General features: G+C 67.2%; 48 protein-coding genes. 26 read left to right on the forward strand and 22 right to left on the reverse strand.

Annotation, left to right across the window (positions count from 1 at the left end; all coding sequences use genetic code 11):
• Nucleotides 1–156: 156 nt before the first annotated feature.
• Nucleotides 157–567, reverse strand: a complete 411-nt coding sequence (locus tag ArtHe_RS02280; RefSeq protein WP_248318552.1) for a DUF4307 domain-containing protein — start codon at nucleotides 565–567, stop codon at nucleotides 157–159.
• A gap of 116 nt (nucleotides 568–683) precedes the next feature.
• On the opposite strand from ArtHe_RS02280, the gene mca reads away from it, so the two are divergent.
• Genes mca through ArtHe_RS02295 form a run of 3 tightly spaced genes read left to right on the forward strand, consistent with a single transcriptional unit; the run spans nucleotide 684 to nucleotide 4,132 of the window.
• Entirely contained in the window at nucleotides 684–1,595 is a 912-nt protein-coding gene (mca, locus tag ArtHe_RS02285) for a mycothiol conjugate amidase Mca (protein WP_248318553.1), read from the forward strand.
• Between the two features lie 51 nt (nucleotides 1,596–1,646).
• Nucleotides 1,647–2,006 (forward strand): hypothetical protein, encoded by a 360-nt coding sequence (locus tag ArtHe_RS02290; RefSeq protein ID WP_248318554.1) that lies wholly within the window; start codon nucleotides 1,647–1,649, stop codon nucleotides 2,004–2,006.
• A 5-nt stretch (nucleotides 2,007–2,011) separates the two neighbouring features.
• A complete protein-coding gene (locus tag ArtHe_RS02295; RefSeq protein ID WP_248318555.1) occupies nucleotides 2,012–4,132 on the forward strand; it encodes a thioredoxin domain-containing protein in 2,121 nt (706 codons plus the stop codon).
• Here ArtHe_RS02295 and ArtHe_RS02300 read toward each other — a convergent pair.
• Complete coding sequence (locus ArtHe_RS02300) at nucleotides 4,129–4,779, reverse strand: hemolysin III family protein (protein WP_248319643.1); 651 nt, start codon at nucleotides 4,777–4,779, stop codon at nucleotides 4,129–4,131. The genes ArtHe_RS02295 and ArtHe_RS02300 overlap by 4 nt on opposite strands.
• Before the next feature lie 243 nt (nucleotides 4,780–5,022).
• Between ArtHe_RS02300 and ArtHe_RS02305 the strand changes: the two genes are divergently transcribed.
• Together ArtHe_RS02305 and ArtHe_RS02310 are read left to right on the forward strand one after the other, a co-directional pair.
• Entirely contained in the window at nucleotides 5,023–5,784 is a 762-nt protein-coding gene (locus ArtHe_RS02305) for an isoprenyl transferase (RefSeq protein ID WP_083521599.1), read from the forward strand.
• A 235-nt stretch (nucleotides 5,785–6,019) separates the two neighbouring features.
• Nucleotides 6,020–7,360 carry a PhoH family protein gene (locus tag ArtHe_RS02310; RefSeq protein WP_248318556.1) on the forward strand — a complete coding sequence of 447 codons (1,341 nt, stop codon included), beginning with the start codon at nucleotides 6,020–6,022 and terminating at the stop codon, nucleotides 7,358–7,360.
• A 104-nt stretch (nucleotides 7,361–7,464) separates the two neighbouring features.
• Here the strand turns inward: ArtHe_RS02310 and ArtHe_RS02315 are convergent, their stop codons facing one another.
• The gene (locus ArtHe_RS02315; RefSeq protein ID WP_248318557.1) at nucleotides 7,465–8,844 is read right to left on the reverse strand and encodes a hypothetical protein; all 1,380 of its coding nucleotides are present in this window, start codon (nucleotides 8,842–8,844) and stop codon (nucleotides 7,465–7,467) included.
• 222 nt (nucleotides 8,845–9,066) lie between these two features.
• Between ArtHe_RS02315 and ArtHe_RS02320 the strand changes: the two genes are divergently transcribed.
• On the forward strand, nucleotides 9,067–9,579 hold the full coding sequence (locus ArtHe_RS02320; protein WP_248318558.1) for an A24 family peptidase: 513 nt from the start codon (nucleotides 9,067–9,069) through the stop codon (nucleotides 9,577–9,579).
• A gap of 4 nt (nucleotides 9,580–9,583) precedes the next feature.
• A complete protein-coding gene (locus tag ArtHe_RS02325) occupies nucleotides 9,584–10,054 on the forward strand; it encodes an NUDIX domain-containing protein (RefSeq protein ID WP_248318559.1) in 471 nt (156 codons plus the stop codon).
• Nucleotides 10,055–10,142: 88 nt separating this feature from the next.
• Here ArtHe_RS02325 and ArtHe_RS02330 read toward each other — a convergent pair whose 3' ends face one another.
• The 5 genes from ArtHe_RS02330 to ArtHe_RS02350 all read right to left on the reverse strand — a co-directional run bounded on the left by ArtHe_RS02330 (nucleotide 10,143) and on the right by ArtHe_RS02350 (nucleotide 15,490).
• Nucleotides 10,143–11,873 carry an MDR family MFS transporter gene (locus tag ArtHe_RS02330; protein ID WP_066298988.1) on the reverse strand — a complete coding sequence of 577 codons (1,731 nt, stop codon included), beginning with the start codon at nucleotides 11,871–11,873 and terminating at the stop codon, nucleotides 10,143–10,145.
• Nucleotides 11,870–12,538, reverse strand: coding sequence for a TetR/AcrR family transcriptional regulator (locus tag ArtHe_RS02335; protein ID WP_066298991.1), 669 nt, complete (start codon nucleotides 12,536–12,538; stop codon nucleotides 11,870–11,872). Before ArtHe_RS02335 ends, ArtHe_RS02330 begins: the two co-directional genes overlap by 4 nt.
• Nucleotides 12,539–12,640: 102 nt before the next feature.
• The gene (locus tag ArtHe_RS02340) at nucleotides 12,641–14,062 is read right to left on the reverse strand and encodes a class II fumarate hydratase (RefSeq protein WP_248318560.1); all 1,422 of its coding nucleotides are present in this window, start codon (nucleotides 14,060–14,062) and stop codon (nucleotides 12,641–12,643) included.
• Nucleotides 14,063–14,136: 74 nt separating this feature from the next.
• A complete protein-coding gene (locus tag ArtHe_RS02345; RefSeq protein ID WP_248318561.1) occupies nucleotides 14,137–14,802 on the reverse strand; it encodes a carbonic anhydrase in 666 nt (221 codons plus the stop codon).
• 97 nt (nucleotides 14,803–14,899) lie between these two features.
• Nucleotides 14,900–15,490 (reverse strand): DUF4245 domain-containing protein, encoded by a 591-nt coding sequence (locus ArtHe_RS02350; RefSeq protein WP_248318562.1) that lies wholly within the window; start codon nucleotides 15,488–15,490, stop codon nucleotides 14,900–14,902.
• Nucleotides 15,491–15,687: 197 nt separating this feature from the next.
• Here ArtHe_RS02350 and glpX point away from each other — a divergent pair, with 197 nt between their 5' ends.
• Complete coding sequence (gene glpX, locus ArtHe_RS02355; RefSeq protein WP_248318563.1) at nucleotides 15,688–16,728, forward strand: class II fructose-bisphosphatase; 1,041 nt, start codon at nucleotides 15,688–15,690, stop codon at nucleotides 16,726–16,728.
• Between the two features lie 151 nt (nucleotides 16,729–16,879).
• On the opposite strand, the gene ArtHe_RS02360 is transcribed toward glpX, so the two are convergent.
• Nucleotides 16,880–17,725 (reverse strand): TspO/MBR family protein, encoded by an 846-nt coding sequence (locus tag ArtHe_RS02360; RefSeq protein ID WP_248318564.1) that lies wholly within the window; start codon nucleotides 17,723–17,725, stop codon nucleotides 16,880–16,882.
• 108 nt (nucleotides 17,726–17,833) lie between these two features.
• On the opposite strand from ArtHe_RS02360, the gene ArtHe_RS02365 reads away from it, so the two are divergent.
• Nucleotides 17,834–18,868 (forward strand): peptidoglycan bridge formation glycyltransferase FemA/FemB family protein, encoded by a 1,035-nt coding sequence (locus ArtHe_RS02365; RefSeq protein ID WP_248318565.1) that lies wholly within the window; start codon nucleotides 17,834–17,836, stop codon nucleotides 18,866–18,868.
• On the opposite strand, the gene manA is transcribed toward ArtHe_RS02365, so the two are convergent.
• The 4 genes from manA to ArtHe_RS02385 all read right to left on the reverse strand — a co-directional run bounded on the left by manA (nucleotide 18,865) and on the right by ArtHe_RS02385 (nucleotide 23,588).
• Complete coding sequence (gene manA / locus ArtHe_RS02370) at nucleotides 18,865–20,196, reverse strand: mannose-6-phosphate isomerase, class I (protein ID WP_248318566.1); 1,332 nt, start codon at nucleotides 20,194–20,196, stop codon at nucleotides 18,865–18,867. The two genes, ArtHe_RS02365 and manA, sit on opposite strands and share 4 nt — an antisense overlap.
• A gap of 63 nt (nucleotides 20,197–20,259) precedes the next feature.
• Nucleotides 20,260–21,870 (reverse strand): LCP family protein, encoded by a 1,611-nt coding sequence (locus ArtHe_RS02375; RefSeq protein WP_248318567.1) that lies wholly within the window; start codon nucleotides 21,868–21,870, stop codon nucleotides 20,260–20,262.
• A gap of 9 nt (nucleotides 21,871–21,879) precedes the next feature.
• On the reverse strand, nucleotides 21,880–22,407 hold the full coding sequence (gene purE / locus ArtHe_RS02380) for a 5-(carboxyamino)imidazole ribonucleotide mutase (RefSeq protein ID WP_066299007.1): 528 nt from the start codon (nucleotides 22,405–22,407) through the stop codon (nucleotides 21,880–21,882).
• Complete coding sequence (locus ArtHe_RS02385; protein WP_248318568.1) at nucleotides 22,404–23,588, reverse strand: 5-(carboxyamino)imidazole ribonucleotide synthase; 1,185 nt, start codon at nucleotides 23,586–23,588, stop codon at nucleotides 22,404–22,406. Before ArtHe_RS02385 ends, purE begins: the two co-directional genes overlap by 4 nt.
• A 178-nt stretch (nucleotides 23,589–23,766) precedes the next feature.
• Here ArtHe_RS02385 and ArtHe_RS02390 point away from each other — a divergent pair, with 178 nt between their 5' ends.
• A complete protein-coding gene (locus ArtHe_RS02390) occupies nucleotides 23,767–24,333 on the forward strand; it encodes a GtrA family protein (protein WP_248318569.1) in 567 nt (188 codons plus the stop codon).
• On the opposite strand, the gene ArtHe_RS02395 is transcribed toward ArtHe_RS02390, so the two are convergent.
• Nucleotides 24,311–25,018, reverse strand: coding sequence for a TIGR03089 family protein (locus ArtHe_RS02395; RefSeq protein ID WP_248318570.1), 708 nt, complete (start codon nucleotides 25,016–25,018; stop codon nucleotides 24,311–24,313). The genes ArtHe_RS02390 and ArtHe_RS02395 overlap by 23 nt on opposite strands.
• Before the next feature lie 266 nt (nucleotides 25,019–25,284).
• On the opposite strand from ArtHe_RS02395, the gene ArtHe_RS02400 reads away from it, so the two are divergent.
• Genes ArtHe_RS02400 through ArtHe_RS02410 form a run of 3 tightly spaced genes read left to right on the forward strand, consistent with a single transcriptional unit; the run spans nucleotide 25,285 to nucleotide 31,333 of the window.
• Nucleotides 25,285–25,827 carry a WhiB family transcriptional regulator gene (locus ArtHe_RS02400; RefSeq protein ID WP_248318571.1) on the forward strand — a complete coding sequence of 181 codons (543 nt, stop codon included), beginning with the start codon at nucleotides 25,285–25,287 and terminating at the stop codon, nucleotides 25,825–25,827.
• A gap of 29 nt (nucleotides 25,828–25,856) precedes the next feature.
• Nucleotides 25,857–29,732, forward strand: coding sequence for a glycosyltransferase family 2 protein (locus tag ArtHe_RS02405; protein WP_248318572.1), 3,876 nt, complete (start codon nucleotides 25,857–25,859; stop codon nucleotides 29,730–29,732).
• Entirely contained in the window at nucleotides 29,732–31,333 is a 1,602-nt protein-coding gene (locus ArtHe_RS02410) for a DUF5719 family protein (RefSeq protein ID WP_248318573.1), read from the forward strand. Before ArtHe_RS02405 ends, ArtHe_RS02410 begins: the two co-directional genes overlap by 1 nt.
• A 155-nt stretch (nucleotides 31,334–31,488) precedes the next feature.
• On the opposite strand, the gene ArtHe_RS02415 is transcribed toward ArtHe_RS02410, so the two are convergent.
• Nucleotides 31,489–31,995: a metallopeptidase family protein gene (locus ArtHe_RS02415; RefSeq protein ID WP_248318574.1), complete on the reverse strand. Its 507-nt coding sequence runs from the start codon at nucleotides 31,993–31,995 to the stop codon at nucleotides 31,489–31,491.
• Nucleotides 31,996–32,134: 139 nt separating this feature from the next.
• Here ArtHe_RS02415 and ArtHe_RS02420 point away from each other — a divergent pair, with 139 nt between their 5' ends.
• The 3 genes from ArtHe_RS02420 to ahcY all read left to right on the forward strand — a co-directional run bounded on the left by ArtHe_RS02420 (nucleotide 32,135) and on the right by ahcY (nucleotide 34,347).
• Nucleotides 32,135–32,536 (forward strand): DUF3499 domain-containing protein, encoded by a 402-nt coding sequence (locus ArtHe_RS02420; RefSeq protein ID WP_248318575.1) that lies wholly within the window; start codon nucleotides 32,135–32,137, stop codon nucleotides 32,534–32,536.
• A gap of 99 nt (nucleotides 32,537–32,635) precedes the next feature.
• Nucleotides 32,636–32,866, forward strand: coding sequence for a hypothetical protein (locus ArtHe_RS02425; RefSeq protein ID WP_248318576.1), 231 nt, complete (start codon nucleotides 32,636–32,638; stop codon nucleotides 32,864–32,866).
• Nucleotides 32,863–34,347, forward strand: a complete 1,485-nt coding sequence (gene ahcY / locus ArtHe_RS02430; protein ID WP_248318577.1) for an adenosylhomocysteinase — start codon at nucleotides 32,863–32,865, stop codon at nucleotides 34,345–34,347. Before ArtHe_RS02425 ends, ahcY begins: the two co-directional genes overlap by 4 nt.
• Before the next feature lie 79 nt (nucleotides 34,348–34,426).
• On the opposite strand, the gene ArtHe_RS02435 is transcribed toward ahcY, so the two are convergent.
• A complete protein-coding gene (locus tag ArtHe_RS02435) occupies nucleotides 34,427–35,233 on the reverse strand; it encodes an RDD family protein (RefSeq protein ID WP_066299034.1) in 807 nt (268 codons plus the stop codon).
• 176 nt (nucleotides 35,234–35,409) lie between these two features.
• Between ArtHe_RS02435 and ArtHe_RS02440 the strand changes: the two genes are divergently transcribed.
• Together ArtHe_RS02440 and ArtHe_RS02445 are read left to right on the forward strand one after the other, a co-directional pair.
• Nucleotides 35,410–36,405 carry a stage II sporulation protein M gene (locus tag ArtHe_RS02440; protein ID WP_248318578.1) on the forward strand — a complete coding sequence of 332 codons (996 nt, stop codon included), beginning with the start codon at nucleotides 35,410–35,412 and terminating at the stop codon, nucleotides 36,403–36,405.
• Nucleotides 36,406–36,536: 131 nt separating this feature from the next.
• Nucleotides 36,537–38,114: a DUF1461 domain-containing protein gene (locus tag ArtHe_RS02445; RefSeq protein ID WP_248318579.1), complete on the forward strand. Its 1,578-nt coding sequence runs from the start codon at nucleotides 36,537–36,539 to the stop codon at nucleotides 38,112–38,114.
• A gap of 76 nt (nucleotides 38,115–38,190) precedes the next feature.
• Here ArtHe_RS02445 and ArtHe_RS02450 read toward each other — a convergent pair whose 3' ends face one another.
• Nucleotides 38,191–40,005: an AMP-dependent synthetase/ligase gene (locus ArtHe_RS02450; protein ID WP_248318580.1), complete on the reverse strand. Its 1,815-nt coding sequence runs from the start codon at nucleotides 40,003–40,005 to the stop codon at nucleotides 38,191–38,193.
• Nucleotides 40,006–40,048: 43 nt separating this feature from the next.
• On the reverse strand, nucleotides 40,049–41,725 hold the full coding sequence (locus ArtHe_RS02455) for a phospholipid carrier-dependent glycosyltransferase (protein WP_248318581.1): 1,677 nt from the start codon (nucleotides 41,723–41,725) through the stop codon (nucleotides 40,049–40,051).
• Here ArtHe_RS02455 and rsmI point away from each other — a divergent pair.
• Nucleotides 41,724–42,707 carry a 16S rRNA (cytidine(1402)-2'-O)-methyltransferase gene (gene rsmI, locus ArtHe_RS02460; RefSeq protein ID WP_282568708.1) on the forward strand — a complete coding sequence of 328 codons (984 nt, stop codon included), beginning with the start codon at nucleotides 41,724–41,726 and terminating at the stop codon, nucleotides 42,705–42,707. The genes ArtHe_RS02455 and rsmI overlap by 2 nt on opposite strands.
• A gap of 154 nt (nucleotides 42,708–42,861) precedes the next feature.
• Nucleotides 42,862–44,340: an NAD-dependent succinate-semialdehyde dehydrogenase gene (locus ArtHe_RS02465; RefSeq protein WP_248318582.1), complete on the forward strand. Its 1,479-nt coding sequence runs from the start codon at nucleotides 42,862–42,864 to the stop codon at nucleotides 44,338–44,340.
• Between the two features lie 100 nt (nucleotides 44,341–44,440).
• Here ArtHe_RS02465 and ArtHe_RS02470 read toward each other — a convergent pair whose 3' ends face one another.
• From ArtHe_RS02470 to ArtHe_RS02480, 3 genes are read right to left on the reverse strand one after another with little or no spacing between them, the layout of a single operon-like run.
• Nucleotides 44,441–46,789, reverse strand: a complete 2,349-nt coding sequence (locus ArtHe_RS02470; RefSeq protein WP_248318583.1) for a DUF3488 and transglutaminase-like domain-containing protein — start codon at nucleotides 46,787–46,789, stop codon at nucleotides 44,441–44,443.
• Nucleotides 46,790–46,797: 8 nt separating this feature from the next.
• Nucleotides 46,798–48,252: a DUF58 domain-containing protein gene (locus ArtHe_RS02475; protein ID WP_248318584.1), complete on the reverse strand. Its 1,455-nt coding sequence runs from the start codon at nucleotides 48,250–48,252 to the stop codon at nucleotides 46,798–46,800.
• 23 nt (nucleotides 48,253–48,275) lie between these two features.
• Nucleotides 48,276–49,334 carry a MoxR family ATPase gene (locus ArtHe_RS02480; protein WP_248318585.1) on the reverse strand — a complete coding sequence of 353 codons (1,059 nt, stop codon included), beginning with the start codon at nucleotides 49,332–49,334 and terminating at the stop codon, nucleotides 48,276–48,278.
• Nucleotides 49,335–49,495: 161 nt separating this feature from the next.
• On the opposite strand from ArtHe_RS02480, the gene ArtHe_RS02485 reads away from it, so the two are divergent.
• The 3 genes from ArtHe_RS02485 to ArtHe_RS17860 all read left to right on the forward strand — a co-directional run bounded on the left by ArtHe_RS02485 (nucleotide 49,496) and on the right by ArtHe_RS17860 (nucleotide 51,817).
• On the forward strand, nucleotides 49,496–50,413 hold the full coding sequence (locus tag ArtHe_RS02485; protein ID WP_248318586.1) for a TatD family hydrolase: 918 nt from the start codon (nucleotides 49,496–49,498) through the stop codon (nucleotides 50,411–50,413).
• A gap of 280 nt (nucleotides 50,414–50,693) precedes the next feature.
• Nucleotides 50,694–51,392 (forward strand): ubiquitin-like domain-containing protein, encoded by a 699-nt coding sequence (locus ArtHe_RS02490; RefSeq protein WP_248318587.1) that lies wholly within the window; start codon nucleotides 50,694–50,696, stop codon nucleotides 51,390–51,392.
• On the forward strand, nucleotides 51,368–51,817 hold the full coding sequence (locus tag ArtHe_RS17860; RefSeq protein WP_282568709.1) for a resuscitation-promoting factor: 450 nt from the start codon (nucleotides 51,368–51,370) through the stop codon (nucleotides 51,815–51,817). The genes ArtHe_RS02490 and ArtHe_RS17860 overlap by 25 nt, the downstream gene beginning before the upstream one ends.
• Nucleotides 51,818–51,843: 26 nt before the next feature.
• On the opposite strand, the gene ArtHe_RS02505 is transcribed toward ArtHe_RS17860, so the two are convergent.
• Entirely contained in the window at nucleotides 51,844–53,079 is a 1,236-nt protein-coding gene (locus tag ArtHe_RS02505) for an XRE family transcriptional regulator (RefSeq protein ID WP_248318588.1), read from the reverse strand.
• Nucleotides 53,080–53,308: 229 nt separating this feature from the next.
• Here ArtHe_RS02505 and rsmA point away from each other — a divergent pair, with 229 nt between their 5' ends.
• The 3 genes from rsmA to ArtHe_RS02520 are packed head-to-tail and all read left to right on the forward strand — an operon-like array spanning nucleotide 53,309 to nucleotide 57,038.
• Entirely contained in the window at nucleotides 53,309–54,187 is an 879-nt protein-coding gene (gene rsmA / locus ArtHe_RS02510; protein ID WP_248318589.1) for a 16S rRNA (adenine(1518)-N(6)/adenine(1519)-N(6))-dimethyltransferase RsmA, read from the forward strand.
• Nucleotides 54,184–55,140 carry a 4-(cytidine 5'-diphospho)-2-C-methyl-D-erythritol kinase gene (locus ArtHe_RS02515; protein WP_248318590.1) on the forward strand — a complete coding sequence of 319 codons (957 nt, stop codon included), beginning with the start codon at nucleotides 54,184–54,186 and terminating at the stop codon, nucleotides 55,138–55,140. Before rsmA ends, ArtHe_RS02515 begins: the two co-directional genes overlap by 4 nt.
• A gap of 23 nt (nucleotides 55,141–55,163) precedes the next feature.
• Complete coding sequence (locus tag ArtHe_RS02520) at nucleotides 55,164–57,038, forward strand: ABC-F family ATP-binding cassette domain-containing protein (protein WP_248318591.1); 1,875 nt, start codon at nucleotides 55,164–55,166, stop codon at nucleotides 57,036–57,038.
• The last annotated feature ends 71 nt before the right edge of the window (nucleotides 57,039–57,109 follow it).

The following is a 57,109-nucleotide window of genomic DNA, read 5'->3' on the forward strand; positions in this document are numbered from 1 at the left end:
AAGCAAATACCCCGCCGGACGGTGACCGGTTGCTCTGGCTGGTATTCCGGCAGTCACCTGGGCGGGGCGTTACGTAGCCTCCATACTAGTCAGCCGGACGGACAAACCCAAGACATCCGCACGGGGTTTCGCTTTCCGGCTAATTGTGCCCGGAGGCTAGAGCTGTGCGTCCTCGACCAGCCAGCAGGCGTTCACTCCGCCGGTGACACCGAGCGAATCGGTGCGCAGGCTGATGCGCTGGGATACGGTCTCTGTCTCTGCCGGGCCGATTCGGACCGTTTTCCAGCCGACCACCGCATAGCTGTCATTGAGCACCTGGACGGCACACTCAACCGTGGCATCTGAGGGCTTGGTGACGTTGAAGTCGACGACTGCGGTGGAGGCGTCGGGAATCGAGAAGCCAACATCCTTGGGTGTGATGGAGCCGGATCCGGAAGGCACCGCCATAAAAGCGACGACGACGACGGCCGCCAGTCCGGCGACGGAGGCCAGGACCGCTTTGGTGCGCCGGCCGAGGCCGGGCTTGGGGGTGCCGTAGCGATTGGCTAACCTTGGGGTGGATGACAATCCGTCCGCGGGGCGCTCTGGAACTGGCAGACCGGCAGAACCTTCCTCAGTGCTCACCACTTCATTTTACCGAACATTCTTGTCGGCGTTTTCCGCCGACCGTCAGGAGTACCGCGTTGTCCACCGAACCGAGCTTTGCACCCGACGGCGAACTGCGCCTGCTGGCTGTCCACGCCCATCCCGACGACGAGGCCAGCAAGGGTGCCGCCACGATGGCCTCCTATGCCGCTTCCGGAGTGAAGGTCATGGTGGCCACGTGCACCGGAGGCGAGCGCGGTGATGTGCTGAATCCCGCAGCGGCGGACGAGCCGGCTGCCAAGCGCGACCTGGCCGGACTGCGGCGCAGCGAAATGGCTGCCTCACAGGCAGCGCTGGGCATCGAGCACCGCTGGCTCGGCTTTATGGACTCCGGCTTGCCCGAAGGTGATCCCCTGCCGGAACTGCCGGCGGGCTGCTTCGCGCTCCGTCCGCTGCAGACCGCAGCTGCCCCGCTGGTGAAGCTGGTGCGTGAGTTCCGTCCGCACGTCATCATCAGCTACGACGAAAACGGCGGTTATCCGCACCCCGACCACATCATGGCCCACCGGGTCGCCGTCGAGGCCTTCCACAAAGCCGGTGATCCGCTGGCGTACCCGGGCACCGGAGCGGCCTGGGAACCGCTGAAGCTCTACTATGACCGCGGCTTCAACCCGGAACGGTTCCGCGCCCTGCACGAGGCACTGACCCGGGCCGGGCTGGAATCCCCGTACGCGGAACGCCTGGCCGCCTGGCTGGAGGCAGAGCCGGAGGGACACCAGCCGCCGCCGCCCCTGCACCCGACCACCACCCAGGTCGAATGCGGGGAGTTCTTCCCGGTACGCGACGCCGCCCTGAAAGCGCACCGTACCCAGGTGGACCCGGAGGGTTTCTTCTTCGCCGTGAGCACCGACCTGCAGCGCGAGGTGTGGCCGTGGGAAGACTATTCACTGATCGAATCCCGCGTTCCGGCCTCCGTGCCTGAAACCGACCTCTTCGCTGGCATACGATAGAGGGTAGATACGGCGTCCGTGCGCCGGCTTCTGCCAAGAGAGAGATACTTCGTGAACCTGCTGTACAGCGTGTACCTGACGGTCAACCCTGCCCCGATCGAGGGCGACCTCAAGCCGGGTCTGGAAGAAGGGGACATCACCCCGGGCCTCCTGGGCTTCCTCGCAACCCTGTTCCTTGCCCTGTGCGTGGTGTTCCTGATCCGCGACATGGTCAAGCGGATCCGCCGCGTGCGCTACCGGGCCCAGGCCGCTGAAGCCCAGGAGGCAGCTGCCGCGGACGGAGACCAGGGAACTCCTGCCGGTGCAGGTGAGGACCCGGAGGTGGCCGCAGCAGTGTCTCCGGACACCGGTGAAGCAGTGTCCCTGGAGGCCGGCGAGGCTGCCGGGAAGCGCCCGGGAACGGACGGATAGTCCGCATGGCGGAGAGGCTGAGGAACCAAGCATCGGCCTATCTCCGCCAGCACACCGGGAACCCGGTTGACTGGTGGCCCTTCGGCGACGACGCGTTCGCTGAAGCCCGCCGCCGGGATGTTCCCGTTTTCATCTCGATTGGCTACGCCGCGTGCCACTGGTGCCATGTGATGGCCCACGAGTCCTTTGAGGATCCGGAGACTGCCCGGGTGCTCAACGAGAACTTTGTCAGCATCAAGGTGGACCGGGAGGAACGCCCCGACGTCGACGCGGCGTACATGGCGGCGACCCAGGCGCTTACCGGACAGGGCGGCTGGCCGATGAGCGTGTTCACCCTCCCGGACGGGCGGACCTACTACGCCGGCACCTACTTTCCGCCGCAGCCGCTGCAGGGCACACCCTCCTTCCGCCAGGTCCTCGACGCCGTCCTCACCGCCTGGACTGGGCGCCGGGAGGACGTTGAGGAAAGCGCGGCCCAGATCGCCGCGCACCTGGCTGCCGGGCAGCTCGCGAACCAGCACCTGCTGGGAAGCCTCGCCGGCGCCGCCGTTCCAGAACCCCCCAGTGGCGACGACGGCGGCTGGGCAGCTGATGCGCTGGGCTCCGCCGTCGGCGTCCTGGCCCAAAATGAAGACCCCGATTTCGGCGGATTCGGGGGAGCCCCGAAGTTCCCGCCGTCGCCCGTCCTGCGTTTCCTGCTGGCCCACGGCCACAGCAGCGCGCCGACGGCCGGGACGGCTGCCGGGCTTGCCGCCCGGACCCTGACCGCAATGGCGCTGAGCGGGCTGTATGACCAGGTCGAAGGCGGATTCGCGCGGTACGCGGTGGACCGCCGCTGGCAGGTCCCGCACTTCGAAAAAATGCTCTACGACAACGCGCAGCTGCTCCGGTTGTATGCGCATTACTCCCGGGCGGAGACAGACCCGGACCACCGCGGCCTGGCACTGCGGGTTGTCCGGGAGACCGCCGAATGGCTGACGCACCGGATGCGGCTGCCGGGCGGTGCCTTCGCTTCCTCACTGGACGCGGACTCACTGGTGGACGGCCGCCGCGTCGAGGGCGCCACCTACGTCTTCACCCGTGCCGAACTTGAACAGGCTCTCGGTGCCGGCAGTCCTGCCCTGGACCTGCTTGACCTGGACGACGACGACGGCGCCTCCCACCGGCTGCCCGGCAGCACACTTCGCCTGGCTGCAGTACCCACAGCGGAGCAAGCCGCACTGTGGGCCGGGGCCAGGGCAGCCCTGGCCCGGGTCCGGAAGCAGCGTCCGCAGCCGGACCGGGATGAGAAAGTCGTTGCTGGCTGGAATGGCCTGGCCATTGCCGGGCTGGCCGATGCAGCGGTGGCCCTGGCGGACGCCGGAGCACCGGAACCCTGGATCCTGCGCGCCGCTGAAGCTGCGGCGGAGTACCTCCTGCGGGTCCACTGGAACGGTTCGCTACTGTACCGGGTTTCCCACGACGGTGCGGCACAGGGGATAGAAGGCCTGCTGGAGGACTATGCCGGAGCCGCGGAGGGGCTATTTGCGCTGTACGCAGCCACCGGAGACCCGCGCTGGTTCGCGGCCGCCCAGTCTCTGGTGGCAGCGGCCAGAAGCCGTTTCCTTGCCGACGGGACGCTTTCAGATACCGCGGCTGAATCTGCGGAGGTCCGGCGGGCGCAGGGCGGGGTGGTGGCAGCCAACCCGCTGGACGACGCAGTCCCCAGCGGCGTGGCCCTGTTCGCCGGGGTCCTGCTGACCTCTTCGGCGTACAGCGGGGCAGTGCAGGACCGTGCCCTCGCTGAAGCGCTGACCGCACACCTGCGCCGTGCTGCCCCGGCCGCGCCCCAAGCGGTGGGATGGGCCATGTCGGTGCGGCAGGCGCTGGAGGACGGACCGCTGGAGCTGGCGGTCACCGGCTCCGACCCCTCGGCGGTGGCGGGGCTGCTGGCCGCCGGACGGGATGCGGGCGGACCGTCGCTCGTCATCGCCCATGGTCCGCCCAACGGGGTTCCGCTGCTGGCCGGGCGGGAGACCAAAGCTCCGGCGCTGGCCTTTGTCTGCCGCGCCATGCTGTGCCGCCGGCCGGTGGACAGCGCAGCGGAACTGCAGGAGCAGCTCCGGGCCGGGACGCCGGCCGGCTAGCCCTGAACCGACAGCACGGCGATCATGATGGCCGCGTAGTGGCAGGCAAATCCCACCAGGGTAAAAGCATGGAAGATCTCATGGAATCCGAACCACGTCACAGACGGGTTGGGACGCTTCAGGGCATAAATCACAGCACCGGCGATGTACGCAGCCCCGCCGGCGATGACCAGGACGGCAACGGCGGCGTTCACGGACCAGAAATCGGGAATGTAGAAAACAGCTGCCAGCCCCAGGGCGATATAAACCGGGGTATAAAGCCAGCGCGGCGCATTCAGCCAGAGCAGGCGGAACGCGACACCCGCGGCGGCCCCGGACCAGATGATCCACAGCAGCAGCACCGCTGTTTCCCGGGGCAGCAGCGACCAGGCCAGCGGGGTGTAGGACCCGGCGATGACCAGCATGATGTTGGTGTGATCCAGGCGCTTGAGGATCTTCTTCACCCGCGGCGTCCAGTTTCCCCGGTGATAGACGGCTGAGACACCGAACAACAGGATTCCGGTCAGGGCGTACACAGCGCAGGCGATGCGCGTTCCGGTTGTTGGAGCCAGGGTCACGAGGACGATTCCGGCCGCCAGCGCGAGGGGCGCAGCCCCCGCGTGGAGCCAGCCGCGGAAGCGGGGTTTGATGTCCAGCACGTCTGCCACGGATTCAACGGCGGATTCCAGCGGTCCCGGGGCAGTGCGGGAGTCCGGGTCCTGCTGGACCGGACCACGCTGCGAGGGTGAAGTCATGCTGTTAATCCTAACTTACGATCCGGTAGGTTACTAAGCGGTAGTGTCGTTCCCGCTCCGTTGTGCACGGCAGCGGCGGTGTCGCGCGGTAGCCTTGAAAAAGCAGATTCCGTGTTCGAACGGATCCCCAACACACAAGAGGCAGGTGAATCACCCGTGCGGTTTCCCGGTGTGGTCTACGCCTATTACGAACGGAAGCTGCGGCGCAGCCTGGCCAAGGACAGCATCCCCGAGCACATTGGGGTGATGGTTGACGGGAACCGCCGCTGGGCAAAGCTAGCCGGTGCCCCAACTGCCGACGGGCACCAGGCGGGCGCAGATAAGATTCTGGAGTTCCTGGGCTGGTGCGAGGAACTCGGCGTACGGGTGGTGACGCTCTATATGCTCTCCACCGACAACCTTAACCGCGACCCGGACGAACTGGAACCGCTGCTGGGCATCATTGCCAACACCCTGGACCGCCTCGGCGAGAAGGGGGATCTGCGGGTCCAGCCCGTGGGCGCCCTGGAGATCCTTCCGCCAGAGCTTTCGGACCAGCTCTCGCGGCTGGGCGAGAGCACGGCTGCAGCTACGGGGCTGCACGTCAATGTGGCCATCGGATATGGCGGCCGGCGCGAAATTGTCGACGCCGTCAAGGAGCTGCTGCGCGACGCCCAGAAACAGGGCAAACCCATCGAAGAGATCACCGAAGACCTCTGCGACGCGCAGATATCCGAGTATCTCTACACCCGCGGCCAGCCGGATCCCGAGCTGGTCATCCGGACCTCCGGGGAACAGCGTTTGTCCGGCTTCCTGATGTGGCAGAGCGCCTACAGCGAGTTTTATTTCTGCGAAGCGCTGTGGCCGGACTTCCGCCGGGTGGACTTCCTCCGTGCGCTGCGGGACTACGCGAGCCGCCAGCGCCGGTTCGGCTCGTAGACCGGGCGGTTCGGCGAACAGCGGGTGAACAGCTGAAACTGCCCCGTGTCCCTGTGTTCTGCGGGCCGGAGGCTGGCGTAGCTTGGACCTACCGATCAGTCCCATGCTGACGGAACCGGAGGCCGGATGTTCACACTTGGTGTGCTGAGGAGGCCGCAGCCGGCCTCCATTGCCGGCCTGCGGATAACCACGCTTCTAGCTAATCGGGGCCCTTGGCCCCGGACTGGAGATCCAAGTGGCCGTATCCAAGACTTCCTCTCCCGCCCACGCCGGCACACAGGCGCAGCCGCTCGGGTTTGTGCTTGATACCTCCGTCCTGCTCTCGGATCCGAAGGCGATCCTGCGGTTCGCCGAGCACGAGGTAATCCTGCCCCTGGTGGTCATCAGCGAGTTGGAAAGCAAACGCAGCGATCCGGAACTGGGGTATTTTGCCAGGGCCGCGCTGAGGCTCCTGGACGACCTGCGGGTGGAACACGGCGGCCTCGACCGGCCGGTTCCGATCGGTGAAGCAGGCGGAACGCTGCGGGTCGAAGTGAACCACATCTCCCTGGACGTGCTGCCGATGGGCATCCGGGGAACGGACAACGACAGCCGGATTCTCGCCGTCGCCCGCAGCCTGGCGGACGAGGGGCGGCGGATCACCGTGGTGTCCAAGGACCTCCCCCTGCGGGTGAAGGCAGCAGCTGTTGGGCTCACCGCCGACGAGTACCGCAACGAACTGGTCCGCGACACCGGGTGGACCGGGATGGTGGAACTTGAAGTCGGCGACGCCGAGGTAAACGCCCTCTATGACCATGAACCTGTCTTCCTGCCGGAGGCTGCGGAACTGCCGGTCAATACCGGCCTGGTGCTGCTGGCAGGACGGTCGTCCGCCCTGGGCCGCCTGGGTGCGGACAAGCAGGTGCGTCTGGTCCGTGGCGACCGTGACGTTTTCGGACTGCACGGGCGGTCAGCGGAGCAGCGCCTGGCGATAGACCTGCTGATGGACCCGGAGGTCGGAATCGTCTCGCTGGGCGGACGCGCCGGCACCGGTAAGTCCGCGCTGGCGCTGTGCGCCGGATTGGAAGCGGTGCTGGAGCGCCGGGAGCACCGGAAGGTGGTGGTCTTCCGCCCCCTCTACGCCGTCGGCGGCCAGGAATTGGGGTACCTCCCCGGCAGCGAGGCGGAGAAAATGGGGCCCTGGGGGCAGGCTGTCTTCGACACCCTGGAAGCCCTGGTCTCCCGGGAAGTCGTTGAGGAAGTCCTGGACCGCGGCATGCTGGAAGTGCTGCCGCTGACCCATATCCGCGGCCGCTCCCTGCATGATTCCTTCGTGATCGTGGACGAGGCCCAGTCACTGGAGAAGAACGTCCTGCTGACCGTGCTCTCGCGCATCGGACAGAACTCCAAAGTAGTCCTGACCCACGACGTCGCCCAGCGGGACAACCTCCGGGTCGGACGGCACGACGGTATTGCCGCCGTGGTGGAAACCCTGAAGGGGCACCCGCTGTTCGGGCACATGACCCTGACCCGGTCTGAGCGCTCCCCAATCGCTGCCCTTGTCACCGAACTGCTCGAGGACGGCCAGATCGCCTAAGGAGCCACGTCTGAGCCGCCAGGCTCGCCGGCTCAGTTTAGGCATCCGGCCGCACAGGCAACCGGCCGCGCCGGCCATGATCGAGCCGGCGCGGCCGGTTCGTCCTACTGGTCCCGGCGCTTGACCTCTGGCCCGCTCACTCCCTGTGTATGGTGATGGCCGGCGGCGTGTGCATGGTCAGCACCGGCGGCTTCTGCTTCACCGGTCACCACCGTGAGTTCCACAGGCGTCTCGGGAAGGTCGAAGCTGGACAGAACGGAACCGGCGGCGATATCGACCACGTGCAGCTTCTTAGCAGCAGGCTCGGTGACATAGGCGAGCCCATTGGCGCCGGCTGTCACTGCCGGTGCGGGCGACTGCCATTCCTGCGGCTCCTCCCAGGGCCCGACAACCCTGACCTTATGGATGAGCTCACCGGTTTCCTCGTCGAGGATGTTCAGTTCGCCGTCACCGGTCAGGACCACGGCTTCGCCTTCCGCTCCCCGGGCGAGCGAGCGGAACCAGTAGGCCGAGCCAAGATCCACGGTGGTCATCGAGTTGGTGCGGGTGTCGATCAGCCCGATGCGGGTGGGCCGTTCCTGTTCCGCATCGGGATCGGACTTGTAGTCTGCCAGGATGATGGGGGATCCGTGGCTGCCGGCCTGGTTGCCCGACCGCTGGTAGGCCTCCGCGACCGGCACCTTATGGAAGGCGCCGTTCCGGAAAACCACCGGCCCGTTCTCGCACCCCAGGGAGATCACATCTCCTTCAGGCGTGGGCATGGCGGCAGCTTCGCCATGTACGCCCGGACAGTCCGTGGTTTCCGCGAGGACTTCTCCTTTGGGGGAGCGGACCTGGACGGTGGAGCGTGATTCCTCCGTGCCCTGGGTCAGCAGCAGGTCACCGCTGCTTAACGGGACGGCAACACCGTGGTGCGCGGCGCCGGCGGAATGTTCCTTCACCTCGTCCGCGGTAACCTCCCCGTCCGTGAACGCCGTGGAATCGAGCACGGTGATGGTTCCCGTGCCGTCGGAGAAGAGGGCAGTCCTGCCTTCGTGCGTGACGACGTGTCCGGCTTCGGCAGCTTTAACGGCAGAGCCGGTCAGCGCAGGTGCCTGCTCGTAGTAATGCCGGTGATCACCATGCGCCTCCACGATCAGGCCGGTGTCGAACACGCGGAATTCGTGGCCCGCGCTGACCAGGACGTGCCGCCCGTCGCCGGCGTTGTTGAGCCGCAGAAAACCCTCCGTCTCGGTGCTGGTCACCGCGCCGCTCCCGGTGTCCACCGTCATCAGGCCGCCGTCGTAGGTAAGGACGGCGCGCGGAGCCAGCGCGGCAACTTCGCGGCGGTCGGGGGCAGCGGCCGTGTTCCCGGCAGCGGCGGGGGAGGTGTTCAGTGAGGCGCTGGAATCACGTTCTGCCGATCCGGCAGTGGAACAGGCGGACAGGAGCAGGGCGCCAATCATGGCGGAGGACAAGGACAGGGTTCGCGGAGATATCGACATGCCCAGAGACTAAATGCAAATGGTTCTCATTATCAATTGTGTCGCGCGGCACCGCCCGGCGTCGCAGCGGTGGCCTGCGGGGCGTGCGGGAGGGTGCGGGGTGCGGGGCCCGCCCGGTGGAGGAGCTCGGGGCTGCTGTCAGCAGGACCGAGCGCCCGTGCCTTGTCCACAGGACCGGCTACTCCATGACCGGCTCCAGGCCGATGCCGTACGGTGTTGCCCATGTGGGGGATCGTGGGGGATTACTGGGTCCAGGAGCCGGCAGCTGCGTGGCTGCTGCTGGCCGCCCTGGGATATCTGGCCGTGCTGTCCGTCCTGCTGGCGGCGGAAGACATCCGCAGCCACCGGCTGCCCGACCGGCTGGTGCTCCCGGCCTATCCAGCCGCGGTGCTGCTGCTTTCAGCGGCGGCGCTGGCTGCCGGAGACCCGGACCGCCTGGCAGGAATGGCGGGAGGCTGCCTGGCGCTGCTGGCGGGGTATTTCCTGCTGCGGGTGATCAGCCCGGCCGGGCTTGGCCTGGGGGACGTGAAGCTGGCCGGAGTACTCGGCATCTTTCTGGGCTACGCCGGCTGGGCCCAGGTGGCAGCCGGCACGGCGGCGGGGTTTGTGCTGGGCGGTCTGTGGGGCCTGGGCCTGATCCTGACCGGGCGGGGCACAGGGAAAACCAGGATTGCCTTCGGCCCTTTTATGCTCGCCGGCGCTGCCGTGGCACTCCTTGGCCCTGGCCTACAGTAGGAGGATGCCCACGCCCGACTTTGTCCTGTCCCTGCGCGAAAAGATAGGCCATGAGTTGCTCTGGCTGCCCGGTGTTGCCGCCGTCGTCTTCAACGAAGCCGCGGAGGTTCTCCTCTGCCGCCGGGCGGACAACGGCAGGTGGACCATCATCACGGGAATGCTGGACCCGGGGGAGGAGCCAGGCCCCGGGCTGCTCCGCGAAGTTGCCGAGGAGACTGGTGTGCAGGCCAGGATTGAGCACCTGATCCACGTTGGCGCCACTGACCCGGTAGTGTTCCCCAACCAGGACCGCTGCCAGTTCCTGAACCTCGTGTTCCGGTGCGCCTACGTCAGCGGAACCGCCCGGGTAAACGACGACGAGTCCAGCGATGTCCGCTGGTTCGCCCTCGATGCGCTGCCGGAGCTCAATGCCAGGCATCGGATGCTGATTGACCTTGCACGCAGCTCCACGGGTGTTCCGGTCTTTGAAACCTAAGCCAGGCCGGCGCCCTTAACGCCGAGGGACCGGCACCCAATGGTGCCGGTCCATCGCCGCCGCAGCGGAATGCTGGTGCAGGGAATGCCTAGCGGGGGAGTTCTTCTCCCTGCTGTTCCTGGCCGCCGGAACCGTCCTGGACAAGACCGTCCTGGCTGTCCGGCCCATCCTGCCCGGACTCGCGGGATGACGGCGCGGGAGATGCTTCCCCGCGGAGGGCAGCTTCACGCTCAGCTTCGAGGCGGACAGCTTCCTGGCCGCCGATGGCCTCGCCCCGGGCCACCATGCCGGCCACATCGGAGAGCGGGATCTCCTTCAGGAAGAGGGCCAGGACCAGGGCGATGGCGAGGAACGGAATGAGGTACCAGAACACCGGAGCCAGCGAATCGGCGTAGGCCGTGACAATGCCATCCTGAACGGTTTCAGGCAGTGCATGCAGCGCCGCCGGCTGCAGGGTGGCCGTAGCCTCGCCGGCCGCTGCCGGATCCATGCCTGCTCCGGAGAAAACACCCATGAGGTTCTCGGACAGCCGGGTGGTGAACATAGCCCCGAAGATCGCCACGCCCAGGGACGCACCAACCTCGCGGAAGTAGTTGTTGGACGAGGTGGCGGTGCCGATCTGGTCCACGGGAACCGAGTTCTGCACCACCAGGACAACCACCTGCATGATCAGGCCCAGGCCCGCCCCGAAGACGAAGAGCTGGGCGCAGATGATCCAAACCGGGGTGGAAGCAGCGAGCGTGGTCAGCCACAGCATGGCCGCAATCACCAGGATTCCGCCGGCAATCGGGTACTTCTTGTATTTGCCGGACTTGGTGATGGCCAGGCCGGACCAGATCGAGGTGCCCATCATGCCCACCATCATGGGAAGCATCAGCAGGCCGGATACGGCTGCGGAGGTTCCGGTGGACATCTGCAGGAACGTGGGCACGAAGGCAATGGCAGCGAACATGCCCATGCCCAGGGTGAAGCCGATTGCCGTGCTGTTGACGAAGATCGGGTTCTTGAACAGGCTCAGCGGAATGATCGGATCCTGGGCCCGGCGCTCGGTGAGCACGAAGGCGAAGGCGGCCAGCAGCATGCCGGCTCCGAAGGCCAGGGTAGCCGGATCGGTCCAGCCGTGGTCCGCACGGCCGCCGAAGTCGGTGAAGAAGATCAGGCAGGTCGTGGCAATGGAGAGCAGCAGGACACCGCCGAAGTCGATCCGCTTCTCGGCCTTCTTGCTGGGCAGCGTCAGGGTGAAGAACGCGATCAGGAACGCGATGATGCCGATCGGGATGTTGATGTAGAAGGCCCACTGCCAGGTCATGTGGTCCACGAAGAAGCCGCCCAGAAGCGGGCCGGCAACGGCGGACAGGCCAAAGATGCCGCCCAGGGGGCCGAGGTACTTGCCGCGCTCGTTGGCGGGCACGATATCGGCGATGATCGCCTGGGAAAGGATCATCAGGCCGCCGCCGCCCAGGCCCTGGATGGCGCGGAAGATGACGAAGCCCCAGAAATCCGTGGCGAGGGCGCAGCCGACGGATGCCAGGGTAAACAGTGCGATGGCGAAGAGGAAGAGGTTGCGCCGGCCCAGGACGTCACCGAACTTGCCGTAGATGGGCATCACGATGGTGGTGGCCAGCAGGTAAGCGGTGGTGATCCAGGTCTGGTGCTCGACGCCGCCGAGCTCGCCCACGATGGTGGGCATGGCGGTGGACACGATGGTCTGATCGAGGCTGGAGAGCAGCATGCCGGCGATCAGGGCGGAAAAGATGATCCAGATGCGCTTCTGGGTCAGCAGCAGCGGCCCGGAGGGGCGTGCGGCGGTGGTGGTCATTCGGAGTCCTCAGGGGGGTAGGAGAGGGGGGAGGAGGTGGAGAAGACCTCGCGGGCGGAGTTGACCGCATCCACGAGCATCCGGCGGTAGGGCACGGTGTTCTCCGGGGCAAAGAATTTGGGCCCGGCGTTCTGCACCAAGGCGGCGAAGACGGTGATGGCAGCGCGGATCCTGGGGTCATCAGCGGGCAGCGATTCCCGGGTGGAGAGCATCGCGGCGAACGCCTCTTCGGCTGCGTGCGAGCCGTGCATGGCCTTGTGCAGCAGCCGGGGCTCGGCCGCAATGGCGTTCTTGAGCATGATCATCTCGGCGCGGGAGATGGCCATCCGGTCCATCATGCCGACCGCAAGGTCCACGAAGTCAGCCAGCAGCGTGCTGGAAAGCTCTCCGGGCGGGGAGTCCTTGCCGCCGTCGATGAAGCGCTGGACCAGGTCCTCCGGAAGGTCATCGACGGGAGAGCCCAGGATGGCGTCTTCCTTGGCCGGGAAGTAGTTGAAGAAGGTGCGGCGGGAAATGCCCACTTCCTCACACAGCTCCTCGACGGTGAAGCCGTTGACGCCGCGTGCCGCAGTGAGCGTCCGCGCCGCCGTCGTAATGGCGACCCGGGTGGCAGTGCGCTTGCGTTCACGCAGGCCGGACCCTGAATCAGATGCACTATTCGTCACGGAGTAAAGTTTTGCACTATGGGTTAATAAGTGCAAACCGCAGAAACGGGTAAGGGCGCCCGGCCAGCGGCCGGGCGCCCTTAGCGGGAGTGTGCGTTCCGGTTATGCCTGCGGGGGCTTGGTCATGGACAGCACGTCCAGAGCCGAATCCAGCTGTTCCTCGGTCACTTCGCCGCGTTCCAGGAAACCCAGTTCAATAACGGACTGGCGGATGGTCTTGCCTTCCTTGACTGCGAACTTGGCGATCTTGGCAGCGTTCTCGTAGCCGATGTACTTGTTCAGCGGCGTGACGATGGAGGGGGAGGCCTCGGCCAGGTAGCGGGCGCGCTCCACATTGGCTTCGATGCCGTCGATCATCTTGTCCGCCATGATCACCGAGGAGTTGGCGAGCAGCCGAATGGACTCGAGCAGGTTCGAGGCAATGACGGGGATGCCGACGTTCAGCTCGAAGTAGCCGAAGGTGCCGGCCCAGGCGATGGCGGCGTCGTTGCCCACAACCTGCGCGGCAACCTGCATCACGGCTTCGGAAATGACGGGGTTGACCTTGCCCGGCATGATCGAGGAGCCCGGCTGCAGGTCGGGAATGGCGATTTCGCCGAGGCCGGTGTTGGGGCCGGAGCCCATCCAGCGCAGGTCATTGGCGATCTTGGAGAAGGAGACCGCGATGGTGCGCAGCATGCCGGAGACCTCAACGAGGGCATCACGGTTGGCCTGGGACTCGAAGTGGTCCCGGGCCTCGGTCAGCGGCAGGCCGGTGTCGGCAGCCAGCAGCTCGATCACGCGCTGCGGGAAGCCTGCCGGGGTGTTGATACCGGTGCCCACGGCGGTGCCGCCCAGCGGAACCTCGGCCACGCGGGGCAGTGACGCCTGCACACGCTCGATGCCGTAGCGGACCTGCGCGGCGTAGCCGCCGAACTCCTGGCCCAGCGTCACCGGGGTGGCGTCCATGAGGTGGGTGCGGCCGGACTTGACGACGTCCTTGAACTCCTCGGCCTTGCGCTCCAGCGAGGCAGCCAGGTGGTCCAGGGCCGGGATCAGGTTGTTGATCAGTGCGGACGTGGCGGCGACGTGGACCGAGGTGGGGAAGACATCGTTGGAGGACTGCGACGCGTTGACGTGATCGTTCGGGTGGACCGTTGTCTCGCTGCCCGCGGCCTTCAGCGCGCGGTTGGCGAGTTCGGCCAGGACCTCGTTGGTGTTCATGTTGGACGAGGTTCCGGAGCCGGTCTGGAATACATCGATCGGGAACTGGCTGTAGTGCTTGCCGGCCGCGACTTCGTCAGCGGCGGAAGCGATGGCCTTGGCGCGCTCGTCGTCGAGCACTCCCAGTTCGGCGTTGGCAGCGGCTGCGGCCTTCTTGATGCGTGCCAGCGCCTCCACGTGCGCGTCATCCAGGGTCTTGCCGGAGATCGGGAAGTTTTCGACGGCGCGCTGGGTCTGGGCGCGGTAAAGGGCGTTTACCGGGACCCGGACCTCACCCATGGTGTCATGTTCAATGCGGTATTCAGCGGAGTTCGAAGTCATGGCTCCCAGCCTAGTGGGCGTGGGGGCCGGGGCTAAAACGCGTGTCGCAAAGCAGCTCTGCCGGATGGTGCGGCCTAGCCGGCGGCCAGGTCCCCGACGCCGGTGCTGAGGTTCCCGATGCTGGAGACCAGCTCCGCCCGGCCTTCGGCTAGGTGGTAGGAAAGACCGACGACGGCGGCGCGCCCGGTGGCAACCGCATTGGAGATCAGCCGGGAGTCCTCCACCAGCCGTTCGGCCGTTTGCCGGGTGTGCTCCACCACCATGTCGTTGACCTCGCTCAGTCCGTTCCGCTGGGCGGCAAGGACCGAGGGTGTGATGCGCTCGACCAGTGTGCGGACGTGCCCGGCGGGCATGGAGCCGGTGTCGACTGATTCCTTCGTGGCGGTGACGGCACCGCAGCTGTCGTGGCCGAGGACCACGATCAGGGGAACGCCCAGGACGCCGACGCTGTATTCGAGGGAGCCGAGGACGGCGTCGTCGGTCACCTGGCCGGCGGTGCGGACGACGAAGGCGTCGCCGAGGCCAAGGTCGAAGATGATTTCAGCGGCGAGCCGGGAATCCGAACAGCCGAAGATGACCGCGAAGGGATTCTGCTGGTTGACCAGCGAACTGCGCCGCGGAGCGTCCTGGTTGGGGTGCTGGGAGCGGCCGGCGATGAAACGGTCATTTCCGTCGCGGAGCCGCTGCCACGCCTCTGCCGGAGTGACGGGAGAACTAAGGGGGCTGTTGGTTTCAGTCACCGTTCCACAATAATGCCCCGAGGCCCTTCCCGGGGCTCTGTGACTGCCGGAGGGGACCGGGCGGGGACGTTGAAACCCGGCGGGGGTTACCCCGGACCTAGCTGCCGGCTGCCGCGGCGAGGTCCCGGAGGGCGGCCTCGGCAAGCAGATCAACGGTCGCCAGGTCAGCGTCGGAACTGAGGACCACTGTCATGCCTTCGACCTCGGTCACAAGGTGGGCCTCGCCGTCTGCGCCGTCCCGCAGCTGCCACGTGGTTCCACCCACGGTCCGTTCACCGGCAACCACGGAATCGTCGGTGGTCTGGGAAACCCAGGTGGGGTTGGCTGAAGCTGTCTGCGTGAGGCGGATGAAGTCCCAGTCCGGAGTGAGATATCCCACTTCCCAGGCAGGGACGCCGGAATTGACTCCGGAATCCCAGCGGGCGTAGTTGGCGGTCCAGCCGTCCGGCAGCTCGGGGGCCAGCGGATCGTAGCCGGCATCGGCCGAAGCCTCGGAAGCGATCGCCTGGACATCGACGTCGCGCACCTGGGGCTTCTGGTACGGGTTCAGCAGTACCGGGAGCAGCACGATTGCCAGGGTAATGCCCGTAGCAATGAGCATGCCGATCACCGTTGCATTGGCGCGTTTGGCCTGCTTGGTGGTCAGGGTCGGGGTAACTGCGGGTTCTTCAGGCTGCTGGTCGCTCACCCTTCCATAATCGCCTATGCGGCCCGGCAAGTCCTATTCCGGTTGCTTTCCGGCCGGGCCGCTGCCCTGGCCTGCGGGGTAAAACGGAGACTGCTGCGGTGCTCTGAACCCGTTGGCGACTATGATCGAACCAAGGATCAGCCAGCGGGTGGCTGCAAGGTGTCACTCACCGAACGGCAGGAACCCGAATTTCAAAGATGAGGTTAAACGTGTCCCAAGGTGCCCAGTACTCAACGCTTTCACCCGCCCTGGCAGTCGGAGACGACGAGCCGGACCGGAACCTCGCGCTCGAACTGGTGCGAGTCACTGAGGCCGCGGCGATCGCCGGTGGCCACTGGGTTGGTTTCGGCGATAAGAATGCTGCTGACGGCGCGGCCGTTGACGCAATGCGTTCGCTGATTTCGTCCGTTCATTTCAATGGCGTTGTGGTTATCGGTGAGGGCGAGAAGGACGAAGCCCCCATGCTGTACAACGGCGAGCATGTGGGAGACGGCACCGGCGCTCTGTGCGACGTCGCAGTGGACCCGATTGACGGTACCCGCCTGACGGCAATGGGCATCAATAATGCGCTGGCAGTACTCGCTGTCGCCGAACGCGGCACAATGTTCGATCCCTCGGCGGTGTTTTACATGGAGAAGCTGGTCACCGGTCCCGAAGCCGCAGACATGGTGGACCTCCGCCTCCCGGTGAAGCAGAACCTGCACCTGATCGCCAAGGCCAAGGGTAAGAAGATCAACCAGCTCAACGTGATGATCCTGGACCGCGACCGGCACAAGCCGCTGGTGCAGGAAATCCGTGATGCCGGCGCCCGCACCCGGATGCTGATGGACGGAGACGTCGCCGGCGGCATCGCCGCAGCCCGCGAAGGCACCGACGTTGACGCGCTGATGGGTATCGGCGGAACGCCCGAAGGCATCATCACCGCCTGTGCCATCAAGACGCTCGGCGGTGTCATCCAGGGCCGCCTGTGGCCGACCTCGGATGAGGAGAAGCAGAAGGCGATCGATGCCGGCCATGACCTGGACCGCGTGATGACCACCAACGACCTGGTGACCAGCGACAACTGCTACTTTGCTGCCACCGGCATCACCGACGGCGACCTGCTGCGTGGCGTGCGCTACAAGAAGGACCGGGTCCTGACCCAGTCGATCGTGATGCGTTCCAAGTCCGGGACGATCCGTGTGGTCGACGGCGAACACCAGTCACACAAGTGGGAGTCCTACGCGCGCCTGCGCTAACCCTTCTCCTCCGGCACCCCGGCGAAGGGTGTGCCAGCAGCAGGAGCCGGCCCGCAGCGGGCCGGCTCCTGCTGCTTCGGTGCTCCGGGAAAGTCCCGCTTGAGTTCCGGCTCAACTGTCCGCTGCCTGCTGCCGGATCAGCCCTGGCGAATCAGCTCCGGCGGGCGGCAGCCACCCGCGCGGCGGCGGTGACGGCCACGATGATCAGCGCCGCTGCAGCGGCAGCCACGGCGGTCGGAACGGACACCAGTTCGCCGTTGATTCTCGAGACGGCGATCCAGGACAACCCCCACGCCAGTGCTGCGGCCGGGGCCAGACGGCCGCGGCCGTAAAGGGCCAGGCCCACACCGACTGCGGCGGCTGCGGCCAGGACGGCGGCCGCCCAGACCGCGGGGTCCAGACCGAAGCCGTCGAAACCGCCCGCGGTCAGGGCCGAAGCGATGTTGGCGCAGATCGCCACGCACACCCAGCCCAGATAGAGCCCGAGCGTCCCGTCAACCACCACGGCACCTGCCCAGCTGTCCGGACGGGAACGTGTATAGAGCCTAAACACCAGGGCTAGGATCACCAGCAGGGCGGTGATCATCGCGACGGAGAGTGCAAGTGAGCCAGCCTGCACACTGAGGATCCACGCGGCGTTCAGGAGCATGGACACAGCGGCGAGCCAGCCGAGGGAACGCTGCCGCCGGGCGGCCCGCTGTGCGGGCAGCCACTGATAGACCGTGAAGGCACCCAGGCCGGCGTAAACCACGGACCAGATGGAAAACGCCGGGCTGGCGGGGGCGAGATAGGTGGCATCGGCGCCGAGGGCACCCCCGGCAGCCTCCGCGATGGGGGTCCCGCCGAAGACGCCAACCCCGATCATCGAACCAATGATGCAGACGAAAAATGACACGGTGACGGTTAGCTGCCGGACGATGTCCCCGCGCCGGGAACCGTGCTCCGGTGAGCCGCCGGGACCGGATGGACTGGAATCGTTTGACGTCGAAGTAGCCATGTTCGAGCGTAACAAAGCCTGCTTGGTTCCCGCCGCGAAACCAAGCAGGTGTTGCCCGGCAGGTGGCCGGTTCGGAGCGCACGCAGGCTTGCACGTAGGCTTGTTGGCATGACACTGAGCGTTACTTCCTGCACCGATCCCTCTGACTGGGACGGCTGGGTCAACCGGTTCAACGGGCACCCGCAGCAGCTGTGGGGCTGGGGTAAGACGAAGGCAGAGCACGGGTGGCGCGCAGAGCGCCTGCTGATTTCCGACGCCGGTGACGTAGTGGGCTGCGCGCAGCTGCTGATCCGCAGGCTGCCATTCCCCTTCCGGGCACTCGCCTACATCCCGCGCGGACCGCAGGGAGAGAAAGGCCGGGAAACACAGCTGCTCGACGCCGCCGCGGCCTATGCCAAAACGGCCCACCGGGCTGTGGCCCTGACAATCGAGCCGGACTGGGACGCCGATGCCGCGGCCACAGCTGCACTGCCGGCCGCTGGCTTCCGGCACAGTGCCAACACCATCCTCATCCCGCGCACCCTCATCCTGGACCTCACCCTCAGTGAAGAGGACCTGCTGGCGGGCATGAGCAAAAAGCACCGCCAGTACATCCGCAAGTCCGGCCGCGAGGAGCTGGACTACCGGATGGTTTCCCGCGAAGAGATCCCACAGTGCCTGGCTGTCTACAAGCAGACCGCTGAACGCGCCGGATTCGGTATCCATGAGGATGCCTACTACCAGGACATCTTTGAGAACCTCGGTGCAGCCTCACCCGTCTACGCAGCGTTCAAGGATGAAGAGGTGGTCGCGTTCCTGTGGCTCTCCGCCAGCGCTTACACCGCCTTCGAGCTGTATGGCGGCATGAGCGAGGAAGGCGAACGGCTACGGGCCAACTACGCCCTGAAATGGCTTGCCATCCGGGAGATGAAAGAGCGCGGACTCACCCGCTACGACTTCAACGGACTGCTGAACGACGGTGTATCCAAGTTCAAGATGGGCTGGGCGCAGCACGAGGACCTGCTGGCGGGAACATGGGACAAACCCCTTTCCCCGTTGTACCCGGTCTTCACCACGGCGCTGCCGCTCGCCAAGAGCACGCTGCGCAAGGCCCGCGGCGTCCTGTCCGGGATCCGCGGACGCCTCCGGGGAGCAAGCCGCTAGATCTCCAGCTGCGGTTCGTCCGTTCCAGCGGCCGCCGGAACCGTGCCGGCGGTCACCGCAAAGGCCAGCGCGCCGTCGTCGTGCTGTGCTGAATGGGCGGCGAGCTTAGCGATCACCGGTGCCTCGTTGGCCGGAATGAAAGCACAGTCGCCGGGATGCAGGACCAGGTCCTGTTTCGGCGAATCCAGAACCAGCGATCCGCGCAGGGCAATGACCAGGGTGGGGCCGTTCTGCAGCACCGGGACGTCGGCCGCTGACATGCTGGGCCCGGCGTCCCCCGCAGACTGGGCCAGTTCCAGCCGCTGCAGGGAGAACTCGCTGAACGGGGGCTGATAAATCTCCTGTCCCAGCCCGGTGAACCCGGCTTCGAGGCGTGGAACCCCCAGCGGGCGGAAGTCGACGGTTTTCAGCAGCTCGGGTATGTCCACGTGCTTCGGCGTCAGGCCGCCGCGGAGCACGTTGTCCGAGGAAGCCATCACCTCCACCCCCAGGCCGCTGAGGTAGGCGTGGATGTTGCCTGCCGGCAGGTAAATGGCCTCCCCGGGCTGCAGCGACACGCGGTTGAGCAGCAGCGAGATGAGCACGCCCGGGTCCGCGGGGTAGTAGCCGTCCAGGTCAGCGATGGCAGCGAGGGCCGGGTCCAGGGCAGCACGCGGCCCGTCGCCGAGGCTGCGGACCGTTTCCGCGGCGGCCGTTACGGCGTCCCGGACGTCCTCGCCGCCCATGATCAGGCGCCGGAACACCTTTTCGAGCTTTTCGTCCGCAGGCCGGCCGGAATCCAGATCCGACACGGTCTCCGCCAGCAGGGCAGGGGAGGGCCGGCCGGATGCCTCGACCAGCCGCGCCAGGTCACGGAACAGCCGGGCGGCGTCGCCGGGCGCGCGGAAACCGCACAACGCCTCGAACGGGGTCAGCGCGAAAATCATCTCCGGCTTATGGTTCGCATCCTTGTAGTTCCGGTCGGAAGCGGAACGGTCGACGCCGGCGGCGTCTTCAGCGGCGAAGCCCGCCTCAGCCTGGTCCCGGGCGGGGTGTACCTGCAGGGACAAGGGGGACCCAGCCGCCAGCAGTTTGGCCAGGAAGGGCAGGGCGGGCCCGTGCTCGGCAACGGTCCCGCGGCCGAGCGCGGCCTCCGGGTCCGCGGCGATGAGCTCGTCCAGCGTCTCGGCGGAACCCTGGGGGTCAACGATCCGCGACGGGGCGCCGGGGTGGGCTCCGTACCAGAGCTCGGCCTCGGGTTCCCCGCTGGGGTCCCGGCCGAAGAGCTCGGCCATGGCGGTCATCGATCCCCACGCGTAGGGGCGGAGATTTCCGGCGAGCAGATACATGGTCCTCTTTCAAATGCACCGCACCTGCGGGTGCGGCCGCAGGTGGTGTGCGGGGAACGTCGGTTAAGCGGCGCTGCAGACGCCGTTGTTGTCCAGGAGCATGCCGAGTGTGGCAGTGTCGCCGATCGTAGCAAGTTCCTGGAGGTATTCCGCGGTGATCTCCGGGCCGGCCGGTGCCGGGGTCTCGGTGGCAGGCGCAGCAGGAGCGGGCGTATCCGTGGATGCGCCGTCGTCCTCCGCCGGTGCCGCGGGAGCCGGCGTGTCGCCGGTTTCAGTAGTTGCTTCCACCGGCGGCTCGGCGGTGGCGGACGAAGCGGCGAGCATGTCCTGCACACGGGTGTGGATGAGGTCGAAGTCCGGGTAGGTGACAAAGTTATCCGCCGCGGTGCCGAAATCGGGCGGGCCGATGGTCATCCGCTGCACCTCGTGGTTCTTGGATTTCAGCGCGAGGTCGATGAAGCTGCCGAGCTGGTCCTGCGGGATGTCCGTGTGCACCACCTGTTCACCGGCGGAGGCGATCGCCTGGAACCGGGTGAGCAGGGTCGCGGGATCCAGCTGCGCCACCATGGCCTGCTGGACACACTGCTGGCGGGCGATCCGGTGGTAGTCGGTCACGAATTCCCGTGAGCGCGCATACCAGAGAGCGGTGTAGCCGTCCATCGTCTGCACCCCCGGGGCGATCCACCCGTCCGGCGGGTAATGCTGGTTGGTGCCGGGGATTTCCCCTGCCGTGATGGGAACCCAGCCGCCGGCATTGATCTTTACCCCGCCCATGGCGTCGATCAGGCTGGAGAAGCCTTCCATGTCCACGATCACGTAGGACTGCACTTCAAGGCCCAGGATCCCCCCGGCGGCATCCATCATGGCTTCGGCCCCCGGGTCCTCCGAGTCCGGGTAAAGGTCAGCGTGGTTGTCGGTGACCACCTGGTAGAGGCTGTTGAGGATGCACTCGTCGCCGCAGTTGTAGCCTTCCGGATAGACCTGCCAGAGCGGCGAATCCTCGGTAAAGAGGGCATTCTGGAAGTTGCGGGGGAGGCCGAAGGTGACGATCTGGCCGGTCTTCGCATCCACGCTGAAAACGGACATGCTGTCCGGGCGGAGGCCCGTGCGGTCTGCTCCGGCGTCGCCGCCCATCAGCAGGAAGTTGTAGCGGCCGTCCACCGGTTCAAAGGCCGGACCGGAGGCAAAAATGCTGTCGAAGGTCTGGCGGCTGACATTGAGGAGCCAGGCGCCGTAGGCAAGCCCGCCGCTGGTGAGGGCCATCAGGACCACCAGGGCGCCGGCAACGGCCGGCCGCACGCTCCGCTGCAGCAGCGGAGGCCGGATGATGCGGAAGGTGTTCAGGAAGAGCAGGGCCCAGCCAACGGCGAGTAAGGCCAGGGCGGCCATCAGCAGGAACGAAGTCCAGCCGTTGGTGAAGAAATTCACCAGCAGGATCCGATTGGTCATCGCGATGACGAGCACCGCGATGACGGCGGCCCAGACAGTGAACGTGACCTGGAGGGCACGGCGTCCCAGCCGGCGGTCGCCTGCGACGACCTGCGCGGAGCCGGGCAGGAGCAGGGTCAGCAGCAGCAGCACGAAAGCGCGCTTGGTGCGCACCTGCGGGGACGCGGACTGCGGATAGCGGACCGGATCCGTGAATACTGCGGCTCTCGTCTCTGTCCTGCCCATCCGCAGTCCCTAGGCGCTTTCCGTGACCGAAGTACGCAGGCGCGCACCCTTGGCCATGGCACTCTGGCGGAGTTCGCCGGCAAAATCGATGAGCTGCTGCTGGAGCTTCGCAGCCAGCGGGTCCGTGCCCGAGGCCAGCATCCGCACCGCCAGCAGGCCGGCGTTGCGCGCGCCGCCGATGGACACGGTTGCCACCGGGACGCCTGCCGGCATCTGGACGATCGAAAGCAGGGAGTCCATGCCGTCCAGGTACTTCAGCGGAACGGGAACGCCGATCACCGGGAGCGGGGTAACCGCGGCCAGCATACCGGGAAGGTGGGCTGCTCCGCCGGCGCCCGCGATGATGACCCGCAGGCCGCGGGTGTGGGCTTCCTGGCCGTACGCAATCATCTCTGCCGGCATCCGGTGGGCGGAAACCACGTCCGCCTCGAAAGGAATGCCAAACTCGGCCAGGGCAGCCGCTGCGGCGTCCATCACGGGCCAGTCCGAATCGGACCCCATGACCAGGCCGACCAGCGGCGTCTTGGCGGTGCTCATGACAACTCCTCGTTTTCTACCCGGTTCAATTCCCGGCCGTCACGGATGATTCCGGCAGCCCGTTCCGCGCTGCGCCGGACCGCGGGCAGGTCGGCGGCAGCCGCTCCCACCACGTTAACGTGACCGATCTTCCGGCCGGGACGCACCGACTTGCCGTAATTATGTACCTTCGCGGCCGGGACAGCGGCCATTGCCAGTCTTGTGCCGCCGAAGAGGTCGGGGTTGTCTCCGCCCAGGAAGTTCTTCATCACGGTGACCCCGCCCAGCAGTCCGGCGTCGCCGAGCGGAAGATCAAGGACCGCCCGCAGGTGCTGCTCGAACTGGCCGGTGACGGAGCCATCCATGGTCCAGTGGCCGGAATTGTGCGGGCGCATAGCCAGTTCGTTGACCAGGAAGCCCGGTCCGCGGCCGGGAGTCTCAAAGAGCTCCGCGGCCATCACGCCGGTGACGCCAAGCTCGTCCGCCAGCCGCAGCGCGGCGGCCGAGGCAGCCGACGCCGTGGCCGGGTCCAGGTCCTGGGCGGGGGCGATAACCTCGTCGCACACGCCGTCGACCTGGATCGAATGGACCACCGGCCAGGCAGTACTTTCACCGCCCGGTGTCCGGGCGATCAGGGCAGACAGCTCACGGGTGAAGGGAACCTTCTCCTCGGCAAGCAGGGGCGAGCCGGTGAACCAGCCGGCAGCATCGGCAGCACCTGCGGCATCCTCGATGATGCGCACGCCCTTGCCGTCATAACCTCCGCGTGGAGTCTTCAGCACCACCGGCCACCCGGCCGCTTTACCGAAGTCGACCAGATCCGCGACCGTGGAAACGGCGGCCCAGCGCGGGTTTGGCAGGCCCAAACGGTCGACGGCGGCACGCATCACCAGTTTGTCCTGGGCGTGCAGCAGGGCATCGGGACCCGGCTGGACGTTGATACCTTCGGCCAGCAGTGCCCGCAGGTGATCCCCGGGGACATGCTCGTGGTCAAAGGTCAGGACGTCCACACCCTGGGCGAAAGCCAGGAGGGCCGCGTAATCGGTGTAGTCGCCTACGACGGCGTTGGACACTGCAGCTACGGCGGATACGTCCGGGCCCTCAGCCAGGACACGCAGCTCAAATCCAAGCTCTGTGGCCGCGGGGGCCATCATCCGGGCCAGCTGGCCGCCTCCGACAACGCCAATAATTGGAAATCTCACCTCTACAGGTTACCGAAACCGGCGGGTTTTCCCGCTCCGCGTCCTGGTGCCCCAGCCCGGGCACCCGGCAAACTCCCACGAAGGGCAGGTAAAGTGTGTTCTTTCCGCCCTGTCTGCTCTCGGCGGTAGCTCCGCCCGGCCGGGAAACCCGCCCGGGCACGATTGGCCGCGGAGGGTCATGATCACATCATTTATTTCCTGGCTTAGGGGACTGGCGTCTGCCTTCTGGCGCGAGGTCGCGAAGTTTGGCACCGTCGGTGCTGTCGCATTCGTCGTGGACAACGGCCTGACCTGGATCTTCATGCACTCCATCATGGAAGGCAGCCCGGCGAAGGCACGGTTTGCCGGCGCTACTATTGCGACACTCTTTTCCTGGGTGGCGAACCGGTGGTGGACGTTCCGCCACCGCAGGCAGAGCAATGTGGCCCGTGAGTTTGTTCAGTTCATCCTGATCAACGGGATCGGCATCCTGATCTCCACCGGATTCACCTGGATTGCGCGCTACCCGATGGGCATCACGGATAACAGCACCCTGTTTATGGCCGGTGTCATCGGCATCGGGGTGGCGACCGTTGTCCGGTTCTTCGCCTACCGGTACTGGGTCTTCAACAGTTCCGCCGATGACGAGGCCCGCGAGTTGGCCATGGAAATGACCTTGGACCCTTCCCGGGAAGTCGACGCTGCCCCCGCCTCAGAACCCGCAGCAGAAGGCGCCAAGCAGCTCAAGCCCCAAGCCGAGCAGTAACCCGCTCTGCAGTCAGCGTGCTTGCCGGCACTTCGACACCTTCGCCCGACAGGACGATTGTCCCGCCCGCGGACCAGGTGTCCAGAGCCGCTCCGAGGACCGCTGCAGTCCCGGCCCCGGCCGGGGCAAGCAGGACCTGGGGTCCGTCCACCGCCGGGGCCATGAGCGCGCTGAACGGAACAGCGGCCTCTCCCGTTCCGGAAGCCAGGGCGTCCCCGGTCCCTGCGGGGGCATCCGGCCCGGCATAGGTGTCCGCGAAGGACCGGACTTCTGCCGTGTAATCCACTGTGCCGGCGGGGAGGCTGCCCGGCCATGCCATGGCCAGGGCGGGAAGTGCCACGGCAACCACCAGCTGGCCTGGAGCCTGAGGTTGAGGTTCTCCTGCGGTGACCCTAACGCCTGCCTGTGCCTCGGCCGATAGGGAGAGTATGCAGCCGGTTTGCCACGCCGCGAGGGCCCAGACCAGGGTCTTCCAATGCACGGGCATGTCCAGCTGCACCACGGTGCCCGGCTCCACGTCAAGTTCCTCGATGGCAAAGTTGGAGGTTTTGGCAACCCAGTTGTCCAGGACCCGGCCTGAAAGCTCTACCCGTTCTCCGTCCGGTCCGTACCAGATCAGTGCGGGTGAGGTTGCCTGCTCTGTCCGCAGCGTGGACAGTATGGATGGGACCGGGTTTTCCGTCATGGGCTTCGCTTTCGCTGGTGGAGGATGTGTTGTTTGGCGGACCGCGACATGCCGTGCTGGGTAAAATTTACGGCGTGGCGCGCCACCGCGGGACGGTTCAGACTCTATAGGATGCCGAAACAGCTTGACGGGGACGTATTACACGCGTGTAATTAGGGAACGGATTGTTCCAGCAAACCATTACCGCCACGCATGCACAGCAAGCTGATTGTCGCTTGGGTGAATCCAGATATCCGCTGTTGGAGCATTTACACCGGGAGGACTCCATGGGGCAAGCAGAAATGAAGCATGACCGGCCGGACGTCGCCGCGCAGGCCTCCACGAGCTACGGCTCGCGGGGAGTGCCTGTGGACTGGTATGTCGATCCTGCGGATCCCGAAGCCGCGGACCGCTACCGGGAGGGTGCCGGAGGAAGCCTGGAGTCTGCAGCGACAGCATTCCTCGCCGCCCATGAGGCACTGGCCGGAGGGTCGCCGGAAGACGACCCATTGGATCCGCCGGTCTCGCTGTTCCAGACACCTGCGGAAACGGAGGAACGGAAAGTCTGGATCGGACTGCCGGGCCTGGGCGACGGCTACGCAGACGAGGGTGAACTCGGCTGGCAGGCGGACGCACTGTGCGCGCAGACAGATCCCGAAGCGTTCTTCCCGGAAAAGGGCGGCTCCACCCGCGATGCAAAGAAAGTCTGCGCCGCGTGCAATGTGCGGTCCCAATGCCTGGAATATGCACTGGCCAATGACGAACGCTTTGGTATCTGGGGCGGGCTGTCCGAGCGGGAACGCCGGCGTCTTCGGAAGCAGGCAGTCTAATTCCTTCGCACGTCCGCGTATGCGCCGTTGTGGTTGCCCACAACGGCGCCGAGTACCTTCCCGAAACACTTTCCGCACTGGCCGCCCAGACCCGGCCGGCAGACTTTTGCCTAGGCGTCGACGCGGGCTCCACTGACGCGTCGGCATCCCTGCTCCAGCTCGGGCTCCCGGTTGGCAGCCCGGTAACCGGCGCACCGTCCCGGGCCGGTTTCGGTGCCGCCGTGAAGACGGGTCTGGCACAGTTACCCGCTCGCTCCGGCGACGGCGGTGCACAGGATTGGCTCTGGCTGCTGCACGACGATTCGGCGCCGGACCCCGACGCCCTGGCCCAGCTGCTCCGGGCCGTTGAAGTAGCGCCGTCCGTGACGATCGCCGGCGCCAAGCAGGTGGAGTGGGAAAATCCACGCAAACTTGTGGACGTTGGCGTCTCCGTCAGCCGGTGGGCAGAGCGCCTGACCATGATCGATACTGACGAGCTGGACCAGGGCCAGTACGACTCCCGCAGCGATATTTTCGCAGTGAACTCCGCCGGCATGCTGATCCGGCGCGACGTCTGGGACCGCCTCGGCGGATTCGACCCGGCACTGCCCGGAACCGGGGACGATATTGACCTCTGCTGGCGGAACCGGCTCGCCGGCAACCGAGTGGTCGTGGTGCCCTCGGCCCGGATCCGCCACGCTGGAAACCGGCCCAACACAGCCGCCTCCGCCGGTGCCGCCCGGAAGGCGGAAATCTTCCTCCGCCTCAAACATGCCCCCGGATGGCAGCTTCCGTTCCTGGCACTTGGCGCCGTCCTGGGTGGTTTCGGCCGGTTCTTCCTGGGGATGCTGGCCAAGGACCCCGGATATGCGGCCGGGGCCCTGGTCTCGAGCATCGCCGGTGTACTCCGGCCGGTGGATCTCTACCGCTCCCGCAAAGCTGCCGCGGCCACCCGCCGGCTGCCGCGCAGTACTGTCCGTGCCCTGGTCACCGGGCCGCGTGAAGTTCGTGAATACCGCCGCTCCGTGCACGAATCCGAAGCTGCGGCAAAGACCCATCCGGCCGATGATGCCGGGTCAGTTGATTCCTATGTCCCCAGCGGCGACGCGAATGATGACTTCGCTGCCCTGTCCGGGCCTGCCCGCACCTGGGTCGGCGCCGGCGCCCTTGCCGCCGCCGTCCTGCTCACGGTGGCCGCGCTGACCGGACTGCACCGGCTGGTTGGAGCCTCCGCGCTCACCGGAGGTGCCCTGCTTCCCGTGTCGACGGCGCTGGGGGACATCTGGGCCAACGCCAGCGGCTGGTGGGCGGAAACCGGCGCCGGGTACCCCGGTCACGGTGATCCCTTCGACTATGTGCTGTGGCTGCTTGGCGCCGCCGGATTCGGCAACGCCAACGCCGCCGTGGTTGTGCTCGTGATCCTGGCCATGCCGCTTGCCGGGCTCAGCGCCTGGTTCGCCTCCGGGGCAGTGACCCGCCGCAGCGGCCTGCGCTTCTGGGCCGCCATGTTCTGGGGCGCCCTGCCCGCTCTGCAGGCAGCCCTTGGCGAGGGACGGCTCGGCGCGCTGCTGGCCCATCTCCTGCTCCCGCTGACCGCTTTGGCAATGGCCCGGGCCCTGGGTATGGGCCTGGCAGAGGACGAAAACCGCCCGCACCGGGACTCAGGCGCGCTGCAGCGCAAACCGGGCGTGCACGGCGTCCCGAGCTGGACCGCAGCCGCTGCGGCAGGCCTGCTCCTGGCCATACTTACCGCCTGCGCGCCTTTGCTTTTTGTGCTCGGCACCCTCAGCGTGCTGGTCCTCTCCGTCCGGCTGCGCTCCCGTGCCCGGACCCTCTGGTGGTCGCTGCTCCCGTCAGCCGCGCTGCTCCTGCCGGTTATCCTCTCCGCTTCGAATAACCTGCGTGCGGCAGCTGCCGATCCCGGCGTGCCGCTGGGCTTCGAGCCGGCCGCGCTGTGGCAGCAGCTGCTTGGATATCCGACTGCCTTTGCCGCGGCCGATCCACTGGCCGGCCTGGACTTCCTTCCTTCAGGGCCTTGGGCCCTGGTCCTCGCGCTGCTGGTCGGTGCGCCTGTCGTTGCGGTCTCCGCGGCAGCACTTTTCACCACCCGGCACGCGGGTGCCGCCCGTCTGGCCTGGCTCCTCAGCATCAGCGCGCTGGCCCTGGGCGGAGCCTCCGCCTACCTGGCCACCGGCAGCTCAGCGGCGGCGCTGGTCACTCCCTTCCCTGGCCCGCTCGTCTCAGCGGCCGTCTTCGGGCAGCTCTGCTCGGCTCTGCTGGCCATGGACGCCCTGCTGGCCCGCCGGCGAAGCGCTGACGGAACCGCCCGGAAACCGGTCACCGCCGGCGTCGTAATCCTTGGTATTTTGCTTGGCGCCGGTCCCGCGGTGAGCCTGGCGGCGTGGACTCTTCCGCAGGCCACCGGTGCCGTGACTGAAGCGGGAGCGGGCGGAGCCCAGCCCGGAACCACCCTGGCAATCCGTCCCACCGATCCCCGCGTGCTGCCCGCAACGGCAGCAGACCGCGGTAACAGCCCGGACCAAACCCGCTCACTCGTCCTCTCCATGGGAACGGGGGACGATGTCACGGCAACCCTGATGCGCTCCGGCGGGAGCACCCTCGACGGACTGAACGCCTCCTACACCGCGCGTGCGGTGCAGGGTGATCCGGGCCGGGAAAACACTGTTCCGGACGACGACGCAACCGCCGCCCTGCGCAGCGCCGTTGCAGTCATCACCGCAGGCACCGGGGTGGATCCAAGATCCGAGCTGGCCCGGCTCGGCGTCGGCTTCGTGGTCCTGCAGACCTCTGATACGGCCGCGGAACTCCTGGCCGACCGCATGGACGCGGTCCCCGGCCTCACCGCCGTGGGACAGACCGGTTCCGGCTGGTTGTGGCGGGTGGTGGGAACCCTGGACGAAGAGGGCACCGAAACCGTAGCCGGACAGACTTCCCGCGTCCGGATCCAGGACGCGGCCGGTGAGACGGTGGCGCTGGTTCCCTCAGAGACAATGGCCGTCAACACTGAGATACCGGCCGGTGACGAAGGCAGGAAACTGGTGCTGGCTGAACGCGCCGACACCGGATGGGAGGCCAGCCTCAACGGCAACCGGCTTGAACCGGCAACCGACGGATGGGCCCAGGCGTTCAGCCTGCCTGCTGAGGGCGGGACCCTGAGCGTGGACTACCGCAGCGCCTGGGAACCGTACACAGAAATCGTGCAGGTGATCGTGTTCGGACTCACCCTGCTCCTGGCCGTGCCCACACCCGTGCGTTCCGGCGTGATCCGCCTCCCCGGCAAGCAGCGGCCCGCGCGTCAGGTTGCCGGGACCTCCGATCCCGGAACATCCGATCCCGGCACCGCGGGACCCGGCAGCTCCGGGCCAGGCAGGGGACCGGGCGACGGCCCTGAACCAGACGGCACAAAACCTGCCGTTCCGGGAGCTGCACCCGATCCGGCCAAGGCATCGCGGCGGAGCGCAGGCTCCGCCCGCAGGACCAAACCCGAGCGCTCTGCGGGGGCCGGCAGCACCAAGGCCGCTGGGAACACCAAAGCTGCCGGACATCCCACAGCAGCCGGACATCCCACAGCAGCCGGAAATCCCACGGCAGGCGTAACCAAAGCCGAGGCAAAAGCCAAGGCCAGGGCGGCGAAGGTCCGGGACAAGGCCGACGCAAAAGCCCGGGCAAGGGCAGCCAAAGCAGGGCCCCGTGATGCGAAGCCAGCACCCGGAGACCCGGGTAAGGGAGCTGAATCCGCGGATGCTCCGCGCTCCGCCGCAACCCGGGCCGGTAAGCCCGCCGAGACGGCCAAACCCGCCGAGGAGGCCGGGCATCCCGCTGGCACAGCCAGCCCTGCCGGTGACCAGGACCGTGCCGGTGCCGGGACAACATCCGCGAACAGTTCACACGAAGGAGTCCGCTGATGGAGCGTTCCGGTGAAGTCACCCGGTCCGCAGCACGCGGCCGCCGCCAGAGCCGCCGGAAAACGGCCTACACCGTCTCCGCCGGCGTCGTTCTTCTGGCCGCGGCCGGAGCGCTGATTACTGCTGGTGCGGTGGCTGCCCCGGCCGGCTCCGGCATCGCCGTCCAGCCCCCGGCCACCGAGGTCCCGGCGGGCGCCCTGACGGCGGTCTGCCCCCAGCCGCTGCGTTTGCTGGCGGGTAATGTTTCCGGCACCGACGCCGAGTACAGCCCGGTCTCCGAATCAGCTGCCACTGCGGTCAGCTCCGTTGTCCTCGGCGCTGCCGGCGCGTCCCTTCCGGCCGCTGAGCTCAGCGGGCTGGAGGACGGGAAGGTCCTGGCCGGGATCAAGGCGGGGGACACCGCGCCCTTGGCCGGGACCCGGCTCGCCGGTGTGCTGCAGAACCAGGCAGTCGGCACCGTGACGGCCCTGGAAGCGGAGCCCAGCGGCAAGACACCGGCTACTGCGAACGCTGTCCTGGGATATTCCGCCACAGACGGCGACCTGGCCGGACTGGCGGCCGCAAACTGCCAGACGCCGGGCAACGACATGTGGCTCCTCGGGGCGCGGACCACCGTTGGTGCCACTGCGGTGCTGCGGCTCTCCAATCCCTCGGTGACGCCGGCCACAGTCGACCTGGAACTGCACGGTTCAGCCGGGCGGATCGAGTCCGGCAACAGCCGCGGCATCGTCGTCGCGCCGGGTGAAACCCGCTCCATCATCCTCGCCGGACTGGCCGCCAACGAAGAGGCCGCCGCCGTGCGTGTGCGCAGCTCCGGCGGTCCGGTCACCGCGGTTATCGAGCAGAGCATCCTGCGCGGGCTGACCCCCGGCGGCGTGGAGATCATTGAACCAACAGCTGCTCCTTCGCCCCGCCAGGTGATTACCGGCATAGCACTCCAGTCACCGGAGACCCTCCGGAAGCTGGCCGAACAGGAGGGCCGCGCCTCGGTGGCCTCAACCCTGAACGTGGCTGTTCCGGGCAGCACGGACGCGGTGGTCCACCTGAGGGTCTTTGGTCCCGATGGGGAAGTCCAGATCCCCGGCGGCGGAGTCTTCAGCGTGCCCGCCGGCACCGTGGGAAAGATTCCGCTGGCGGACCTGCCGGAGGGCACCTACTCCCTGGACCTTTCATCCGACGTTGCCTTCACCGCCGCCGCGGTTTTCAGCCGCGGCACGGAACCCGAAGAACGGGTGGAGCTTGCCGTCGCTCCCGCGGACACGCGGATGGGCAGCGAACATCTTGCCGTCGCCGTCCCCGGAGCCAGCTCCTCCCTGGTGTTCACTGCCCCCGACGGGTCCGCGGAGGTCAGGGTCCGCGCCATTGGTGCCGACGGGAAGCTGCAGGAGGAAAAGGTGGTGGCCATTCCCGCCGGGCGCACGCTGACCCTGCAGTCCGCTGACATCGGTTCCGGAAACCTGGCTGGTGTCCTGGTGACCGCCGTAGGCGAAGCCGTGTACGGTGCGCAGCTGGTGACCGGGGAGGGACCCGGCATCTCGGTTCTGCCCCTGCCGGAGGGAAGCACCGGCAGCAGGAGCGCTCAAATAGGCATCGGCTACTAGGCAGACAGTGCCAGGCAGGCAGTCCAAACAAGCGGTCCCAGGCCGGTAGCCTTCAGCCGGCTTGCGGACCCGCACCGCCAGCCGGCCGCAGCGGGAAGTCCCGGCCCGCACAGAGTGATGGAGCGGGCGCAGCCTACTAGGGCGGGCGAAGCGTACTAGAGCGGGCGGAAGCGTCCGTACGTGGGATCAATGGACTCCGGATCCAACCCCTTGAGGGCGGCCAGCTGTTCCACCACCACGTCGTGGATCAGTTCGCTGACCGGGACAAGTCCGCGTGCGGTCGACTCGACCGGGCGCCGGTAAACCGTAATAACCGGTGGTTTGGGTCCGCTGCCCGGCGCTGAGGCGGCCAGGGGGATTGAACCGCCGCGCCGCATCAGCTCCTCGAGGCCGTCCGGAATCTCCTGGACAACAAACTGATAGGACTGAATATCCTCGCCCCAGAGACGTTCCAGCCGCTGGGCGGATTCCATGACCCACTCATCGAAGCGCTCCGCCCGGGTACGGGAGCCGGCCAGATGGGCCGGCAGCAGCTCACCGCGCAGGCCCCGGCCATGACGGTTACGCCGGCGCCGGTGGAAAGGGCGCGGTGAAACGGGATCCGCGGCACCAGTGCCGGATCCGCCGTCGAGCCTAATCCGCGAGGACGATCCTGGAGGCATACCCCCACTCTAGTCCGCAGGGAGCCGCCCGGGGGAGTGCGGCGCGCTCCGGACAGTGCGCGCACCTCCCGGCAGCCGGCGGGCCGTGGTCCGGCGTGGCTGCGCGCTGGCAGCAGGCGCAGGGGTAAAGTGTTCCTCCGTGGGATCCTTACGTCTTTGTTCACGTTCAGCGTGCCGGCAGGCCGCCGTCGCTACTTTGACGTATGTCTACGCCGATTCCACCGCAGTCCTGGGTCCGCTGGCAACCTACGCGGAACCGCACTGCTACGACCTGTGCGAACTCCACGCCCAGCGCCTTACGGCGCCCCGCGGCTGGGAAGTCCTTCGGCTTGAGCTTGGTAACCAGTCCCGCACCCCGGGACCCGATGAGCTCTCCGCCCTGGTGGACGCTGTCCGCGAAGCCGAGGCCGGAGAACCCGCAGCGGAAGAGGAGGCGGGCCGCCGCAGCGGCAGGCACGCACTGGAACCCCCGGCTGACCTCTCCACAGGCCGCCGGTCACACCTCCGGGTATTACGCGAAGATGTCCGCGAACAGAGCTGATCCTGCTCTGCGGTCCGTTCGCTATTAGGCTGGGACCAACAGCCGGGAAGAACCACGGCCGGCGCATCATCAACCGTTTCGCAAGGAAGTGCTGTATCCATGGCTAACCTGACCCCCGATCTTCTGGAAGCACTGCGCTGCCCCCAGACACATTCGCCGCTGAAACAGGCCGGCGACGAGCTTGTTTCCACCGCCCCGGGCCCTGGGGGACAGCCGGTCCGCTACCGCATCGAAGAGGGCATCCCCGTCCTGCTGGTGCCGGCCGAAGACGCTGCTGCCGCCAGCCCCGCGGCCGAGAACACCACCAGGAACGAGGAGTCCCACCAGTGAGCATCGATTTCAAAGTAGCTGACCTGTCCCTGGCCGAAGCCGGCCGCCACCAGATCCGGCTGGCGGAACACGAGATGCCAGGTCTGATGGCACTGCGGCGCGAATTCGGACCCACCCAGCCGCTGGCTGGAGCCCGGATCGCCGGTTCCCTGCACATGACGGTCCAGACGGCAGTGCTGATCGAAACCCTCACCGCGCTGGGCGCGGAAGTCCGGTGGGCTTCCTGCAACATCTTTTCCACCCAGGACGAGGCCGCTGCGGCCGTCGTCGTTGGCGGGGGCACCCCGGAGGACCCCCAGGGCGTGCCGGTCTTCGCCTGGAAGAACGAGACGCTTGAGGACTACTGGTGGACTGCCGAGCAGATCCTCACCTGGCCCGAGGGCTCCGGCGGACCGAACATGATCCTGGACGACGGCGGCGACGCCACCATGCTGCTGCATAAGGGAGTTGAGTTCGAGGCCGCCGGCGCGGTCCCGGCGAACCCCTCCGAGGATGATCCGGACTACTCGCATGAGTACACGATCTTCCTGGAGACGCTCCGCCGCTCGCTCGCGGAGTCCCCGGGCAAATGGACGGAAATCGCCAAGGGCATCCGCGGCGTCACCGAGGAAACCACCACCGGTGTGCTCCGTCTCTACCAGCTGGCTGCCGACGGCCAGCTGCTTTTCCCTGCGATCAACGTCAACGACTCGGTGACCAAATCCAAGTTTGATAACAAGTACGGCATCCGCCACTCGCTGCCGGACGGCCTGAACCGGGCCACCGACACGCTGATCGGCGGCAAGGTTGCCGTCGTCTGCGGGTACGGCGATGTCGGCAAGGGAGCAGCCGAGGCACTGCGCGGCCAGGGCGCCCGGGTCATCGTGACCGAAATCGATCCGATCTGCGCACTGCAGGCCGCCATGGACGGCTACCAGGTGGCGCGCCTCGAGTCAGTTGTGGGCCAGGGCGACATCTTCATCACCACCACCGGTAACAAGGACATCATCATGGCGTCCGACATGGCGCAGATGAAGCACCAGGCGATCGTCGGCAACGTTGGGCACTTCGACAACGAAATCGATATGGCCGGACTCGCCCGGGTCCCCGGCATCCGCAAGGTGGAGATCAAGCCCCAGGTCCACGAGTGGATCTTCGACGAGGGCACGGACAACCAGCGCAGCATCATCGTGCTGTCCGAAGGCCGCCTGCTGAATCTTGGCAACGCCACAGGGCACCCGTCCTTCGTGATGTCGAACTCCTTTGCGAACCAGACAATTGCCCAGATTGAGCTGTTCACCAAGTTCGGACAGACCAAGGAAGACGGCAGCCCGGAGTACGCCAAAGAGGTGTACGTGCTGCCCAAGATCCTGGACGAGAAGGTGGCCCGCCTGCACCTGTCGGCCCTCGGCGTCGAGCTGAGCGAACTGACCAAGAGCCAGGCCGAATACCTCGGCGTGGATGCTGCCGGACCGTACAAGCCGGAGCACTACCGCTACTAGGCCGGCCAGCAAGCCCTAACCGCCACCGGCGGCGCAGCGGACCTTTCCGCTGCGCCGCCGGTGCTGTTTAAGCGCGCGCCTATCGGTCAGCGAACGGGAGCCGGTGCAGCCGCTCAGCTATCCGGCCTGTGCGCTGCCGCTGGGCGCTGAGCCGGGCGAAGTCGCGGTCCCGCCGCTGCACCATCACCGCGCGCAGATAGGATTCGGGCACGGTCCCGGGCGGGGGAGGCGGAGAAACAAAAGCCGAGACCTCGGTGGCCAGCGACGTGCCCAGAGCGGTGCGGGCCTGCGGCGTCATCCGTGCGGCCTGTGCCAGGAACCGCGCAGCCCTGCGGGACAACGGGTCCGGAAGACGCCCGATGTCTGCCAGCGAGGCCCAGGGAGCCAGTTCCGCCGGCATCACGACGACGGGAGGCGCGGGAGCCTTGACCCGCTCACGCATGGCATACGTGCCGGCGAGCATGTCGCCGAGGCGTTTGGACTGCTCATTGAAGACAGCCACAACGAAAGCCAGCGACCCGGCCAGCATGTAGATCTCCAGGACAGCCAGGATCCCGCGGGTGAACGCCTGCCGGAACCGCACGGCACCGCCGTCGTCACGCACGATCCGCAGCCCCATCACCAGCCTGCCCAGCGATTTCCCGCGGGTCAGGGTCTCCACCGTCACCGGGACCACCAGAATCACCAGAACGACGGCGGCCAGCAGGAGCGTACGCGTCAGCGCCGGATCCAGGGCGCCGCCCAGCGTATTGCCGACCAAGTAGAAGAGCAGGAAGAGCAGCAGGAGGTTTGCAACCACGTCGATGAGCGTGCTCAGGGCCCGGGCGGCGAACGACGCCGCGCGCAGCTCCAGGACAACGGCTTCACCGGTAACGACTGTGCTCATACCAGCCTCATGCTTTCCCCATGTTTCCTGCTGTGTGTCCGCTCCGGACGGCCGCCCGTTCGGAGTCCACTCTACCCAGACGGGTCTGCCCCCGGGCCGGCAGCGAGCTGACGGAACCGCCGGGATCACGCGTGGCTGTGGACCCGCGCGGACCCGGCTCCCGCTAGGGTGGAGGCGTGGACATGGATGCCTTCGCCGCCGTGCACCGGGAAGACTGGCAGCGGCTTGACGAGCTCACCGCACGGCGCAGGCTGACCGGTGCGGAAGCTGACGAACTGCTGCTGCTGTATCAGCGTGCCTCAACGCACCTCTCGGTGATCCGTTCCACCGCACCCGAGGGTGCCTACTCCGCGGCTCTGTCCATGCGGCTGTCCCGTGCCCGGACCCGGTTCACCGGAGCCCGGTCCAACTTCCTGGAGGACGTCGCCGGGTTCTTTGTGTACTCGCTGCCGGCGGCCTTCTACCGCGTCCGGTGGACGACCGTGGTGATCGGTGCGCTGTTCACCGTGGTCGCCTGGCTGGCTGGTTACTGGGTCACATCCACCCCCGGGGTGCTCGCTGCCATGGGTACGGACGCTGAACTCCGCCGCTACGTGGAGTCAGACTTCGCGAACTACTACTCCGAAAACCCCGCGGCATCGTTCGCCGGCATGGTGTGGACCAATAATGCATGGATCGCCCTGCAGGCCGTGGCCTTCGGCGTCACCGGAATCTGGGGACCTTACATCATCTACCAGAACGCCATTGGTGTGGGCACCGCCGGGGGGACAATGGCCTCCTATGGGGAGCTGGACACGTTCTTCAGCTATATCCTTCCGCACGGGTTGATGGAGCTGACTGCGGTTTTTGTTGCCGCTGCCGCTGGTCTGCAGATTTTCTGGGCGCTGGTTGCTCCGGGACCCAGAACCCGGGTGAGCGCCCTCGCGCAGGAAGGCCGGTCCCTGATGACCGTTGCCCTGGGCCTGGTGGCTGTGCTTTTCATCTCCGGACTGGTCGAAGGCTTTGTCACCCCCAGCCCCCTTCCGGCGTGGCTCCGGATAAGCATCGGGGCGCTGGTGCTGGCAGGGTACTGGGCCTACACCCTGGTGCTGGGCAAACGGGCCTATGACGCCGGGTACCGGGGCGACCTGCTCTCCCGCGACGCCGGCGAAGCCGCGGTCCGCGCTGCCTGAAGATCCACCGTTCCACCGAAGCAGCCTGGAGCGGTTCGGGGTGGCACCCGGAATAGGACGGTGTGGCCCGGTAGGGTCTAAGAAGGACGGAACCGGAACCCCCACCACCGGTGACTTCATACAGGATTGGGATGAGAGACGAAGCAGTGGCAAGCCAGGACCAAGACCCCACCACGGAACCCGCGCCTGCCGGTGAGGCCCCTGCCGGAAAGGGCACCGGGTCCAGCGATGCCAGCGAGACCATCGTCTCCGGCAGCCACGCTGCGGGAACTCCGGACAATGCCCGCCCAGCAGACACCGCCCCAGCCGAGCATGAAGCCTGGGAGGCGGAATTTGCGGGGCTGACCGGCTCCGACGCGGCTGACCCGGGCACGGCCGCTGAAGCGGCTGAACCCGGCGCTGCCTCCGACGCTGCCAGCTCCGGTGCTGCCTCCGACGCGGCTGGCCCAGGCGCAGCCGCTGACGTGAACCGTCGTGCTCCCGCCGGAAAAGCAACCGGACAGGCCGAGGTTCCCGGTGGGCATCCCTCCTTGGCGCAGCGGAGCACCCTTCCGATGCGCGCCGCGAGCACCATGCCAAACCTGAGCCGCTATGACTCCGCCGAACCTGCCGGCCCTGCTGAGGACACCGGAACGGAAACTTCCGCTGCTGCCGCATCCGGTGCTGCCGCGGCGGCGGCCACCGGCGGAATCGAAGCCCGGAAGACCGCTGACCAGCGCGGCAGTGCCGCCGAGACCGGCGAGGCCGCCGGCATCACCGGAGACCAGGGCGCCGGAGCAAACGGCGTAGAAGCCGGGTCCACTGACAGTGGCACAGACCGTGGCCCGTGGTACGTCTCAGGAACGGCGCCCAGCGAAACAGATGCCGGAAAGGACACCGGACAGGACGCCGAAGCCGGAGCCGGCCAGGACGAAGAGGCTCAGCGCCGGTCCTTGGAACGGGAGCGGGCAGCGGATGCCAAACCGGTCCTTGCCCGCATCATCCAGGTGTCGATCGCTGTCTTCTTCCCGGTGATGCTGCTGGCGGCAGCTATCCGTGCCGTCGCCACCCCGATGTTCCTCTGGGTCGAGTACTACCGTCCGGGTTTCCCGGCGGATACGTTCGGGTTCTCGGCCGAAGACCGCATGACTTACGGTTCCTACGCCGTCGACTATCTGCTGAACTTCGCCTCCCCGCGCTACCTCGGTGATCTGGTGACCCCGGATGGGGATCCCCTGTATCTGGCCTCCGAGGTCTCCCATATGGCGGACGTCAAGATGGTCCTGGGCATCGCGTTCCTGAGCGCTGTGGGCATGGCGCTGCTGAGCATCGCCGGCGGGATCTACCTGGCCCGGCGCTGCCCCGGCGGCATCCGCCGCGCACTGTTCGCCGGTGCGCTCGCAACACTGGCACTGATTGCTGGCCTGCTGGTGGCCGCTGTCCTCGCCTGGGAACAGTTCTTCACCCGGGTCCACAGCATTTTCTTCTCGCAGGGTAACTGGACGTTCCGGCTCGATGACACGCTGATCCGGCTCTTCCCCTCCCAGTTCTGGATGGACGCCGGCGGAAGCGTTGCGGCGATCGTGCTCCTGGCGTGCGTTATCACCCTGATCTTCACCTGGCCGACGAAAACCCGGCGTGAGCGCTCCCGGCTGGCGCGCGAAGCCACCCGCCGGAGGTACCTGGAATCCCTCGATTCCTTCCAGGCGGACAAAACGGCAGAGCCCTAACATCAAAGCAGAGCCGTAATAACAAAAAGGAAGGTCCGCCCCGGCAGGGAGCGGACCTTCCTTTTTCTGCCCGGGGCTACTTGACGTAGAGCTTCTCGACTTCGGCCGAGAAATCGGCCATCACGGCTTGGCGGCGAAGCTTCAGCGTGGGCGTGACATGCCCTGCTTCGAGGGAAAAATCGCGGGGGAGGACAGTGAACCGGCGGATCTGTTCGGCCCGGGAGACCGTTGAGTTGGCAGCGTCCACCGCCTCCTGGACCTGGGCCTGCACCACCGGATGGTTTACCGCGGAGACATCCTGGAAACTATGGCCCTGCTCACGGGCCCACACGGCCAGGGCTTCCTCATCGAGGGTGACCAGCGCGCCCACGAACGGGCGGCCTTCGCCGACGACGACGACCTGGGAGACCAGGCGGTGCTCCCGGATTTTCTCTTCCAAGGGCCCGGGAGCAACGTTCTTGCCGCCGGCGGTGACCAGGAGGTCCTTTTTCCGTCCCGTGATGGTGAGGAAGCCGTCGTCATCCAGGGTGCCGACGTCGCCCGTATGGAACCAGCCGTCGGTGAAGGCTTCGGCGTTCGCGGCGGGATTGCGGTGATAGCCGTTGAAGACGCCCACGCCCTTGACCAAAACCTCGCCGTCGGCGGCAATCCGCACCGCATTTCCAGGCATCGGCAGGCCAACCGTGCCGACCCGGGTCAGCGGCACCGTGTTGACGGACGCCGGGGCCGTCGTTTCCGTCAGGCCGTAGCCTTCCAGGACAGCGATACCCGCGCCCCGGAAGAAATGGCATAGCTGCGGGCTGAGCGGACTTGCTCCGGAAATAGCGATGGAGAGCTGCCCGCCGAAGACATTCCGGACTTTCGGATACAGGAGTGCGTCGAAGATCCTGTGCCGCAGGCGCAGCGGCAGCGAGGGGCCTTTTCCGCCCCGGCCGGCCCGGTCCACGGCTTCGGAGAAGGCGACGGCGGTTGATGCGGCGGAGGCGAAAAGCCGGCCCTTGCCCGCGGCCTCCGCACTTTCCTGCGCTCCGGTGTAGATCTTTTCGAAAATCCGCGGCACGGCGAGAAGGAATGTGGGCCGGAAGGTCTTCATATCTCCGACCAGGGCAGATGTGCTGGCGCAGTGGCCCAGCTGCACACCGGCGGCCAGACAACCGATCTGGACGGCCCGGGCCAGGACATGGGCCAGGGGCAGGAACATCAGGGTCCGCGCGTTGGGAGCCTTCAGCATCTCGGGGAGGAGCTCGATGACGTTGACCCCGAAGACGGCGAAGTTGCCGTGCGTGATTTCGCAGCCCTTCGGACGCCCGGTGGTGCCCGAGGTGTAGACCAGGGACGCGGTGTCCGCGAGCCCGCGGACGGACCGGGCGGCCTCGAGGTCTGCGTCGCTGACCTCCGCTCCGGACGCGGCCAGGGCACGCAGGTCCGTGCCGCCGTCGACGTCCGTAAGGTGCCACAGGGGAACGTCAAGACCGGCCGCACCGGCGCCCGCCGCGATGACCTTCGCCTTCGCGGCGTCTTCGGCGAAGACAAGCCTGGCCGCGGAGTCCTCCAGGATCCATTGAATCTGGCTGGCGGAGGAGGTTTCGTAGATCGGAACCGTCACGGCTCCGGCGAACCAGATGGCCAGGTCAACGACGGTCCACTCGTAGCGGGTGCTGGACATAACCGCCACGCAGTCCCCGGGACGGATGCCCTGCTGAATAAGTCCCTTGGCGGCCGCGGAAACTGCCGCAAGGAACCCGGCAGCGGTGATGTCTTCCCACCCTGCCTCGGACTGGCGGGCATAAAGCGGCAGGTCCGGCGACCGGGCGGTCAGACCGAGGAGGATGTCCGTAATGTTGGAGTCGGCCGGGAGCTCGACAAATAAGTCGGTGGAAGATTCGCGCACTGCGCCACTCTCTTTCCGTGCTTGTGGCACATTGCGTTGAGACCTAAATCCAGCTCGGCATCCACATTCGGAGCCGCCAACCAGAATAGGGGATGTTCTCTGCAGTCCATACCGGATAGAAGAAGGCGGAGACAAGAATAACAGCGAGCAGGAAGCACCCGACGCCGACTGCGCCGCGCTTCCGGCGCAGCGCCGTAGCCTGACCTATGTCCTGGCCCAGCATGAGGCCCAGGACATAGGTCAGGGCCAGGATGAGGAAGGGCTCGAATGACACCGCATAAAAGAAGAACATGGTGCGGTCCGGGAATGCGAACCAGGGAAGATACCCGGCGGCGATCCCGGCTAGGATGGCACCCGCCCGCCAGTCCCGGCGGCCGAGCCAATACGCCAGCAGCACGCCAAGGCTGAGCAGAGCGGTCCACCAGATGAGCGGATTGCCAACGGAGGTGATGGCCGAGGTGCAGGTTTCAAAACCGCACCCGGGGCTCCCGGGATCGGGAGATTCATAGAAAAAGGAGGTTGGGCGGCCCATGAACAACCAGGTCCAGGCGTTGGCCATGTAGGAATGTTCCGAGGTCAGCCCGTTGTGGAATTCGTAGGCGCTGCGGTGGTACTCCGCCAGCGACCTGAGTGAATCCGGAAGCCAGCCGAAGGTTTCCGACGGATTGGTTTCGGCCCAGTGCCGTCCGTACGAGTCGGAGGCGCGGAACCAGCCCGTCCAGGTAGCGGTGTAGGTGGCCAGGGCTGTGGGGATGAGAGTGAAGAATGCCGGGACGCCGTCCTTTAACAGCGCGAGCGGCCAACGGCGGATGCCTGCAACGCGGCGGGCGCTCACGTCCCAAAGCACCGTCATCAGGCCGAAGACGGCGACGAATGCCAGCGCGGACCATTTTGTGCCAACCGCCAGCCCGAGACAGACCCCGGCCACGAGCCGCCAGGGCCGCCACAAAAGCCACGGACCTGAGGCCAGTGCTGCGAAGGGCGGCGCACTGCCCGGTGCTACCGCAAGTCTGCGGGCCAGCTGTCTCCTGCCGTCGTCGCGGTCCAGCAGCAGGGCACCAAAAGCCGCCAGCACCCAAAAAGCCAGGAAAACATCCAGCAGTGAGGTGCGGGACAGGACCAGATGATGCCCGTCAACGGCCAGCAGCACACCTGCTGCTCCACCAAGCAGGGGGGAGCGGAAGAGCCGGTACGCAATCAGTGCCAGCAGCAGGACCGTGAGGGTGCCGGCCAGGGCAGCGGAGAACCGCCAGCCAAAGCTCGACCCGGGGCCGAAAAGGGCCATGCCGAAGGCGATCATCCACTTGCCCACCGGCGGATGCACCACATACTCCGGTTCCTCCAGCAGCCCGCCGGGCTGGCCGGCGGCAAAGGAATCGTTGGCATTTTCCGGCCAGGCCCGTTCATAGCCCGACATCAGGTAGGAGTAGGCGTCCTTGACGTAGTAGGTCTCGTCGAACACCAGGGAGTCAGGTTCACCCAGGCGGACAAACCGCAGCACTCCGGCCAGGACAGCAGCACCCAGTGCGGCCGCCCACGCCCAGGCGGGCGCGGGCAGCGCCGCACCGAGCAACCGTCCCCGCAGCACCTCGAAGGAGAAGGCCTGTCCTGGATCCAGAACCGGCGGCGTCTGTTCCCGGGGCGGGCTGGGGGTCAGGGACAGGGTCACGCGCTCAACTCTATAGCCTGTCGCGTAGGGTTGAGGGGTGGACTCAAGCATGGATGGAACCCCGCAGACGGCAAGCACCGACGGCACGGAGGACGACACTCACGGCACTGCCTCAGACGCTGGGTCCGGGCGGCGCACCGGCTCGGGCGGGCAGATCGTGCTGGCGGCCACCCCGATCGGAAACATGGGCGACGCCACCGTCCGGCTGATCGACCTCCTGCAGCACGCGGACGTCATCGCCGCGGAAGACACCCGGCGGCTGCATCGGCTGGTCAGTGCCCTGGGCATCAGCACCTCCGGCAAAATCCTGAGCTACCACGAGCACAACGAACAAAACCGCACCGCCGATCTCCTGGAACTTGTCCGCGGCGGCGCAACCCTGCTGATGGTCACCGACGCCGGTATGCCCTCTGTCTCCGACCCCGGCTACCGGCTGGTCGAAGCGGCCGCCGCCGAAGGAATTCCGGTCACCGCGGCCCCCGGTCCTTCCGCCGTGCTCACCGCCCTTGCCCTCTCCGGTCTGCCGACCGACAGGTTCTGCTTTGAGGGCTTCCTGCCGCGGAAAACGGGGGAACGGGCCGGACGGCTCGCGGACCTGGCCGCCGAACGCCGCACCATGGTCTTCTTCGAGGCGCCGCACCGGCTCGAGGCGATGCTCCGGGCACTCGACGCAGCATTCGGCGGTGACCGTCCCGCCGCCGTCGCCCGGGAGCTGACGAAGCTCCATGAGCAGGTGCTGCGGGCACCGCTGCGTGAACTGCTCGAATGGGCTGAGGGCACTGAGGTCCGGGGCGAGATCGCCGTCGTCGTCGGCGGCGCGGGAGAAACGGCGCCGGAGGCCCCGGAAGACCACGTGGGCGCGGTCAACGACCTCATCGCCCAGGGCTCGCGGCTGAAGGACGCGGTTGCGAGCGTGGCCTCCGATGCGCGGATCAGCAAGCGGGCGCTGTACTCCGCTGTGCTGGCCGCCCGCAGCGGCAGCACCCACGACCAACCCGGCAAACCCGATAAAGCCAGCAAACCCGCTAAGTAACGCGTCACCCCGAACACCCAAAGCCAAGTGCACAGTGAAACGCCAGTTTTGTTGTGCAGGAATGCATTTACAGTGATCCGCGCGCGTCTTACGGTGAGTTGAGCACCGGTCAGATCGTGTACCGGGAAACCCGCACATTTTTGGAGGCTCACCCATGGCTGTAACCGCTGAACGCGAGGCCGAACTGCTGGCCCAGGTTCCCACCGGCCTGCTGATTGACGGACAGTGGCGGGATGCCACCGGCGGCAAGACCTTCGAAGTCGAGGATCCCGCCACCGGCAAGGTGCTGCTGAGCATCGCCGATGCCAGCACCGAAGACGGTGCCGCGGCGATGGACGCCGCCGCCGCCGCGCAGGACTCCTGGGCACAGACCCCGCCCCGGGTCCGCGGAGAGATCCTCCGCCGCGCCTTCGAACTGGTCACGGCACGCGCCGAAGACTTCGCCCTGCTGATGACGCTGGAAATGGGCAAGCCCCTGGCTGAAGCCCGCGGCGAAGTAGCCTACGGCGCCGAGTTCCTGCGCTGGTTCTCCGAGGAAGCCGTCCGCGTGACCGGCCGGTACGGCATGTCTCCGGATGGCAAGTCGCGGATCATGGTCACCAAGAAGCCGGTTGGCCCGTGCCTGCTGATCACCCCGTGGAACTTCCCGCTGGCCATGGCTACCCGCAAGATTGCCCCCGCGGTGGCTGCCGGCTGCACCATGGTGCTCAAGCCCGCGAAGCTCACCCCGCTGACCTCCCAGCTGTTCGCCGCCGTCATGATGGAAGCCGGCCTGCCCGCCGGCGTCCTCAACGTCGTCTCCACGACCAAGGCCGGGGAAGTGACCGGACCGATCATGCAGGATGAGCGCCTGCGCAAGGTCTCCTTCACCGGCTCCACCCCGGTGGGCCAGGCCCTGATCCGCGACGCCGCGGACAACGTGCTGCGCACGTCCATGGAACTGGGCGGCAACGCACCGTTCGTCGTCTTCGAAGACGCTGACATCGACAAGGCTGTTGAAGGCGCAATGGCTGCAAAGCTGCGGAACATGGGCGAAGCCTGCACCGCTGCCAACCGCTTCATTGTGCATGAGGACATCGCGGACGAATTCTCCGAGAAGTTCGCTGCCAAGGTCGGCGCCATGACCATCGCCCGCGGCACCGAGGACGAATCCAAGATCGGTCCGCTCATCGATGCCAAGTCCCGGGACAAGGTCCACTCCCTGGTCGAGGACGCGATCGACGGCGGCGCCACGGCTGTAGTCGGCGGCGCACCGGTGGACGGCCCCGGCTACTTCTACGCACCGACCGTGCTGAAGAACGTTCCTGCCGGTGCCCGCATCCTCAAGGAAGAGATCTTCGGCCCGGTAGCCCCGGTCATCACCTTCTCCACCGAGGCTGAAGCCGTGAAGCTGGCCAACGCTTCCGAATACGGCCTGATCGCCTACGTCTTCACCGAAGACCTGAACCGCGGCCTGCGGATCGGCGAGAAGCTGGAAACCGGCATGCTGGGCCTGAACGCCGGCGTTGTATCCAATGCTGCCGCCCCGTTCGGTGGCGTCAAGCAGTCCGGCCTGGGCCGTGAAGGCGGCGACGAAGGCATCGAGGAATACCTGTACACGCAGTACATCGGCATCGCCGACCCCACCGCGTAGCAGCTGTGGCCCGAAGCCGGGCCGCAGAGCGGAAGACCCGGTGCCCTGGAAACAGCCAGGGCACCGGGTCTTCCGGCGTTAACCACGGGCCACGATCGGGTCACTGCCGGCGGGAGCGTCCCAGCGAGGCCGGGAACAGAGCTGCCTTGAGCCGGGCGCCGGCAGGGACGGCGGCGCGCAGCCCTGCCGCGAGTGCTTCGACGTCGGCCCAGGACGAGGCGATCCGGGTCCGCGCCGGGGAGCCCGCTCCCGCAGCCCCGGACGCCGGCGCGGCGTAGGCTTCGGCCTCGTACGCCCCCCTGAGCCGGTCCAGGGCCGCGGCCGAGGTACCGGACAACCCGGCGTCGGCCACCAGCCGGGCGGCGTAGGAACGCGGGCTGTCGGCGGTCCTGGCCGGATACCCATAGTCCTGGGCCAGGTCGATGGCCTCTTCCCACGCCAGCCCGGCGCCTCCGCTCAGGGCAGCGTGGGCGCGTTGCCGCTTCCGGGACCTCCGGCGCCGCAGTCCCCAGGGGGTCAGGACCGCCAGGGCCGCCACCAGTACCCCGATACCGGCACCGGCGAACGGAGCCCTGCCCGTGTCCGCGGGGCCTACCGGCTGCGGCTGCGCCGGCGGAGACGGCGCTGGCGAGGTCACGGGCAGCGGGGCGGCAGGCTGCAGCTCCCGCGGATCGGCATCCGCCTGGGCGGCAGCACCCGGGTTCTGCTGCCGCGGCACGGCATAGGCCGGGACCACGCCCCGGGACGGGGTCGGCTCGAAACGGACCCAGCCGGCTCCCTCGAAGTACAGCTCCGGCCAGGCGTGCGCGTCACGGGAATCGACGGCGAACTCATCCAGCTCCTGGCCTGCGGCTCCGGTGCGGGTCTCGTTCGTGGCCCGGCCCGGGGCATACCCCAGCCCCATCCGGCTGGGGATTCCTACTTCCCGGGCCATCACGGCCATGGCGGAGGCGAAGTGCACGCAGTACCCGGAGCGCTGTTCAAGGAAGCGGGCCAGCACGTCCATACCGTTGCCGTCGTAGCCGCCCTCCACCGGTGCATCGAGCGAATATGTGAACCGGGAGCCGCGCAGATAGGACTGAAGCGCCAGTGCCTGGCCGTAGGGAGATGTTTCGGCTCCCACCGCCTCCCGCGCCGTATCCCGGATGATCTGCGGCAGGTTGTCCGGGAGATCAGTGAACACAGCATCCACGGCACCTTCCGGCGCCGGTCCGATGTCTCTGAGTGTCTCACTCGTCACCGTTGGGCTCAGGCTGCGCACCTGGTAGCTGGACTGCGTCTCAGCACTGCCGTCAGCGGAGAGGATGGTCATGGTTGCCGGATCCCAGGTCCATGCGCCGCCGACCTCCGAAATTGATGTGGGGGCGTACGGGACCAGCAGCCAGGGGCTTGAATAGGTCTGCGATCCGATGACGGTCGTCGTTACTGTGGTTGGAATACCCGCCGACAGGTCTTCCGCCGGCGCCATGGAGGAAGTACCGAGGCGGCGCGAATCCGAGCGGGTATCCGGCGCCCACCGGCTGCCGGAGAAATCCTCGAGCGTTGTGGAGCGGAGGTAAAGCGGCCGGGTTGAATCGGTGGCGTAGGTAATCCGGCCGGTGGCGCTGGGCTGGCGTAGATCGTTGCCCAGGGTGACCACTGGATTGAGTCCGGTGGTGCCGGCAAAAAAATCAATCCTCGCACCCTGTGGAAAGGCGCCGCTGCTGAAACCCGGAATGGCCAGCGGCAGCAGCAGTGCCGCGATGACCGCTCCGGCCCCTATGCCGGCTGCCGCGGCGGCCTGGCTGCCGGACGGCCGGCTGCGGCCCGCATAGGCATCCGTCCGCTCCTGCCACGCACCCGCCGCCAGGACCAAAAGGAACCCGAGCGCGGCGGCAAGGAATCCCGCGGCGCCCACGCTTTGCGGCTTGATGATGCCGGGCACCAGCAGGATGGTGAACAGTCCCAGGCCGCTCGCGGCCGGCATCCGAAGGGTCGCGGCCAGCGTGTCGACCAGGACCGTTACCAGGCCCACTGCAAGGCAGGCGATGAACACGACCCCCTGCTCGGGAACAACGGGTATCACCTGCGAAATGACCACTGTTTGGGCGTCAGCGAGCAGGGACGCGGCCCGGGCCGCTGATCCAGAGGTGGGAATGATGCCCAGGAACGCCGTATCGAAGGCAAACATCCAGGTCAGGATCATGGTGAGTGAAACCAAGCCGGTAAGGGGAACCAGCACGGTGGGGAACCGGAAACGCCGGGCAAGGGCGGTGGCCACGGAAACGGCGGCAACGGACAGGCCCAGTGGCCACAGCCAGGCAAAGCCCTCCAGCACTCCGTGGATGCTGAGGGAACAAAGCAGGACGGCAGCCGCCGCAGCGGCGCCGGTTACCCACTGGGCTGAGGCGTGGCGGTCCCTGGCCGGCAGGGGGGCCTGCGCTTTCGGCCGGGATCGGGTCCGGGTCATGGCAGTGCTCACGGCAGGCGTCCCTGCGGGAGAGCGGACCCGGCAACGGGCCCGCCGGCTCCGGACCACACAGCGGCCACAGACTGTGACGGTTCGACGGCGACCGCGGTCCACCCCGCAGCCCGCAGGACGGCCAGTACAGGAGCGGCGGCGGAATACCGTTCGCTGACCAGGATGGCGATGGCGTTGGGAGCGTAATCCGCTGCCGGGGCCATCCGGTGTGCGTCTTCAACGCTCAGCTTCCCGGCAATCACAACCAGCGGGCCGCGGTGGCGCTGGTCCTGCAATGCCACTGCCAGCGGATCGCCGAAAGGCGTAAGGGAACCGGCCGACTGCGGCGCCGCCGTCCGCGCCGGTTTACCCAGACCGGTTGTGGCAGCACCCCTGCGCTGCGACTGTCTGGAACGCTGCGGCTGTCCCGGGGACGCTGAACCGGCAGACGGCTCCAATCCCAGGGCAGCCAGTCCGTCGCCCAGATCCAGGACTCCTGCCTCGCCGCTGAAAATGTCCAGCTCCGGCGCCGCTGCGGATGGGGAACGGGCCAGGCCCGGCCGCGCCATGGCATCCATCAGCCGGACGGAGAACCCGAGCTCCATCAGATGGGCGCCGACAGACATCACGGCGGAGACGGCCCACTCGAAGGCCTCGGAACTGGCCGGAGCCGAGGCATCCGGGCTGTCGGCCCAGAAAGGGGAGAGGAATCCCTCCTCGTAGGAGCTTTCGCGCTGGTCGAGGAGGACCGTGGCCCGCGGAGCCGTAACGGTCTCCTCCTGCCGGACCATCAGCTTCCCGTGCCGGGCGGTCGCAGACCAATGCACCCTGCGCATGGGGTCGCCGTGACGGTACTCCCGGGTGGTCACATCATCCTGGCTGGGGATGCCCTGGAGCCGGGTGGAGACTGAACCGTCGGCTCCCCGCAGCCCGTCAAGGACCGCAGCCGGCAGCTCGGCCGGTGCCGGCTTGACCACCAGCTCATCGGTGCCTCCGATGGTGTGGCGCAGCACCGCCAGGCCGAAGGGATCGAGGAATCCGGCGCTGACCGGACCAATCTGGTAGAGGCCGCGGCGGGAGGACCGCAGCCGGTACTCGTACCGGCTGGTGCCTCCGGAGGCAGTGCTGGCCGCCGGATACCGGAACTCCGGACTGGCTCCGAACCGTGCAGGCAAACCTTCGCGCATCCTGGCCGTGCCGCCAAACGGCCGGACCGGGGTGAGGCTGAGCGAGATGCTCACCGCGTTTCCGGCATCTGTCGACGGCGGGGAAAAGGTCCGCTCAACGCTGAAGACCGGGCGCAGCAGCCGCAGCGCCAGAACCGAAGCCAGCGGCAGCAGGATCAGGAACACGGCCAGCAGCAACAGGTCCCGCCGGCCCAGCACCTGCGCACCCAGGAGGGCAGCAACACCGGCCGCAGCCACGCCGAACCCGCGGCCGGTGAGCATACGCGTACGGACTCTGGACAGCATGGCCCTCCTAGGCACGGGCGGGACTATGGCCGGGTCACGCCAGCGGCTCCGGGCGGGCGGGGGACAGGTACCTTGGCCAGGATCGCCCGGAGCACCGCGGCCGGGGTTTCACCGGCGCTAAGCGCCTTGCGCTCGAGAATCAGCCGATGGGAGAGGACCGCCTCGCCAAGACGCGCGACGTCGTCGGGCAGCACGAAATCCCGGCCGTCGAGGGCCGCGCGGGCCTTGGAAGCACGAAGCAGCTGAAGCAGTGCCCGCGGACTGGCGCCGAGCCGCACCAGCGGGTGCCCGCGGGTAGCGGCGCCGATCCCCACCGTGTACTCCTTGACCGCTGAGGAGACATACACTTCCCGCACCCGGGCGGTCATCGCGGCAATATCGCGGCCGGAAACCACCGGGACGATCGATTCCAGCGGGGAAACCGACTGATGGGACTCGAGCATGTCGATTTCGGAGGCCGTGTCCGGATACCCCAGGGAAATGCGTGCCATAAAGCGGTCCCGCTGGGCTTCGGGCAGGGCGTACGTGCCTTCCATCTCCAGGGGGTTCTGGGTCGCCACGACCATAAAGGGTTCGGCCAGGCGGTACGTTCCGCCGTCGACAGTCACCTGCCGCTCCTCCATGCACTCCAGCAGTGCGGACTGGGTCTTGGCCGAGGCGCGGTTGATTTCGTCGCCGATCACGATATTGGCGAAGACCGGACCGCGCCGGAATTCGAACCGGTGCGCATCCTGGTTATAGATCGACACCCCGGTCACATCGGAGGGAAGCAGATCGGGGGTGAACTGGATCCGCGTCACCGAGCAGTCCACCGCCCGGGCAAGGGTCTTGGCAAGCATGGTTTTGCCGACCCCGGGGACGTCTTCGAGGAGGACGTGGCCTTCGGCGAGCAGCACGGTCAGTACCAGCCGGGCTGCCTCATCCTTGCCGTCAATGACGGTGTTGATCGCGCCGAGGATACGGGTGCTGGCGTCAAGGAACGAGTCTGCCGCTCCCTGCGCCCCCGTTCCGGCGAGCCGGGGGACCGCGGTATCCGTGGCATCAAAAGCAGTGGCGGCAGCAGATGTGTTACGAGCGTCCATGGATACCTTCCAAGTCTCGGCGAAGACAGCCGGGACTCTCGTCCGGAAACACGGCTGGCGGCTGCGTGCCCCCTGACGGCAGATGACGGCAAATACCTTCCGGCTGCCGGCCGGGGCCACGTTTCTACGTACAGGGTACAAGCTCACTTAGGCTTAAAGACATGAATATTCCCAGCGGTTATGTTCCGGGTCAGATACCGCAGACCTACCTGTCGCTGCCGCACAGCCGGCGGGAGGAGGGCAAAGCGGGAGACAAAGCGTTCGCACCCGCCCCTGAACCGCTGCCGGTTCCGGTGATGGACAACCACACCCATCTGGATTTCGGCGGGCCCGGTGCCCTGACTGCGGGGGCTGCCCTCGACGCCGCTGAGGCAGCCGGTGTCCGCGGCGCAGTCCAGGTGGGGACGGACCTGGAGTCCTCCCGCGCGGCTGTCCAGCTGGCACAGGAGGATTCCCGGTTGCTGGCCGCCGTGGCAATCCATCCGAATGACGCGCCCGGACTCGCCGGGCTCGGAACGCTGGACAGTGCGCTCGCCGAAATCGAGTCGCTGGCCGCCCACCCCCGTGTCCGCGCGGTGGGCGAAACCGGACTGGACTACTTCCGGACCGGACCGGAGGGCACCGGGGCACAGCAGTACTCCTTCCGGCGGCATATAGACATAGCCCGCAGGCTGGGTCTTGCCCTTCAGATACACGACCGCGATGCCCATGAGGACGTGGTGAAGGTGCTCAATGAAGAGGCGGAACCTCCGGCGGTGGTTTTCCACTGCTTCTCGGGAGACGCCGGATTGGCGAGGATCTGCAATGAGAATGGCTGGTATATGTCGTTCGCCGGGACGGTCACGTTCCGCAATGCCCAAGGCATCCGCGATGCGCTGCAAACCGCCGATCCCGGGCTGATGCTCGTGGAAACTGATGCTCCGTTCCTCACGCCCCATCCGTACCGCGGACGGAACAATGCCAGCTACATGATCCCCTATACGGTGCGCGCGATGGCCGAAATCCGGGAGGCTGAGCTCAGCGCACTCTGCGCTTCAATTGCCTCGAATACCGAGCACGTCTATGGGTCCTGGGACTAGCTGCGGGACACCAGTCTGAGCCATTCCGCGGATAAGGGGCCAGATGCCCGGTTTGCCCGCAGATCACGGTTCGGTTACGGTAAGACCCTATTAGCCGGGGTCGGGGAAGGCTTCCGGACTGATACCACTGCCTCCGCGCCGTGCGCCCGGTCTCGCTGAGTCCGGACTCAAGGTGCGGTGATGGTTCCTGCCTGCACTCGTCGGCGCTCCGTGAGACCCGGAGGTCCGCCCGGCGTGTGCCGTGTCCCCGTGCCCGGAAGCTGTGAACGTTTGGAATTCCGTGGCAACTGCATTCGTGAGGCGCACACTCAAGCTCGGGGGTCAGGCCGCCGTGATGGTGGCGCTCATCCTGGGCCTCGTAGCCTTCGTCGGCACCAACAAGTCCGTCGTCCTGTCCGTGGACGGCGAAACCAGCGACATCATGACCTTCGGCGGAACCGTTGAGGATGTCCTGGCCAAAGCTGACATCCAGCTGGCGGCCGCGGACCGTGTGACTCCGGCTCCGGGGACCGAGGTCCTTGACGGCTCCCGGATCGAAGTCACCACGGCCAAGACAGTCAATGTAAACGTTGACGGCACCGGACACACAGTGCAGACCACCGGATCCACCGTGGCGGACCTCATTTCGGAACTCCGGGTCTCGGCGAACTCATCAGTGTCGGCATCGCTGGACACCTCGCTGGCCAAGCTGAGCGGGCTGTCCATCTCTACCCCGAAGACCGTGCTGCTTGTCGCGGACGGCAAGTCCACCGAAATCGAAACCACGGCGGGAACTGTCGGAGCTGTGCTCGACGAGGCCGGTATCAAGGTAGGCCCCACAGACCGCCTCTCCGCCCCGGCCCGTGCTGATATCGCGGACGGGATGATCCTGAAGGCACCCGCATGGTCACCGGATCCCAGGAAACCGTCACCGAAGCAGTGCCGTTTGAAACGCGTTCCGTGGAAGATCCCGAGATGTTCGAAGGCGAGAAGCAGGTAACCGCCGCCGGGGCCGCCGGCGAACGGACCCTGGTGTTTGACCTGGTTATCCTGGACGGACGTGAGGTCAGCCGCAGCCTGGTCAGCGAAAAGCTCAGTGCGGAACCGGTGACCGAAACCGTGGCCGTCGGTACCAAGAAACGTCCCGCCGCTGCCCCGGCCGGCGGTGCAGCTCCCGCGGGCGGGAGCTGGGCAGCGCTCGCCCAGTGCGAGTCCGGCGGCAACTGGCACATCAACAGCGGAAACGGCTACTACGGCGGACTGCAGTTCAGCACCCAAAGCTGGATCGGCGCCGGCGGCGGTGCCTACGCCCCGGTCGCCAGCGACGCCACCCCGGAACAGCAGATCGCCGTCGCAGAGAATCTCCGCGCCAACGGAGGCTGGGGCCACTGGCCTTCCTGCGCGCGCAAGCTGGGGCTGCTCTAACCGAACGGTCGTCCACAGCGAACGCATTAGCCCTGGCACCCTTGCGAGAGCGAGGCCGCCAGGGCTTTCGCGTGTCCGGACCTGTCTGCCGCGCCTGCCCTGCGGAAGAGCGCTTCGCTTTCCTCCAGCCGGGCGGCGGCCGCGCAGCTCCTGCCCAGGGAAGCCAGGCTGAGCCCGAGCTGAAGGGCCACCTCGGCAGCGGTTTGAGGAGCCAGGACAGCCCGCCCGGCGTAGGCCTCGGACAGCAGGCTGACAGCCTCGGCATGGTTGCCCTGCAGCTGCTGCCACCGCCCGCGCGAATGCAGGAGGTCCAGGGCATCCGTCCGTGATCCGCCCACCACCGCCAGCGCTGTTTCAGCGTGCTCGATGCAGTCCAGGGTCTGATCGTCATGCAGGCCGGAGGACAGCCGCATACTGGCCGAGGCCTTGTTAAAAGAGGCCCACAGTCCCAGGTCCAGCCGGGGACTCAGCAGGGAGGCGGCCTTTCCATGGAACCGGATGCCGGCAGCAAGGTCGCCGCGGCGGAACGCCACGTTGCCGGCCGTCCAGAATCCTTTTCCAGCGAGTTGTGCGTCCGGCACTATGTCCAGCAGCGGTACCAGGAACACCCGGCAGACTTCCCAGGCCTGCGCCAGGCGGCCACTCTCCGTGAGCGCGGCGATCAGTGCCTGGTACGCCTCCAGCAGACCGTCTTTTCCCGCCGGCGCCTTCTGCGCAGCGGCGACCGCTGCCTGCCCCTGCCGGACCGCCTCAGCCAGAAGGCCCCGGCCCTGGTAGGCATTGGCCAGCAGGACCTTGGCACGGGCGCGGAGGCACAGCTGCTCCAGTGCCAGCCGGTGCCGGGCCAGCAGGGACGCCCGAAGGATGCAGCCATCGAAATCCCCGAGCTTGAGCTGGCAGCGGGCGGCCAGGAACGCCAGGGCCCACCATTCGTCGGGATCGTGTTCCGCCAATGCGGCTCCGGCACCGGCGGCCGCGTGCTCAAGTGCCTCAGCATAGTTGCGCTCGTCCCAGAACTGATGGGCTGAGAGGCCAAGGAAGATCGCTCCGGCCGGGCCCGCCGGCCGCGGAGCGTTTCCGGGTGCGGAGGCCAACCTCTGTGCGAACTGCGTTATCGCGGTTTTACCGGGTTCCCGCCGGCCGCTCTCAATCAGCGACACCCCGCGTTCAGTCAGAAGGGGAGCTCCCACTTCGGAGCGGCTCAGAAACCGCTCCCGCCGGTCCGACCGGAGCTTTTCACCAAACGATTTGCCCATCGCCATTCCCGCCGTTCTCCGGGTGCGGCAGACTTGGATTCTGCCGCGGCAATCGATGCTACCGTCCGGCAACCCGCCACGGCAGAGCAGCAGGGGCTAACGCGGAAGGAATCCCATGAAGATGTTCCAGACACCGGACCCCGCAGGTTTCAGGACGCAGGTGGGGGACTGGCCGGACTAGGAGCTGCCCGGCGCGGACACCGGTCCGCAGCTGCGCTGGCGCTAGTATTAGGCAGTGACTGATTCCGTATCCACGCCCGTTCCACGGCCCAGGCCGCTCCTTGGCGCCTCCGATATCCGGGCGCTGGCCGAAGAGCTGGGCGTCCGTCCCACCAAGACGCTCGGCCAGAACTTCGTCATCGACGGGAACACCATCCGCAGGATCGTGTCCGCGGCCTCGGTCGGCGAGGAAGAAACCGTTCTGGAGGTCGGTCCCGGGCTCGGCTCGCTGACCCTTGGCCTGCTTGATGCAGCGCGTGAAGTGGTCGCCGTCGAAATTGACCCGGTGCTGGCCGGCCGGCTTCCCCAGACAGTCAGTGCCTGGCGTCCGGAGAAGGCCGAAAACCTGCACGTGGTTCTTGCCGACGCCATGCGCGTGACTGAACTTCCCGCGCAGCCGTCGGCCCTGGTAGCCAACCTCCCATACAACGTTGCCGTACCCGTTGTCCTGCACCTGCTGGAGCACTTCCCCAGCCTGCGTCATGGCCTGGTCATGGTCCAGGACGAGGTCGCCGACCGGCTGGCGGCCAAACCCGGTTCGAAGACGTACGGGGTCCCGTCCGTCAAGGCAGCCTGGTACGGGACCATGCGCAAGGCCGGCGTCATCGGCATGAACGTGTTCTGGCCCGCGCCGAAGATCGCCTCGGGACTGGTTGGCTTTGAGCGCCACGAACCTCCCGCCACGCAGGCGAGCCGGCAGGAAGTCTTCGCGGTTATCGATGCCGCGTTCGCCCAGCGCCGCAAGACGCTGCGTGCCGCTCTGGCAGGCTGGGCCGGAAGCCCGGCTGAGGCCGAACGCGCGCTGCGCAGCGCCGGTGTGGACCCGAGCGCCCGGGGCGAGGTCCTGGACATCCACGCGTACACGCGGATCGCCGAAGCACGGACCGCCGTATGAGCCTTTCCGCTCCGCGGGCGGTACGTGTCCGCGCACCGGGGAAGATCAACGTCTCCCTCCGCGTCGGTCCGCTCCGGCCGGACGGCTACCATGCGGTGGCAAGCGTCTACCTCGCTGTCAGCCTCTTTGAGGAAGTCACGGCCACCGCGGCGGCGGAGCCCGGCATCACCGTGCGGGTGGATGCCGGAGGGCCACTCAGCATCCCGGCCAGCGGCATCCCGCTGGGCCCGGAGAACCTGGTGGCCCGTGCGGCCGCTGCCCTGGCCGGCCACGCGGGCGTCCAGGACCCGGCCGTGGACCTGGTCATCACCAAACACGTTCCGGTGGCCGGCGGCATGGGCGGCGGGTCCGCGGATGCCGCTGCAGCGCTTCTGGCCTGCAACGAACTCTGGGGAACCGGCCTCAGCGCAGCGGAACTCGCGTCACTCGGTTCCCAGCTCGGCGCTGACGTGCCCTTCGCCCTCACCGGCGGCGCCGCCGTCGGGCTGGGCACCGGCGACCAGCTCACCCCCGTTGCCGCGGAGGCACCACTGCACTGGGTGCTGGTGGCCGCCGACACAGGGCTGTCCACACCGGCTGTCTACGGGCGCCTGGACGCGCTCCGCTCCGAAGCCGGAGCCGTGGCGGAAGAACCACAGTCAGCGGATCCAGCGGTGTTGGCCGCGCTGGCCCCGGGGAACGCAGCCGCACTCGCCAGCGTTATCCATAATGACCTGCAGCCCGCGGCGCTGTCCCTGGCCCCGGCCCTGGACGAAGTGCTGCAGCGCGGGCGGGACCTCGGAGCACTCGCGGGAATTGTCTCCGGATCCGGTCCCACCCTTGCGTTCCTGGCTGCAGACGGGGCCGCGGCCGCCCGCCTGGAAACAGCCCTGCGCGCCGAGGGACACAACGCCCTGGCCGTTAACGGACCCGCCCCCGGGGCAGAACCCGCCGTCCCCGCAGACAACAGCTGAACCACCGAAGAAAGTAGTTCCGATTGGCACACCTGCTTGGCGCTGAAAACCTCAGCATCGCCTTTGGCACCCGAACCATCCTGGACGCCGTTTCCCTTGGCCTCGACGAAGGCGACCGGATCGGGATGGTGGGCCGCAACGGCGACGGCAAGTCGACGCTGATGCGGCTGCTCGCCGAACAGCAGACGCCGGACAGCGGCCGGGTCACCCGCCGCCGCGACGTCACGGTTGGCTACCTGGACCAGTCGGACGTGCTCGACGGCGACCTGACTGTTGGCGCCGCGATCGTCGGCGACGCCGCGGACCATGAGTGGGCCTCCGATCCCAAAATCCGCGACGTGATGAGCGGCCTGGTCCAGGAAGTGGACTGGAACGCGAAGGTTTCCTCGCTCTCCGGCGGGCAGCGGCGCCGCGTTGCACTGGCCAAGCTGCTGATGGGCGACGAGGACGTCATTATGCTCGATGAGCCCACCAACCACCTCGACGTCGAAGGTGTGGCCTGGCTGGCCCGGCACCTCAAGCAGCGCTGGCGGGCCAACGAAGCCGGCCTGCTGGTGGTCACCCACGACCGCTGGTTCCTCGACGAAGTGTGCACCCGGACCTGGGAAGTCCATGACGCCATGGTGGAGCCCTTTGACGGGGGTTATGCCGCCTACGTGCTGGCCCGCGCGGAACGCGACCGCACTGCCGCCGTCGTGGAAAACAAGCGCCAGCAGCTGATCAAGAAGGAACTGGCGTGGCTGCGCCGCGGAGCTCCGGCCCGCACCTCCAAGCCCAAGTTCCGGATCGAAGCGGCGAACACCCTGATCGCGGATGTCCCGGAACCGCGGGACACCCTGTCGCTGAACAAGATGGCCACGGCCCGCCTGGGCAAGGACGTGCTGGACCTGGAGAACGTCTCACTGGAGCTGGGGGACACCCAGCTGTTCCGGAACATCACCCTGCGTCTGGCTCCCGGCCAGCGGCTGGGGATCGTGGGCGTGAACGGCGCCGGCAAAACCACCCTGCTGCGCCTGCTCAACGGCACGGTGGAACCCACGTCCGGCCGGCTCAAGCGCGGCAAGACGGTCCAGACCGCCGTCCTGACCCAGGAAGTCCGGGAACTCGACGACGTTGCGGATCTGCGGGTCATCGAGGTCATCGAACAGGAGAAGCGCGTCTTCAACGTTGGCGGCCGCGAGCTCTCCGCCGGCCAGCTCGTGGAGCAGCTCGGCTTCAGTTCCCAGCGCCAGTGGACTCCGGTCCGTGAACTATCCGGCGGTGAACGCCGCCGGCTGCAGCTGCTGCGCCTGCTGGTGGGCGAACCGAACGTCCTGATGCTCGATGAGCCCACCAACGACCTGGACACCGATACGCTGGCCGCAGTCGAAGACGTGCTGGACGGCTGGCCCGGGACGCTCGTGGTGGTCTCGCACGACCGCTACCTGCTCGAACGCGTCACCGATACCCAGATGGCCCTGCTGGGTGACGGCAAGCTGCGCGACCTGCCCGGCGGCGTCGACCAGTACCTTGAGCTGCGCGAAGCCGCGCTCGGGGCTGGAGGTGCGGGCGGCGGCCGCTCCTCGCAGGCGTCCCGGGCAGCGCAGGCCGCCGGCTCCCGGCCCGACGCCGCAGGCCCGGGTCTGCAGGGGACGGGAACGGCGACGGCGGTGGCCGGGTCGGTTCATTCCGAAGCTGACAAGCGCGCCGCGCGGAAGGACCTGACCCGGATTGAACGGCAGCTGACCAAGCTGGCCGCCCAGGCGGAGAAGATTCACGCATCGATGAACGCGGCAACCGCACAGGCGTCGCCGGACTTTGAGTTCCTGGCGGACCTGAACGCAAAGCTGCAGGCCGTGGCCGCGGAGCAGGAAGAGCTGGAAATGCAGTGGCTCGAGGCGTCGGAGCTGCTCGAGTAGCGGTTAACTGACAGGCTTTATGCGGGCCTTCGGGCGGCTGCCCTGCGAATCGGGCCAGCGCTCCGGCCGGT

The organism is Arthrobacter sp. Helios (assembly GCF_023167125.1).
Taxonomy (GTDB): Bacteria; Actinomycetota; Actinomycetes; order Actinomycetales; family Micrococcaceae; genus Arthrobacter_B; species Arthrobacter_B luteolus.

Excerpts from the sequence above, each read along its gene's own strand:
- ArtHe_RS02320 (WP_248318558.1), top strand. The coding sequence starts at position 9,067 with ATGTGGGGGATCGTGGGGGATTACTGGGTCCAGGAGCCGGCAGCTGCG.
- rsmI (WP_282568708.1), top strand. The coding sequence starts at position 41,724 with ATGGATGGAACCCCGCAGACGGCAAGCACCGACGGCACGGAGGACGAC.
- ArtHe_RS02435 (WP_066299034.1), bottom strand. The coding sequence starts at position 35,233 with ATGAGCACAGTCGTTACCGGTGAAGCCGTTGTCCTGGAGCTGCGCGCG.
- ArtHe_RS02375 (WP_248318567.1), bottom strand. The coding sequence starts at position 21,870 with ATGGGCAGGACAGAGACGAGAGCCGCAGTATTCACGGATCCGGTCCGC.
- ArtHe_RS02470 (WP_248318583.1), bottom strand. The coding sequence starts at position 46,789 with ATGACCCGGACCCGATCCCGGCCGAAAGCGCAGGCCCCCCTGCCGGCC.
- ArtHe_RS02390 (WP_248318569.1), top strand. The coding sequence starts at position 23,767 with ATGATCACATCATTTATTTCCTGGCTTAGGGGACTGGCGTCTGCCTTC.
- ArtHe_RS02400 (WP_248318571.1), top strand. The coding sequence starts at position 25,285 with ATGGGGCAAGCAGAAATGAAGCATGACCGGCCGGACGTCGCCGCGCAG.
- ArtHe_RS02455 (WP_248318581.1), bottom strand. The coding sequence starts at position 41,725 with ATGCTTGAGTCCACCCCTCAACCCTACGCGACAGGCTATAGAGTTGAG.
- ArtHe_RS02485 (WP_248318586.1), top strand. The coding sequence starts at position 49,496 with ATGAATATTCCCAGCGGTTATGTTCCGGGTCAGATACCGCAGACCTAC.
- ArtHe_RS02505 (WP_248318588.1), bottom strand. The coding sequence starts at position 53,079 with ATGGCGATGGGCAAATCGTTTGGTGAAAAGCTCCGGTCGGACCGGCGG.
- ArtHe_RS02395 (WP_248318570.1), bottom strand. The coding sequence starts at position 25,018 with ATGACGGAAAACCCGGTCCCATCCATACTGTCCACGCTGCGGACAGAG.
- ArtHe_RS02480 (WP_248318585.1), bottom strand. The coding sequence starts at position 49,334 with ATGGACGCTCGTAACACATCTGCTGCCGCCACTGCTTTTGATGCCACG.
- ArtHe_RS02410 (WP_248318573.1), top strand. The coding sequence starts at position 29,732 with ATGGAGCGTTCCGGTGAAGTCACCCGGTCCGCAGCACGCGGCCGCCGC.
- ArtHe_RS02330 (WP_066298988.1), bottom strand. The coding sequence starts at position 11,873 with ATGACCACCACCGCCGCACGCCCCTCCGGGCCGCTGCTGCTGACCCAG.
- ArtHe_RS02425 (WP_248318576.1), top strand. The coding sequence starts at position 32,636 with ATGGCTAACCTGACCCCCGATCTTCTGGAAGCACTGCGCTGCCCCCAG.
- glpX (WP_248318563.1), top strand. The coding sequence starts at position 15,688 with ATGAGGTTAAACGTGTCCCAAGGTGCCCAGTACTCAACGCTTTCACCC.
- ArtHe_RS02475 (WP_248318584.1), bottom strand. The coding sequence starts at position 48,252 with ATGCTGTCCAGAGTCCGTACGCGTATGCTCACCGGCCGCGGGTTCGGC.
- ArtHe_RS02315 (WP_248318557.1), bottom strand. The coding sequence starts at position 8,844 with ATGTCGATATCTCCGCGAACCCTGTCCTTGTCCTCCGCCATGATTGGC.
- ArtHe_RS02365 (WP_248318565.1), top strand. The coding sequence starts at position 17,834 with ATGACACTGAGCGTTACTTCCTGCACCGATCCCTCTGACTGGGACGGC.
- ArtHe_RS02295 (WP_248318555.1), top strand. The coding sequence starts at position 2,012 with ATGGCGGAGAGGCTGAGGAACCAAGCATCGGCCTATCTCCGCCAGCAC.
- ArtHe_RS02340 (WP_248318560.1), bottom strand. The coding sequence starts at position 14,062 with ATGACTTCGAACTCCGCTGAATACCGCATTGAACATGACACCATGGGT.
- ArtHe_RS02325 (WP_248318559.1), top strand. The coding sequence starts at position 9,584 with ATGCCCACGCCCGACTTTGTCCTGTCCCTGCGCGAAAAGATAGGCCAT.
- ArtHe_RS02515 (WP_248318590.1), top strand. The coding sequence starts at position 54,184 with ATGAGCCTTTCCGCTCCGCGGGCGGTACGTGTCCGCGCACCGGGGAAG.
- ArtHe_RS02415 (WP_248318574.1), bottom strand. The coding sequence starts at position 31,995 with ATGCCTCCAGGATCGTCCTCGCGGATTAGGCTCGACGGCGGATCCGGC.
- purE (WP_066299007.1), bottom strand. The coding sequence starts at position 22,407 with ATGAGCACCGCCAAGACGCCGCTGGTCGGCCTGGTCATGGGGTCCGAT.
- ArtHe_RS02465 (WP_248318582.1), top strand. The coding sequence starts at position 42,862 with ATGGCTGTAACCGCTGAACGCGAGGCCGAACTGCTGGCCCAGGTTCCC.
- manA (WP_248318566.1), bottom strand. The coding sequence starts at position 20,196 with ATGTATCTGCTCGCCGGAAATCTCCGCCCCTACGCGTGGGGATCGATG.
- ArtHe_RS02360 (WP_248318564.1), bottom strand. The coding sequence starts at position 17,725 with ATGGCTACTTCGACGTCAAACGATTCCAGTCCATCCGGTCCCGGCGGC.
- ArtHe_RS02445 (WP_248318579.1), top strand. The coding sequence starts at position 36,537 with ATGAGAGACGAAGCAGTGGCAAGCCAGGACCAAGACCCCACCACGGAA.
- ArtHe_RS17860 (WP_282568709.1), top strand. The coding sequence starts at position 51,368 with ATGTTCGAAGGCGAGAAGCAGGTAACCGCCGCCGGGGCCGCCGGCGAA.